Here is a 57671-nt window from a genome sequence, read left to right on the forward strand (position 1 = left end):
AATTTAACGGTAATAGCATCTCCTGATAATAATTTTGGAAAAGGCATTCTAATCTTTAATTCTCCGTTTTTATTTACAACTTCCACTTCACTTTCTCTGTCTCCAGAAATGACTATTTTATTTTCGGAAGCAGCAATTAATTTTACATTCATTTTATCAAATACTTTCACATTATCAAAATCACCCAAGTTTTTTGTTACTTGTGCATTTGAATTATAAGCTATATAAAATACAGCTATCAGAAGTAATTTTTTCATTTTAATAGTTTTTAATGATTATTCGTTTCTTCGTAAAAAATTAAAATCTAATTGTTTTTTAACTAGATCAGCATTTTTTACTTTAACGTAAATTTCATCTCCTAATTGTAATAATTGATTAGAAGTTGCACCTACAAGAGCATATTGTTTTTCATCAAAAGTGTAATAATCCTCTTTTATATCTCGAATTCTAACCATTCCTTCACACTTGTTTTCAATAATTTCTACATAAATTCCCCACTCAGTAACACCGGAAATTACACCTAAAAACTCTTGATCTTTATGATTTTGCATGTATTTTACCTGCATGTATTTAATAGAATCACGTTCTGCATTTGTTGCTAAACCTTCCATTGTTGAAGAATGCAAACATTTAGCTTCATATGTTTCTTCATCTACTGATTTTCCTCCATCAAGATAATATTGCAATAATCGATGTACCATTACATCCGGATAACGACGAATTGGTGAAGTAAAATGGGAATAATAATCAAAAGCTAATCCATAATGTCCAATATTATCTGTAGAATATTTAGCTTTACTCATACTTCGAATCGTTAAAGTATCAATTAAATTCTGCTCTTTTTTACCAACAACATCGGCTAATAAATTATTCAATGATTTTGAAATATCACCTTTGTTTCTAAAATCTATCTTATAACCAAACTTTGCAATAACCGTTTGCATGGCTATTAATTTATCTTCATTTGGCTCATCATGAATTCTATATACAAAGGTTTTCTTTTGTTTTCCAATGTATTCTGCGACTTTTTTATTGGCCAAGAGCATGAATTCCTCAATCAAATGATTGGCATCTTTTGAAATTTTAAAATAAACGCCTTCTGGTTCTCCTTCTTGATCTAAATTGAATTTTACTTCTACTTTATCAAAAGAAATAGCACCATCATTCATTCTGTTTCTTCTGAAAATTTTGGCTAACTGATCCAGTTTTAAAGTGGCTGCAACAATTTCATCAGAAACCACATAAGAACTTCCAATTATAGATGTTTCAACGGGAATAGTATTATCCTTAGTTTCTATGATATACTGCGCTTCTTCATATGAAAATCGCTGATCAGAAAATATAACGGTGCGTCCAAACCATTGGTTGACAACCTGAGCTTTTTCGGTAATTTCAAAAATAGCCGAAAACGTATATTTTTCTTCATGCGGACGAAGTGAACACGCATAATTAGATAAAACTTCGGGTAACATGGGCACTACTCTATCCACTAAATACACAGAAGTAGCTCTTTGATAAGCTTCATCATCCAGAACAGTTCCTTCTTCGAGATAAAAAGAAACATCGGCAATATGAATTCCTATTTCATAATTTCCATTTTCTAATTTTTTAAATGATAAAGCATCATCAAAATCTTTAGCATCTTTTGGATCTATTGTAAAAGTCAAGGTATCACGCATATCCCGACGTTTTGCAATTTCATTTTCATGAATAGTGGTATCTATTTTTTGTGCATACGTCTCTACTTCTATCGGAAATTCAGCCGGTAATCCATATTCGGCTAAAATTGCATGAATTTCAGTATCATGTTCTCCTGGTTTTCCTAATACTTTTACCACTGTTCCAAAAGGACTATCGGCTCTAGATGGCCAATCTTCAATATGAACCAAAACGACATCGCCTTGCTCTGCTTCTCCGGTTTTATCCTTTGGAATAAAAATATCCGTATACATTTTTGGATTGGCTGTAGAAACAAAAGCAAAGTTTTTCTGAATGTCTATTACACCCACAAAATCGGTTTTGTTTCTTTCGATAACTTCAATCACTTCACCTTCAGGTCTTCTTCCTTTTCTACGATTGTAAACATAGACTTTTACGGTATCTTTATCTAAAGCATGATTTAAATTATTAGTCGGAATAAAAACATCTTCCTCTAAATCCGGACAAACAAAATAAGCGGTTTTACGGCCTGTCATATCAATTTTACCTTCGTAATAATCCTGACTGGCTGCTTTTACTAAATATTTTCCAGGTTCTGATTCTATGATTTTATTTTGAGAAGCTAAAATCTTCAAATCTTTTATAATTTGATTGCGACTTTCGGTATCATCTAAATCCAGCTTTGCTCCTATTTGTTTATAATTGAATGCTTTATTGGCACTTTGCGATAATATTTTTATAATTTTGTCAGAGAAGTTTTTCTCTTTTTTTATCGGCTTTCTTAATCTTTTACTCATACATCTTTTCTTAAAAGTCTAAAATTACAAAGAAGATGTTAGATATAACGATTTTAGTAACTAGATTTAGTAAAAATATAACTTTGCTTACCTTCACAAAAAGACAAAATGGAAGATTTTGAAACCATCGCAATTTTTAACTATTCCCATGAAATTGTCGTGCTGAAACATTTATTGGAACAAGAAGGAATTCATTATTATTTCGAGAACGAAACCACTTTAGGCGTTGTTCCTTTTTACACAACAGCTTTGGGAGGAATCAAATTAAAAGTACATCCAAACGATTTTAAAATTGTACAAGAAATTTTAGACAACTTGAATTCGAATCTTTCCATCGTTTGAAAAAGATTAAAACATAAATTTTATTTTTTTTAATTTTTCAAAGTTGTCAACATATATTAAATACAACAAAAAGAAAAAGGAAATTTAAAATCTTTTTTAATGGTTATTATAGTGTGTTAATAGTTGCTATAAATTTATTTTAAAATGTATTGAAATGAACTTTTATCATGTTATTTTAAGTTATCAACATACTTTTTTATAGCTAAAGATTTAGTTTTAAATATGTTTCATTTTTTAGTTAACATCTGTTGATAATACAAAAACTATTAATTTTGTAAATAAGTAAATTCTCCAGGTTTGTTAATAAACCATTTTTTAATATTGATAACTATTCTAAAAATTACTCAAACTAAATTAGGAATTCTAATGTGGGTTTTGGATTACTGTTTTTTTTCATATTGGAGAAAAAAACTTCTAATATTCTATCTAAACTTATGAACATTTCATGTTAATTTAAAGTTAACTGAATATCAAGCAATTGCGTTTCGCTATTAACAATGCAATTTTTTAACATATTTATTATAAAGTACAAATTGATTTTCAGCTATTTATGAATTAAATAAAATACACTAAAAAGTTAGTTTTTTAATAATCTGATAGTTATGATTTGAATCTTATACTAATAAAAAAAGGAATGTAATTTGAATAAAAAAGCAAATAAACAACGAATTCAAATAAACAAAACTAAAAATCTTTAGTTAAATTTGCAGCGCACAACTTAATAACAAAATAAAATGAAAATTTCAATAGGAAACGATCACGCTGGTCCAGAATATAAAAAAGCAATTGTCGAAATGCTAAAAGCTAGAGGACATGAAGTAACAAATTACGGAACAGATTCTGAAGATAGTGTTGATTATCCGGATTTTGGTCATCCTGTTGCAACAGATGTTTCTGAAGGAAAAGCTGATTTTGGAATTGTCATCTGCGGAAGCGGAAACGGTATCGCAATGACAGTTAATAAACATTCAAAAGTGCGTGCCGGCCTTTGTTGGACTAAAGAAATTGCTTATTTAACAAGACTTCATAATGACGCTAATATTGTAAGTATTCCAGCGCGTTTTACCTCTATTCCTCAAGCGGTAGAAATAGTTGAAACATTTTTAGATACTGAATTTGAAGGTGGAAGACATCAAAACAGAGTGAATAAAATTTCTTGTTAGTATTTTACTATTCTAAAATAAAACAATCCAAAAACCATTAAAATTTGGATTACAATAATTCCCCAAAACTTCAAAAGATAGCTTTCTTTTGAAGTTTTGTGTTTAAAAATAAGCATGGCTAATCCGGAACCAATAGTTCCGCCCATAAAAACAAAGGTTAAAAGTGTTTTTTCGGAAATTCTCCTTTTACTTTTTATAGCTAATAATTTATCATAGCCCGTTATGGCAAAAGCCAAAAAGCTAAGTATAAAAAAATAGTAGAATATTATCGGCATTGGTACTGAATTGAATTTCAAAGATATTATTTTAGCAGTAGGATTTTTTACAATTCAGCAGTTCTTATTCAAAATCATAAATATTAAAATGACTAACATACAATTCATCTCAAAATACGTTGCTACACCAGCGATAAACATTCAAAATACGGTTCAATTATTACAGGAAGATTGTACGATTCCGTTTATTTCACGTTATCGAAAAGACAAAACGGGAAATCTTGACGAGGTTTTTATTGAACAAATCGCAAAGTTTCAAAAAGAGTATGAATTGGTTGTAAAACGAAAAGAAGCTATCTTAAAATCAATTCAGGAACAAAATGCGCTTACGCCAGAATTAGATAAAAAAATCCAACAGAGTTTTGATTTACAGGAATTGGAAGATTTTTATCTGCCATTTAAAAAGAAGAAAAAAACCAAAGCCGATGTAGCTCGTGAAAACGGATTAGAACCATTGGCCAAAATCATTATGGCGCAAAATAATGATGATGTCGACTTTATTTCGACTAAATATTTGAATGAAAATGTCATCAATGAAGACGCCGCTTTACAAGGCGCCAGAGATATTATTGCCGAATGGATTAATGAAAATATTTATGTTCGAAAACAACTCCGAAGATTGTACGAACGAAAAGCAACGATAACCACCAAAGTAGTAAAAACCAAAAAAGACGAAGAAGCGGCCCAAAAATTCAATCAATATTTTGATTGGTCAGAACCGTTAAGTAAAGCGCCTTCCCATCGATTATTAGCCATGCTTCGTGCTGAAAATGAAGGTTTTATTAAGTTTAAAGTAGAAGTTGATATTGACGAAGCGTATGATATTATTGATGAATTAATTTTAAAAAGTCAAAATAGCACCACGCCTCACGTACAATTAGCCATTGAAGACAGTTACAAACGATTATTGAATCCGGCCATTTCTAATGAAGCTTTACAAGAAGCCAAAGCCAAAGCTGATACCAATTCGATTCAGGTTTTTGCTAATAATTTAGGACAATTATTGTTGGCGCCGCCTTTGGGCGAAAAACGTATTTTGGCTATTGATCCAGGATTTCGTTCCGGTTGTAAAGTAGTTTGTCTGGACGAAAAAGGGGATTTGTTGTACAACGAAACCATTTATCCGCATGCGCCACAAAAGGAAGAAGTCATGGCGATGAAAAAAATTCGTTCGATGGTTAATTCCTATAAAATTGATGCCATTTCTATTGGAAACGGAACTGCTTCTCGCGAAACGGAGTTTTTTATAAAGAAAATTGCTTTTGATAAACCGGTTCAGGTTTTCATTGTTTCTGAGGCTGGAGCTTCTGTGTATTCTGCTTCGAAAATTGCGAGAGAGGAATTCCCTAATTTTGATGTTACCGTCCGAGGTTCGGTTTCTATAGGACGTCGATTGTCAGATCCGTTGGCCGAATTGGTGAAAATTGACCCGAAAGCCATTGGCGTAGGCCAATACCAACATGATGTGGATCAAACTAAACTCAAGGAAGAACTGGATAATACGGTGATTCGTTGTGTGAATTCGGTTGGGATAAATATCAATACAGCGAGTAAACATTTGTTGAGTTATGTGAGCGGAATAGGAGAGAAGCTAGCCGAAAATATTGTAAATTATCGTTCCGAAAATGGTCCTTTTGAAGATCGAAAACAACTTAAGAAAGTGCCTCGTTTAGGTGAAAAAGCGTATCAGCAAGGCGTTGCTTTTATTCGAATTTCGAATGCAAAAAATCCTTTGGATAATTCTGCAGTTCATCCTGAAGCCTATGGAATTGTTGAAAAAATGGCTAAAGATTTGAAACTGACTGTGCATGATTTGATTGCCAACAAAGAAAAAACAGCTCTGATTAAACCAGAAAATTACATCACTCCGGAAATAGGGTTATTAACGTTGAAAGACATTATCAAAGAACTCGAAAAACCAGGATTAGATCCTAGAAAATCTGCTAAAGTTTTTGAATTTGATCCGGATGTAAAAACGATAAAAGATGTAAAAACGGGAATGGTTTTACCCGGAATTGTGAATAACATTACTAATTTTGGTTGTTTTGTAGATATTGGAATCAAAGAAAGCGGTTTGGTTCACATTTCCCAACTCAAAGCTGGTTTTGTGAGTGATGTGAATGAAGTAGTCAAATTACACCAACACGTTCAGGTAAAAGTGACGGAGGTCGACGAAGACAGAAAACGGATTCAGCTTTCGATGGTTTTGTAATAAAAGCTTTAAAAACAAGAATTTAGCGCATAAAAAATTCCAAATCCCAAAGAAATATACTTGGAATTTGGAATTTTTTTATTTTAGAAATTCTAAAAAATTATTCTTTAGTTTCTTCTTTTTTGTCAGCTGACTGATCATCTTTGGCCGCGTTTTTGAATTCTTTGATTCCGCTTCCTAAACCTTTCATTAATTCTGGAATTTTTTTACCTCCAAAAAGTAATAAAACAACAGCCAATATAATAAGGATTTCTGTAACACCTAATCTTCCCATGATTGAATAATTTATTGCCGAAGCAAATTTGTAATAAAACTAGAGGCAAAGGTATATAGAAATACTTAATATGATTTCGTTTTGATTGATTTATTTAGTTTATAAAGCGTTAAAAATATATTAAAAATAAATTTATGTTAAGAATAACGGTACAAAAACAACAAAATACAATCAATGACAATAATTGTTATATTTGTTGAATAATAAAAAAGTATGTCTGGTAAACGACTAAAACGCAAAAAACTCAAAGAAAATTTATTCAATAAAAGACGTTTAATAATACTTAACGAAGATACTTTTGAAGAAACTTTTTCGTTGAAACTTACTTTGATGAATGTTTTCGTGGTAGCTACTTTGGGCGCCATAATTATTACATTCGTTACCACTTTTATTATTGCTTTTACTCCATTAAGGGAATTTATTCCGGGTTATTCTTCTTCGAAATTAAAAAGAGAAGCCACGGAATTAGCCTTAAAATCAGATTCGTTGTCCCGCGCATTAAAGAAAAATGAAGCCTATATTCAATCGATTCAAAAAGTATTGACCGGCGAGTTAGAATTCTCAAAATTCAATAAAGATTCTATACTTTCGGCTGCGGCACAAGCGCCTTCACCAACAAATTTATCAGCATCAAAAGAAGAATTGGAGTTGCGGGAACAAGTGGCAAAAGAAGAAAAAAAACAATCTTCGAAAAAAGCGAATTAACATCCGGTCCTTTTTCAATCTTTATAAAGAACACAATAGCAAATGTCAATAAAATCAACTGCTGCAAAATTATTTGCACAAAAAATATACAAGAAAACGCAGCTTTGGGCGCAGCATCCTGTTGAAACTCAAAAGAAAGTATTTCTGCAATTAATAAAGGAAGCCAAGAAAACGCAATTTGGTCTTGACCATCATTTTGATACCATCAAAACGCATGAAGATTTTGCCAATCATGTACCCATTCGCGATTATGAAGGCTTGAAATCGTATGTTGATAAAGTGGTAAAAGGAGAAGCAAATATTCTCTGGAAAGGAAAACCGCTTTATTTTGCTAAAACTTCAGGAACTACTTCGGGGGCAAAATATATTCCGCTTACCAAGGAATCCATGCCATTTCATATTGAAGCAGCCAGAAACGCGATTTTGCATTACATTCACGAAACCGGAAATGCTGATTTTGTTGACGGGAAAATGATTTTCTTGCAAGGAAGTCCAATTCTTGAAGAAAAATACGGAATACAATTTGGACGATTGTCTGGAATTGTGGCACATTTTGTTCCAAAGTATTTGCAAAAAAACCGAATGCCGTCTTGGGAAACGAATTGCATCGAAGACTGGGAAACTAAAGTCAATGCGATTGTTGAAGAAACATTTCATAAAGACATGTCGGTGATTTCAGGAATTCCGTCCTGGGTACAAATGTATTTTGAAAAACTACAGCAAAAAGGAGGGAAGCCTGTGGGGGAAATCTTCAAAAACTTCAATTTGTTTATTTACGGAGGTGTAAATTATGAACCGTATCGCGCTAAATTCGAAAATCTGATTGGTCGAAAAGTAGATAGCATAGAGTTGTTTCCGGCTTCGGAAGGATTTTTTGCGTATCAGGATTCCCAAAAAGAAAAGGGAATGTTGTTGCTTTTGAATTCCGGAATTTTCTATGAATTTATAAAAAGTGATGAATTTTATACCGAAAATCCAAAACGCTACACGATTGGCGAAGTAGAATTGAATGTAAATTATGTATTGATTATTTCTACCAATGCCGGACTTTGGGGATACAATATTGGGGATACTGTGCAGTTTACTTCTTTGAAACCGTATCGCGTAATTGTTTCGGGAAGAATTAAACATTACATATCAGCCTTTGGCGAACATGTTATTGGTAAAGAAGTAGAAAGCGCATTGCAGGAAGCGATGGCGGGAACTACAATTCGGGTGAATGAGTTTACCGTGGCGCCTCAAATTAATCCTGCCGAAGGATTACCCTATCACGAATGGTTCATTGAATTTGAAAACGAACCGGAAGACAGCGTATCTTTTGCGGAAGCGATAGACAACGCCATGCGAAAACAAAATGTGTATTATGACGATTTGATTGTGGGACATGTATTGCGAAAAGTCGTGATTACAAAAGTGGCCAAAAACGGGTTTCAGGAATATATGAAGTCAATAGGAAAATTGGGCGGTCAAAATAAAATCCCAAGACTTTCGAATGACAGAAAAATAGTGGATTTATTAAACGAGCAATAAAAACGATACATTTGTACTAGTTAGTATTACAAAAAAGAATGAAAGAGACTAAAAATATATCACGATCCAGAGCGCAAGAATCATCGGCTGCCATTGAAAAAATGTACATCACGATGCGCCATTTATTCAACAGAGGTTTTTATAAACCAATGGGAATTTCCGGCGATACGTTACGAGAGGCTTTGATGGCTTTACGACCTGAAATTTATGGTAATATTGCCGAAGAAAAAGTAGAATTAAACGGACTTTTATATGTTATAGAGCGTCTTCCGGTAGGAATTGAAGAATGTAGATTTATCAATTTAACTTCGGATGAAGGGTATTCAAAATCACATTTTCAGGCGATTGTACCGCCAAAAAGACGTCGCAATTGTTATCGAATTGACGAAGAACAAATGAACGTGGAAATTACGCGCGGACGCTCAGATATTTATGATATTTTGACACATTTGACGTTTATTTTCATCGAATCCCATAAGATTAGAAATCGAGTTTTATTAGACGATGGCGGTGAAGTTTCCCGAGATTGGTTAAAACTGGAACAAGCGGTATTGCAAACCAAAAAACTTTCGCTTGTTGATAAAGAAAAGGCAATTTCACATGCTGCGAATATTCTGGGAAGAACATTTGAGGAAGTTTTGGATATTTATGAAGCGTTTGGTTCAGAAACTGCGCCAGACCGATTTTTGCATGTTGTTTTTTGGTTGGGAAAATTAGCCATTGAGGAAGTGGTTGAGAATAATAAGAGAACCATCACCTTTAGTCCAATTCTTAGAGAGCGATTGGGACATCATATTCATGGGGAAATTTGGGCGACAAATATTAAGGAGGTTTTGAAAGCGAATCAACTTTTAGACCGACCAATTCACGTGATTAGCGCCAATATGCACAGTGTGATGAACTCTATTTTTGCTACTCCGGTTTTGAAAACCAAGTTCAAAGATAAATCTGATTTCTTTATTTATGAAGAATTGAGCAAGTCCGGTGCGAATGAAGTTCGAAATAAAGTGGAAGAAGTGGCTCAAAAACACGGAATGATTTTTTTACCGGACACTTCGGGAACGAATATAGATGTGCAAATTTTTGACACCGCCAAAATAGATTGGAGTACAACATCGTTTCCAAATGCAGCCATCGGAGATGAAAAACCGGTATTGATAGTCATGGATTATGCGTTTGGAGAGCAGGCTTATGAAACGATTGACGAGTTGTTGAAACCGTATAAAAAAGACACACTTTTGAATGTGAAATCGGTTTCGATAATGGGAAAAGCCGGAATTCTCGAAGGTGGAAAAGGCGATATTATGATTCCGAACGCCCACATTAATGAAGGAACTGCGGATAATTATTTTTTCGAAAATAAATTAACTGCGGATATGTTCGAAGGAAATGACATTGCTGTTTTTGCAGGTCCAATGGTAACTGTTTTAGGAACTTCATTGCAAAACCGCGATTTATTGAAGTTTTTTCACGAATCGACTTGGGGCGTTATCGGACTGGAAATGGAAGGTTCTTACTATCAGAAAGCCATTCAATCTGCTTCGAAAATCAGAAAAAGTGTGCCACAGGATATTCAGGTGAGATATGCGTATTACGCTTCGGATAATCCATTGGAAACCGGAAGTACTCTGGCTTCAGGAGGATTAGGGACAACGGGAGTTAAACCAACCTATTTGATTACTATTAAGATATTAGAACAAATTTTTAACGTAAAATAAGAGTTATAAATGAGTGCAAACGTACCCCAGAATCAAGAGGATCAAGAAATTGATTTGTCGCAAATTTTTCAAAAAATCGGTAATTTTATAGACGGCATTTTTTTAAGTCTTTTTGAAGGATTTCTATTTCTAAAAAGAAATGTTATTGTACTGGTCATTTTACTTTTTTTAGGAACGGGTTTAGGGATATTCTTAGATAGCACCAGGGTTTCTTATGATCATGAAATCATTGTAATGCCAAATTTTGGTTCCAATGACTATTTGTATGCTAAGGTCAGTTTGTTGAATTCTAAAATTAATGAAAATGACACTGTTTTTCTAAAAGACTTAGGATTTAAAGACGCTCAAAAAATAAACAGCATCAAGATTGAACCAATAATTGATGTCTATAAATTTGTAGGCAATGACGAACAACGATTAGAACTAATAAAATTAATGGCCGAAGACGGAGGTTTAACCAAGTCGGTGGAGAATAAATTAACCAGCAAGAATTATCCGTTTCATGCCCTTAGCATAACTTCTTCAAAAAGGGTTACAAAAGAAGGTTTTGGCAATCCTTTGATGCAATATTTGAATGATTCAGAGTATTATTCGAACCTAAAAAAGGAAAACTTAAAAAACCTTGAAATCAATAGTAAAGCGAATGATTCTATTATCAAACAGATAGACGGATTGTTGAACGATTACAATAAAAACACAAAAGGATCTACTAGCAGTTTAGTTTATTATAACGAAAATGCGCAGTTAAACGACATCATAAAAACCAAAGAAAACTTAATTAAAGAACAAGGAAAGAATAGATTGGAAAGAATCAATTTTGATAAAGTGATTAAAGAGGTCAGTTCGGTAACCAATATTAAAAATGTAAAATCAATTAACGGAAAGTTGAAATTTGTTGCTCCTTTTCTGCTGATTTTTATATTTTTAATTAGTTCTATGCTGTTGAAATTTTATCAAAAACTGAAGGTTAAATACAATAAATAATCATTTATGAAAGGAATTATATTAGCTGGAGGTTCAGGTACCCGATTGCATCCGCTTACGCTTGCAGTCAGTAAACAGTTGATGCCAATTTATGATAAACCGATGATTTATTATCCGTTATCCTCTTTGATGTGGGCAGGAATCAGAGAGATTTTAATTATTTCGACGCCTCATGATTTGCCTTTGTTCAGACAATTATTGGGTGATGGAACGAAACTGGGTTGTCGTTTTGAATATGCTGTTCAGGAACACCCAAACGGTTTGGCGGAAGCCTTTATCATTGGAAAAGAGTTTATCGGAAAAGAAAAAGTGGCATTGGTGCTGGGAGACAATATTTTTTACGGAACCGGATTGTCTGATTTATTGCAGGCCAATAATAATCCGGATGGCGGAATCATTTATGCCTATCACGTAAACGATCCTGAGCGCTACGGCGTAGTTGATTTTGATGCTAATGGGAACGTACTTTCTATTGAAGAAAAACCATTGGTGCCCAAATCAAATTATGCTGTTCCCGGGATTTATTTTTATGATAATGATGTGGTTGAAATTGCTGCTAATATAAAACCAAGTCAACGCGGCGAAATAGAAATCACGGATGTCAATAAAGAATACCTGCGTAGAGGAAAATTAAAAGTGAGTATTCTAGACCGAGGAACCGCTTGGTTTGATACCGGAACGTTCAATTCTTTGATGCAGGCTTCTCAATTTGTTCAAGTAATTGAAGAACGTCAGGGATTAAAAATTGGTTCTATAGAAGAAGCGGCATACCGAATGGGCTACATTGATGCCGAACAATTAAAAAAAATAGCAGAGCCCTTATTAAAAAGTGGCTACGGAACACATTTATTAGATATAATTTAAACCAATTTATGAATTTTATTAGCACGAAACTTGAAGGCTGTTTCATTATTGAACCGAAAATAATTCAAGATGAAAGAGGTTATTTTATGGAAAGTTTCAATGAAAAAACCTTTCAAAAAGGAGTCAATCACCCCGTTCATTTTGTACAAGACAATCAATCATTTTCTACAAAAGGAGTGCTTCGCGGATTGCATTATCAAACAGGAGTTCATGCACAAGCCAAGTTAGTACGCGTTTTACAAGGAGAAGTTTTAGATGTTGCGGTGGATATAAGACCTGGTTCTGCAACATTTGGTCAGCATATTTCGGTTGTACTTTCGGGTGAAAATCAAACACAGTTTTTTGTACCAAGAGGGTTTGCTCACGGCTTTTTAGTACTAAGCGAAACAGCAACATTTTTTTATAAATGTGATAATTTTTATAATAAAGAATCGGAAGGCGGTATTAAATTTAATGATCCGGAGCTAAATATAGATTGGCAGTTTCCGGAAACAGAATTACTTATTTCGCAAAAAGATCAAATATTACCCACTTTAGAAAACGCAAAAAAAATATGGTAGTTCTTGTCACGGGTGCCAATGGACAATTAGGACAATCTCTTCAATTTATTGCGGAAAAATATTCTCAAATTGATTTTGTTTTTTGTGATTCTAAAGCGCTTGATATTACTCAAAAAACAGGAATTGAGTCCGTTTTCAACAAAATAAAACCTGATTTTTGTATCAATACTGCAGCTTATACTGCCGTAGACAAAGCAGAAACCGAAACTGAAAAAGCAGAAGCAATCAATGCTACGGGAGTCAAAAATCTGGCTGAGGTTTGCAAAGAGTTTAAGACCCAATTAATTCATGTTTCTACCGATTTTGTTTTTGATGGTACCAAAAAAACACCCTACACAGAAGAAGATATTCCAAATCCGAAAAGTGTATATGGACAAACGAAATTAGACGGAGAAAAGGCAGTTCAAGCCGTTTTGGAAGATTATTTTATCATAAGAACGTCATGGGTTTATTCGCAATTTGGTGCTAATTTCATGAAAACCATGTTGCGACTGGGAGCAGAACGCGATTCTTTATCTGTGGTAAATGACCAAATCGGAACGCCAACAAATGCTGTTGATTTAGCCGAAGCGCTTGTTCAAATCGTAGTATTTGTTAGTCAACACCCCACTCATAAAGTAAGCGGTATTTATAATTTCAGTAACGAAGGTTCTTGCAGCTGGTTTGATTTTGCCCAAAAAATATTCGAAAATAACACTATAAATATTGATTTACAGCCCATTCCAACAAGCAGTTATCCCACACCGGCACAACGACCAAAATATAGTGTTCTGGATAAAACCAAGATTAAATTGGTTTTTGGGATTGCTATAAAAGGCTGGGAGGAAAGTTTGAGCAACTGTTTTTAGTAGTAAAATCCAAATATCTAATGGTTCATCTTAACTAATGAGGAATATTTTTAATATACAATTGACTAATGAAAGGTTGAGAGAATTAGTATTCTTTCTCGCCGTTTTTCTTGTCATTATTATTCCTAAAGGTGGATTTAAAATTGCCGGAATTCCAATAACTTGGGGTTATTTATATCTGGGATTTTTAATGCTGTTGTCAGTATTTATTATCGCAAATAAGTACAAATTTACGGTAAAGAACAAACCGTTTATAGCATACATTGCAACCCTGCCATTTGTGATTTATTTTACGATTCATTTGATGGTGAACGGTTACGAAGGATCTTTGGGAAATTTAATTTCGTTTTACGTAAGCTTTGTTTTTTTACCCTTGCTGTTTTATATTTTTCTAAGTTCTTTTTTGGCCAAAATCAAAAGCGAGTATATAGAGACTGTTTTGAGTAAATCGGTTTTGATAATTTCAGCATATGGAATTTTTCTGTTTATTTACAAACAAGTTACGGGTCATTTTTTAGAAATCCCTTATTTTACAGTTAATGCTGGCGATTTAGGAGAATTGGATACCTCTAAATTTAATCAGCGTGGTTCTGTAAGTAAATTAATTTCTACCTATAACAACGGAAATATTTTTGGTGTTTGTACTTTAATGTTGTTTCCCATTTTTTATAAAAATACCAAGTCAAAACTAAAAATATTCATTGTTGTTTTGGCTTTATTGTTAACCTTATCACGAACCGTTTGGATTGGATTAATCTTCTTTTTCCTGTTTTTATATCGAAATCAGGTCTTAAAACTAGTAAAAATATACCTTCTCGGTGGCCTGATTTTGCTAATCATGGGGACTGTTATTATGACGAGGTATTTTCAGTACGGGTCTTTGCAGAAATTTATTTTTGACGCGAATTTAGGTGGTCGAATTTTGCAAATACGAAAAACAAACGAAATCAGTTTTTTTGGTAGTAAAGTATATAGTGCGATTGAGGAAATCGTTTATTTATCTATATTTAAACAGTTTGGATTAGTGGGTTTATTCTTGTTTTGTATCTCTTTTTTCACACCGATATACCTGTATTTAAAAACAAAAAACAATAATTACGATTACTTTATCGGTATTTTAATCTATTTGTTTTTATGTTTAAGCGACGGCTGTATTTTATTAATTCCAACTTTAGCATTTTTCTACTTTATCAGTGTTATGACTTTCATCAGACAGAATAGCGCCCAATAACAGCACATCACAAAACACATAAATAAACATTCCATATTGTCGAACCAGAATATTTTCGGTGATAAAGGCAAAACTAAACAACACAGTTATTGAAAAATAGAGATAATTTTTTTGCTTTAAAGAATGACGTAATTTTACGATTAAAGTAAAAATAAACGAAATGAAAAGGAGTATTCCACCCTTCAAAAAATAATCTAAATACTGATTGTGCGAATTAATATTCTCCTTAGATAATTCATAAAAACCATAATTGTCATAACAAGTATTTAGTTTATTTTGAATGATATTTGGGTCCATACCCAGAAAAAAGGAGTCAAAAATGGTTTGTAAGGAACAGTAACAAATGGTATATCTGGAGGAATTTGAAACAGCATTTTTATATAGAAATTCAATATCTGCGATGTAGCGTTGGGATAGAAAAAGAATCAAACACACCAAGGCAATCAAGTACAGGAAAGTCTTTTTTTTGCTCCCCAAATTGGTTTTATAGTAATAAAAATAATAGTTGAGCACGCTCAAAAAAAGAACCGAATACAAAATCATTCGAGAGTTTATAATGATTAATCCGGCAATTAAGAAAACCATCAAAACGGCTACACTATAATTGAGATAGGTTTTAGATTCGTCTCGTTTTACTAAAAAATCCATTACAAACAATACCGCTACGCCCATCCAAAGGCTGAGGTAGGTTCCGTGAAAATGAAGGTGGTTTTCTATATTAAATCGCGCGAAATACCAGTTGAATTGATGGTTTGGAATGTCTTTGATATAATACCCAACAATATACACACAGAGTAAACCAACAGCATAACAATAGGTCAGCAGAATATTTTTTTTGTTTTCCAGAAAGCGTTTGGACTGATACAGATAAATACTGAATAATGGCACTACAAATAGCAGTAGGTTATTGGAAATTAGCTGCACACTTTTAGCGCTGTAATACCAAAGTCCAATGCTACATATGATAATAAATGAAAGTAAAAAAGGTGCTGTTTTAATCGTAAAAAAAGGTTTTCCGGACCGAAATTGCAGTATCATAAAAACACTGCTGAGAATCATTACAACAGACTGAATGGCTTCAAAAGAGTACAATACTGTTGACAAAGCAAAAAGATACAGCAGTACAATTAGAATGTAATTTGTTTTAGTTTCTGTTCTCATTTTATCAGTTTTTTAAACAAATCTCGAATATTATTTTGAAGACTAACGGGCAGTTTTTCTCTAATAAATTGAATGAGTTTCTTCTTTAATTTTAATTTAAATAAGTCGAAAGTACTGATAGTAAGCTTTAGCGAATAAATTTCATCTTCGGCTATAAAACCTAGAGAATTCCATTTTGTGGGATCATTTTCATGAAGATTCGTAAATTCTTTATAATTCGTCAGATTTATTTTTTTCCAAAATTCAAAAAATGCCAAATTATCCGAATCATCCCGATGCGACCAATTGGTTATTTTAGTATAAATTTCGTCATCATCTCTGGCCCAGGATTGATGCAATAAAATGTATTTTGTTATTATTTTTTTCGAATGCCTTGTGGCCCTCATGTATTTGTATTTTGGTACGTTTGTAGCGACTTCAATAGTATCTAAAGAGTCTTTTACATAGAGAAAACCACCTTCAATTTTTTTAAATAAAGTAATCCATTGCACGTGAATTTCAACAGGATTTGCTTCGGGATTTTGTAATAGATTATTTCTTTCTTTTAGAAAATCAGTAAAACTTTTGAAGTCATTAAAATACTCATCACTATCAATCTGAATGTGCCATCCACCTTCGCCCATAGCTTTTGCCAGAAGATTCCGTTCTCGGGTGTCGTTTTGAGCGGGAGTATTTTCAGGGACAAAAAAAGAATCTTCATAAATCACTATTTTTTTTAAAACATCAAACTTTTGAACCCATTCAAAAAAATCCGGATCAATAACAAGCGGATTTCCACTCCAAGTCAGTCTTTCTTTATCAACAGCAAGCACAATCAAATCCGCATCATTATAGACTAACGGAATAGATTGGTATAAATATTTGAAATCATATGAAACAAGAAATCCTACTTTAATCATAGCGGTTGAAATAATTTAAATATTTATGGGTTAAGGTATTGTAATTTAAGAATAGCGTTATAAAAAGTTCTGTAAGTATCAGTGTTGCAATCATTCCTTCGACCTGGAAAAAATAAGTCAGTGTAAACGAAAGAATAATGTTTAGGAGTAAACCAATGAAGTAGCCGGAGAAATAAATATTCTTTTTTTCGTGAAGCACCAACGACATATATGCCGATTGATTTAAAGACGCAATAAGCGGAATAGGGGAAAGAAGTACCAAATATCTACTGGATTCTTCTATATTTTCACTGCTTAAAAATGGAATTATTTGTTTCGAAAAAAAGATTAAAATTAATGTTCCAAAGGAATATAAAACCAAATAAGACTTGAATATCAAGCGTAAATTGTGGTTTAATTCTTTGATATTGGCGATTCCCAATTTGCATATTTTTGGAAAAACGCCTTGAAATAAAACGCCAATTGTATGCTTACAAAGCATAATTATTTTTTCTGCAACACTGTAAATTCCAATAATTTTAGATTCAAAAAACAAACCTAAAATTAGTGTTCCGGAATTTAATATAGAGCAAATAGTAAGGTTTGTTAAAAACATTTTGAATCCATTTTGTAACTCTTGAAAGATGTTTTTAAAAGGTGTAAAAGTATAGCTGTAATCACATTTTAGATATAAATATAAAAGCGAAAAGATAAAAATCATACTATCAAAAAATCCCAGTATAAAAAACAGAAACTGAAAGGATTCCCGTTGCTTGATGAATAATAACACGGTAACGATTGTACTGATTTTAAAAACCGAATTGATTATAAAATAGACATTGACTTTATTTAACCCGATAAATATCCAATGGGAGTTTTGGGACCTCGAAAAGAGCATTACAAATAAAGACAAGCATAAAACGGCGTTTGAATGTATGCCGCTATACATTTGTATAAAAAGAAAAAGCAATACAAAGGAAGGAATAAGCAGGACTAATTTTGTATTGATTACAGTTGAAATATAGTGGTTAAGTGCTGAGGTGTTTTCGCCAATCTGACCAATTTTTACAGGGCCCAAAATACTCCAAGAATAATCGTTAATGACAGCAATATAATTAATCAAGGAAATACAAATCGCTATTAATCCGTAATTAGTAATTCCGAATACACTAATGTAAAAAGGAATCAGAATTACCGGAAATAAGAAGTTTATAAAATTGATTCCAAAACTCAGGAAGACATTTTTAATCACAATAGTTTGTATATAAAACAGAGGTTCCAAAACAGGAAACCTCTGTGCTTTTTTGTATTCAATTTTCGCCTTGTTTTCTATTTATTGAGCATCATCAGGACTACCTTGTGAAGTCCAAGCACCTGATTTATCTCCTCTCATTGTCACTTCTCCTGTTTCAGTATCTAGTATAAACAAACAAACTTCACCACTGTCTGTTCTTTGAATGACAGACATTTGGTATTTGCCTAATGTTTCTTTTTCTGATTTGTCTTTTGAGGGTTCCTGACAAGCTGCTAACAAAGAAACGATGCAAATACTAAAAAATATTTTTTTCATTTTTTTCATTTTTAAAATCAAATCAAATGTAATTTTTTTAGAGGAGAATACAAAATTATTAGCGGGCAGTGAGTTTTTGTATAGGTAATTTTGTGTCTTTTTATTGTATTTAAACTTAGATTTATTTTTTATAATTTTAATCGCAGGACAAAACTAAGAATGATATTTTAATGTAGATTATTCTCATATAAATATAAAACATACATTTGTCCGGCAGACCCGTTTAAATAGATTCAGATAAATTATGAAAAGAATTTGCATAGCATTAGCAGACCATGTTGCTTCATTTTGTAGTCTCTTTTTTTCGTATTCTTTTTTAAAATATTCCAAGTATTTTAGAAACAGAATCTATTCTTTTATGGTGAAAAGAAATTTCAAAAACTGCGGTAAAAATTTCTATATTGAATCTCCAATTTATTTACATGGTGCCCAAAATATTCAAATTGGTGATGATTTTTTCTGTTTCGAAAGATTGCGTCTGGAAACATTTGAAACCCACAATCAGTTCACTTTTAATCCCAAAATTACGATTGGGAATAATGTGAGCATTAATTATGATTGTCATATTGGTTGTATCAATTCCATAACCATTGGGAACAATGTTTTGATTGCCAGTAAGGTATTTATAACAGATCATTTTCACGGATTACCAAATTTAGAATCCTTAACATTACCGCCAAATAAAAGAGGTTTAGTGTCTAAAGGGCCTGTTGTTATAGCAGACAACGTGTGGATTGGAGAAGGAGTCACTATTATGCCCAATGTAACCATTGGAAAAAATGCTATAATTGGTGCCAATGCTGTAGTAACAAAAAGTTTTCCTGAAAATGCTGTAATTGCCGGAAACCCTGCAAAATGCATAAAAATAATTCAATAAATGGTATTCAATACTATACAAGAAGGATACAGTATAGCCATTCCGGCATATGGCAGACTAATAGAATTTGAGGAGCTTTTGCAATCAATTTATGACATGAATTTGTTGCCGGACGAAGTATTAGTCTGTGAAGATTTTTCGAAAGAAAGAAAAGAAATTCAACAAATTGCAGAACGATATAAGGTTTTATTTTATCAAAAAAATGTCCGTTTCAATTACATAGAAAACGAAGTCAATTTAGGATATGATGCCAATGTCCGAAAGTTAATTGAACAAGCCATTTTCAAATGGGTGATTCTAATTGGGAATGATGATTTGTTTCTAAAAGACGGATTACAACAAATTGCTGATTTTTGTGAAAAGCACAAAGACATTAGCATGATTTCGCGTCCGTTTATTCGATTTGATACAGATATCAATAAACCTATTGGAGTTTCCAGAATTTTAGATAAAGAAACCATTTTAAAATCAGGTGATTCTCCCAAGTTTATTTTCAGAAGTTGTGGTTTTGTTGGCGGTCTTGTCATCAACAAACCTTGGGCGCAAACGCTTGCAACCAGTAAATATGACGGAACGCTTTATTATCAAATTTATCTCGCGGCACATGCTTTTTGTTCCAATGGAATTGGTTATTTAGGATTCCCTTCGGTGGCAGGAAGAGCCGGAAATCCTCCTTTGTTTGGTGAATCTGCCAAAGATGGTATTTTGCATATTCCAGGCGCATATTCTGCCAAAGCAAGAGCCAGTATGTGGAAAGGTGTTCTCGATATTGGTACAGATGTTGGCAAACAATACAACATTAATTTGGTAGATGAATTAAGGCAAGAATTAATGATCAGACAAGCGTTTCATGTTTTTGAAATGAATGTAGGAGTAAGCAAATTCACTTTAAAAGAACTAAAACAGGAATTACAAAACCTGAATTTATTTCAGCATTGGGTACCAAAATTCTTATTTTACACTAATTTTATTTTAGGAAAATATGCCTATTATTTTTATTTCTTAATTCGAAAAATAGCACAGTAATTCTACATGAAAAAAGCATTAATTAATGATTGGTATTATGTAAATGGCGGAGCGGAGAAAGTAATTCATTCGCTGAATGCTATTTGGAACGACTTTGATCATTTTTCTTTAATCGATTTTTTGAATGAAGAAGATCGTCATTTTATTTTAAATGGAAAAAAGGCAAAAACCACTTTCATTCAGAATTTGCCAACAGCTAAAAATAATCACCGAAAATTTCTCCAGTTATTCCCATCCGCAATAGAACAATTTGATTTGAGTGAGTATGAATTAATCCTCAGCTCTTCTTCTTCAATTGCCAAAGGAGTTCGTACAAACAAGAATCAATTGCATATTTGTTATTGCCATTCCCCCATGCGATATGCTTGGGATTTGCAGGAGCAATACTTAAAAGATTCAGGCTTAGACAAAGGATTAAAAGGCATGTACGCCAAATATGTTTTAAATAAAATTAGAAAATGGGATGTTTCAAATGCAGCTAATGTCACTTTTTTTATTGCTAATTCAAACCATGTTGCGGAGCGGATAAAAAAAAGATATAATCGGGATTCAGTGGTGATTTATCCGCCGGTTGACACTACTTTTTTTTCATTAAAAGAAGAAAAAGAAAAATATTATTTTACTGCTTCCCGAATGGTTTCGTACAAAAAAATGCAACTGATAGTTGAGGCGTTTAATGAAATGCCTAATCTGAAATTGATTGTTGCCGGAGCCGGGCCGGAATTTGATAAAATTCAACAAATAGCCAAAGACAATATTACTGTTGTAGGTCATGTGAGTCAATTAGAATTAAAAGAATATTTGCAAAATGCGAAAGCTTTTGTCTTTGCCGCCGAAGAAGATTTTGGAATCATCCCTGTTGAAGCTCAGGCTTGCGGAACTCCTGTAATCGCTTATGCAAAAGGAGGGATTCTAGAAACGGTTGTGAATGAACAAACCGGTTTGTTTTTTAACGAACAAACCGTAGATGCTATCAAAGAAGCGATTGCTGTTTTTGAAACAAAAACATTTGACTCAAAAGCAATAAGAGCACATGCATTACAATTTTCTAAAGAGCGATTTGAGAAAGAGATACAATCATTTGTAGACGAAAAATATCAACAACATTTGAATTCAACTCTTGATTTTAAAAAGCAAACCCAATAATTATAACTATTTTTGCCAAGGACAAAAGATGTTTACAAATTTATTATGAAAAGAATACTTATCACCGGAGCCGCAGGATTTTTAGGATCACACCTTTGTGATCGTTTTATCAAAGAAGGTTATTTTGTTATTGGAATGGATAATCTCATCACTGGAGATTTAAAAAATATCGAGCATTTATTCAAACTAGAGAATTTCGAGTTTTACCATCATGATATTACAAAGTTTGTTCATGTTCCGGGAAATATTGATTACATCTTGCATTTTGCCTCACCGGCGAGTCCTATTGATTATTTGAAAATTCCAATTCAAACCTTGAAAGTGGGTTCTCTGGGAACACACAATCTGTTAGGATTGGCAAGAGTAAAAAAAGCCCGAATTCTTATCGCATCTACTTCTGAAGTTTACGGAGATCCATTGGTTCATCCACAAACCGAAGAATATTACGGAAATGTAAACACGATAGGTCCAAGAGGTGTTTATGATGAAGCGAAACGTTTTCAGGAATCAATAACTATGGCGTACCATACATTTCACGGTGTTGAAACCAGAATCGTTCGTATTTTTAATACGTATGGTCCAAGAATGCGCCTCAATGATGGTCGTGTTATTCCAGCTTTTATTGGTCAGGCAATTCGTGGAGAAGATTTAACTATTTTTGGTGACGGAATGCAAACGCGTTCGTTTTGTTATGTTGATGATCAGGTAGAAGGGATTTACAGATTGCTGCATTCGGATTATGCATATCCAGTAAACATTGGAAATCCTGATGAAATTACCATCAAGGATTTTGCAGATGAAATCATAAAACTAACAGGAACCAATCAAAAAGTAGTTTATCATCCTTTACCTATAAACGATCCTTTGCAACGCCAGCCTGATATTACTAAAGCAAAAGAACTATTGGGATGGGAAGCCAAAGTAGGCAGGGAAGAAGGAATGAAAATAACCTATGAGTATTTCAAATCACTCTCAAAAGAAGAGCTTTCTAAAGAGGAACATAAAGATTTTTCAAAATATATATTTTAAACAAAAAAGGAAGTATTTTAACAAGTACTTCTTTTTTTTATGTTTTTACGTGCTTAATCTTTAGTATTATAGCTTTTTTATTGTGTTTGTATAGTTTTATTATACAATAACCGTATTCGGATTTCAATAAATTATCCCAATTTTACCTTTTAGAATTGCCAATTAAAAAAAATATTTTTTTTGATAAGAATATCAAACAGGAAGTAATAAACGTATTTGTAGTTCGTTATTTATACTAATGTTCTTATTAAAAAACAATTTCAGGTATTTATAAATAGTATTATAAAAATAGAAAAGCATCAAGACTTTTCTGAGCATATCAATTAGTGAAAACCAAAACAGGAAGATATTCTGGGTATATACGCCCTTTTTCGTTTGCATTTGACTTGATAATCATCAATGTGTTTTCTATGCATTTGACTGAATTATCACAGCATTTTATTTTCTCACCTCTATTTATAAGTTGTGCCTGGTTTTTAATAGCATTGAATTTAGGTTTTTATGAAGTGTACAGATATACAAAGGTTATTTCTATTTTAAATTGTGCTTTGAAGCAAGGAATTGTGTTTACGCTTTTTTGTCTGGCAATCGCTTTTTTTTATTCTGGAGAGTCTGATTTTAAAGAAATTATCTGGTTTACATCCTCCTCATTATTTGTGATTCTAATTGTTAAACTGTCTATTTATTATTTTCTAAAAAAATACAGGGTGCTTTATGGAGGAAATTTTAGGACAGTTGTTCTTTTAGGGAACACAAAAAGTATAGCTCCCCTTCAACATTTTTTTACGGACAATCCGGATTATGGATATAAATTAATAAAAATTTTTGATTTAGAAAATGATAAAAGAAATCAGATTCTGGACAGTTTTGTATTTATTTTAGAACAGAAAATAGATGAAATATACTGCTCGATGAGTGATTTGACACACAAACAAATTAGTGATATTACAGATTTTGCAGACAATAATTTGAAAACATTGAAATTCATTCCGGATGAAAAACAAATTCTCTCCCGAAATTTTAAGTTTGAATATTATGACTACATTCCGGTTATTTCTCTTAGAGATATTGTTTTAGATGAAACTTTGAATAAAGCGGTCAAACGTGTTTTTGACATCCTTTTTTCCCTAGTTATCATTTTGGGTATTTTGTCATGGCTCACACCAATTTTGGCAATACTTGTAAAATTAGAATCTAAAGGGCCGTTGTTTTTTGTACAAAAAAGGAATGGATTAAATTATAAAGAGTTTGATTGCTACAAATTCAGATCGATGGTCTTGAACGATGAAGCGCATCTAAACCAAGTTTGTAAAAATGACGCCAGAGTTACCAAAGTAGGCAAATTTATCAGAAAAAACAGTATTGATGAACTTCCACAATTCTTTAATGTGCTGTTGGGAGATATGTCAGTTGTAGGGCCCAGACCACACATGGTGAGCCATACCGAAATGTATGCCCTTAGAATAGATAAATTTATGGTGCGCCATTTTGTAAAACCAGGAATCACCGGACTTGCTCAAACTAAAGGTTTCAGAGGTGAAGTTGAGACCGATACAGATATCATAAACCGAGTGAAATATGATATTTTCTACATGGAGAATTGGTCGATTTTATTAGATATAAAAATAATTTTAATCACGATATTTAATACCTTTAAAGGCGAAGAAAAAGCATATTAAAATGCAAAAACCATTGGTATCGATAATTATTCCATCCTTCAATTCTGAAAAATTTATTGCAGAAACCATTCAATCTGTTCAAAATCAAACCTATCAAAACTGGGAAATAATTCTTGTTGATGATTGCTCTACTGATACTACTATTTCAATTATCAAGGAATTTGCTTTACACGACACTAGAATTAAATTTACTTCACTCGAAAAAAATTCAGGAACAGGAATTGCCAGAAATCTCGCTTTAGCTCAAGCCAGCGGACGCTATATTTCTTTTTTGGATGCCGATGATTTGTGGAAACCAATGAAACTCGAAAGACAAATTGAATTTCTGGAGGCAAATCATTTACCGTTTACATTCTCTTTCTATGATTGTATCAATGAGGCCGGTGAATCATTAAATAAAAGAGTTGAAGCACCAAGAAATTTATCATACAGACAACTGTTTTTTTGTAATTATGTCGGCAATCTTACCGGAATATACGATGTAAATTATTTTGGTAAAGTCGCCATTTCACAAACGCGAAAACGACAGGATTGGATGCATTGGCTGACCATTTTGCATAAAATAAAAACTGCAAAACCGGTACCGGAAAGTTTAGCTTTTTACAGAATCAGACAAAATTCTATTTCGGCTTCAAAAGTAGATTTATTGCAGCATAATTTTACTGTTTACAGAACCTTTCATGGTTTTAATTTCATGGTTTCGCTGCTTTGTATGACGGGTTTTTTGTTCACACAATTAATCCTTAAACCGCGCTATAATCATACAATTAAAGCATCGATTTAAACTGTTTTAGTTTCCCGCGATTGGTTCTTTCTAACGCTTTTTTCCGAATAAAACTAAAGTTTAAATGGGGTTCCAGATACAAAGCAATTGCCGCTTCAATTTTTTGAATTTGTTTCAGAGTCAGTTCTGTTTCACTTACATATTCGATTTCAAAGGAATCAATTTTGGTTTGTTTAATCAGAAATTCTTTTACGTTTCCATCATCTTCAATGATGCTTTTTGTAACATAATAAAAGGTTAATCCGGGTGATTTTTTTCCACTCGGTAAAATTGCGATATCATTTGTTCGGCCAATTAATTGCTTTAAAATAGGTTTTTGAGCGGTACTTTTTTCGTCCAAAATCCCAATATCACCAATTTCATATCTGATAAAAGGATGCGCCGTATTAAATAAAGAAGTAATCACAACCCGACCGGAAACGCCATTGGGAACAGGTTGATTCATATCGTCTAAAATTTCTACAAACAGGGTTTCGGCATTCACTTGCCATTCTCCTTTTGGATTCTGAAAAGCAATCAAATCCAGCTCCGAAGCACCGTATTCATTGACAATAGGAAGTCCAAATTGTTTTTCTAAAAGTATTTTATCTGTTTCAAAAAGCATTTCGGAAGTCACCATGCACACTTTTAAACTGGGACAAATTTCTTTTAAAATAATGTTTTTCTTTTGTAAAAACTTAGCAAATAAAACAATTGAACTTGTGTATCCGTTTATATAATCGAATTTTTTATATTTAAATTTTTTCAGAATAGTTTCTAAAACGACATCCGATAAATCAAAAATCGAAAATCGATACCGATGACTCAAAAAATCCTTGAATCGCTCTTTTTTGTGTCCAATAAAATCCATCGGAATGCCATAAAAACGGGCTTGGTAAGAGCTGTTAAAATCAATTCCGTACCAACCAAAACGATACATATTTGAAGCCCAAGTCAACGCATGACTGTATTTGTCTTTGGCAAAAACAAATGGATCTCCGCTTGAACCCGAGGTTTTATTTACATATACTGTTTTAGGCGAAAATCCATCAGAAAGTCTTGATATCAGTGGTTTTTGTAAGTTTTTTTTATTTAAAACAGGCAGATTATTCCAGTTTTCAAATGAGGTTGAACCCACTAATTCCCGGTAAAAGGAATTGTTGTGCAAATGAAAATTAACGATTTCCTTTTTTTTATTTTCAAGGAAAACTTGATATTCTTTTTCAGAAAAAGCGACGATTTTTTGCAACTCAGTTTTGGCTGTCTGTAACGGAAAACCATTTATTTGGAGCGATAAATCAAAAAGTGGAAGCATTTTCAGTTTAAATTTCATCAAAAATAAGATTTACGAACTACTAATGACAGTGAACCAACAAGTTTTTAAAAAATAATTATTTTTTAACTTCAAAAGCAATTATTTTTGCACCACAACTAAAAAAACAAGATTATGACTATTTTACTATTGGGTTCAGGCGGAAGAGAACATGCATTTGCATGGAAAATGATTCAAAGTCCGCTTTGTGATACACTTTTTGTAGCTCCGGGAAATGCCGGTACTGCAGCAATAGCTAATAATATAGACATGAGTCCAACGGATTTTGAAGCTATAAAAACATTTGTACTTCAGGAAAAAGTGGAAATGGTGGTTGTAGGACCTGAAGATCCTTTGGTAAAAGGGATTTATGATTTCTTTCTAAATGATGCTGAATTAAGTCATATTCCGGTTATTGGTCCATCAAAAATTGGTGCTCAATTAGAAGGAAGTAAAGAATTCGCTAAGGAATTTTTGATTAAACATAATATCCCAACAGCTGCTTACGATAGTTTTACTGCCGAAACGGTAGAAAAAGGATGTGAATTTTTGGAAACATTGCAACCTCCTTACGTTTTGAAAGCGGATGGATTGGCTGCCGGAAAAGGGGTTTTGATTATTCATGATTTGGCGGAAGCCAAAGATGAATTAAGAAATATGTTGGTACATCAAAAATTCGGTGCTGCCAGTTCAAAAGTAGTTATCGAAGAATTTCTTGACGGAATAGAATTGAGTTGTTTCGTTCTTACCGATGGAAAAAATTACAAAATTTTACCTACTGCCAAAGATTATAAACGCATTGGCGAAGGCGATACAGGTTTAAATACAGGTGGAATGGGAGCGGTTTCTCCGGTTCCTTATGTTGATGCAGTTTTGATGGAAAAAATTGAAACACGCATTGTAAAACCTACAATTGATGGTTTCCACAAAGACGGAATTCCGTATAAAGGTTTTGTTTTCATTGGATTAATCAATGTTAAAAACGAGCCAATTGTAATTGAATACAATGTAAGAATGGGTGATCCGGAAACCGAAGTGGTTGTTCCAAGATTAAAAACGGATTTAGTGGAGTTATTTTTGGCTGTAGCCAATGAAAAATTAGACGAGATTTCATTAGAAGTAGATGAAAGAAGCGCCACTACAATTATGGTTGTTTCGGGTGGATATCCTGAAGATTTTGAAAAAGGAAAAGTAATTTCGGGATTAGAGAATATTACGGATTCGATTGTTTTTCATGCCGGAACAAAACTGGATAATGGAAATGTAGTTTCAAATGGTGGAAGGGTTTTGACTGTTACCTCATACGGCGACAATTTTGAAGAGGCCATAAAAAAATCTTACCAAAATATAGACAAGCTACATTTTGATAAGATGTATTTTAGAAAAGATATTGGAAACGATTTAAAATAGTTTCTAATTACTGTTCACTTTTTTTTAAGTATTACTTTAAAAAAGAGTGAGCGGTAGTATCTTGATTTTCTGTTCCGTTTGCGTCAAAAATTTGCAATTGTTTGATCCAATATACCATTGCTGATGCACAAATTATCATGAAGATCCAGTTAATGGTGTTTGCACCAAACCAAGAACTTAGTTCTAAAGATCTTAAAAAGTCAAGTGGAGCGAATAATATGTCCACAAATAAGTATTGTATTCCTTCGAAAAATGCTTTCATAATGCTTGAAATTATATGTTATGGATGTTTTTGGGAAACGATTTTAATTGTAAAAAAGAGGCAGTAACTACGAATCTTTCTTGAACTTGTTGGTTTCCTTTTTAAACAAGTATTATATTTACAGACACAAAAGTATAAAATATCCTTATGATAACAAGTGTTTTTAAAAAATCTACACCATTAAATTATTCTTTGGTTGTAATTTTGATGCTGGTTTTCTTTTTAATCTACCAATTTCAAGATGTATCTTGGATGAGTTCTGGTGTTTTATTGTTACAAAAATCAGGATTATTACTGGTTTTATTAGCCTCTATTTTTATCGCAAATTTTATTACTAAAAAAAACGGACTCAGTAAAGACAGTAGCTACACCATATTTTTTTATTTTTTGCTGTTGCTTTTTTTTCCGTCGGTTTTGGATAATGTGAATTTAATTCTGGCCAATTTTTTTATATTATTAGCACTTCGCAGATTAATATCGTTACAATCACTCAAAGCTTCCAAAGAGAAAATATTTGATGCTTCTTTATGGATTTTTGTGGCAACATTGTTCCATTTTTGGAGTATTCTCTTTCTTGTATTGGTATTTATCTCCATTATTTTCCATGTTTCTAGAGATTATCGAAACTGGTTATTGCCTTTTATTGCCTTTTTTACAATAGGAATTGTTTTTTTACTTTTTGCTGCAATTTGGGATGTAAACGTAATTGAGTTTGTAAACAGCAATGTAAGCACGAACTTTAATATTGACTATTTTACCAATAATTACCAGAATGCGGCTTTGTCTATTTATGTATCTGTAGCCTTGTTTTTTGTGGTTTCCATGTTTTTGACTCTTTCAAACCGACCACAATTGTTGCATACTTCGTTCAAGAAAATTATAGCTTCTTTTTTTATTGGAGTGATTATCTTTTTAATTTCATCGAACAAAAGCAATGATTTGTTGGTGTTTACTTTTGCACCGATAGCGATAATGGCTACTAGTCATATTGAAATTGTGCAACAACAAATGAAGCGTGAAATTGTACTCGCTGTTTTTATTGTGTGTAGTTTATTTGCGTTTTTCTCTCAGTTATAATTTATTTCCGTAAGCCAAATCTCCGGCATCTCCGAGTCCCGGAACGATATAAGCGTGTTCATTTAGCTTTTCGTCTAAAGCGGCAATCCAAAGATGACAGTTTTCCGGAAGGTATTTTTCTAAATAAGCAATTCCTTCGGGAGCGGCGATTACCACGGCAATATGAATGTCTTTTGGTGTGCCGCGTTCCATCAATTTATGGTAAACGGCAACTATAGATTGTCCCGTGGCGAGCATTGGGTCAATTAGGATAACATTTTTTCCGTTGATATCAGCAACGGCTTGGTATTCTACTTTTATTTCAAAGTAATCATCGTTGTTTGGATGATGTCTGTAAGCGGATATAAAACCGTTTTCGGCGGCATCAAAATAATTCAGAAATCCTTGATGTAACGCTAAACCTGCCCGTAAAATGGAACATAAAACTAATGAATCTTTTACCTGTGTGGTTTTTTTGATGCTAAGTGGCGTTTGAATTTTAATATTTTCGTATTGCAATTCTTTACTTAATTCATATGACATTATTTCGCCAATGCGTTCAATATTTCGGCGGAAGCGCAGGCTGTCGTTGTGAATTTTGACGTCTCGTATCTGCGCCAGAAAATGATTTAGGACGCTGTTATTTTCGGAGAGCAGGTGAATTTGCATAGATTAAATTTTTGATTTATGACTTTTGATTTGGTATCAAAACTTTGAAAATTTTTCCACACTATAAAAGTATAAAAAGTATCTTTGTGTTTTAATATATAAAGATATGTTTTCAAAATTAGCTTATTCCGTTTTCGAACAAAGTATTAAAGATTATCATCAGTTTGATAATGTAGATCAACCTATAAACAATCCTTTTCCCAAAGAAAAGTTTGAGCACTTATTGTATTTGAAAAATTGGATTGACACCGTTCAATGGCATTTTGAAGATATTATTCGTGATCCTAATATTGATCCTGTAGCCGCTTTGACGCTAAAAAGAAGAATTGATGCTTCGAATCAGGAACGTACGGATATGGTAGAATATATTGACAGTTATTTTCTTCAGAAATACAGTCATGTTAATGTAAAAGATGGTGCCAAAATCAACTCTGAAAGTCCGGCTTGGGCATTTGACAGATTGTCGATTTTAGCCTTGAAAATTTATCATATGCATGAAGAAGCTACTCGTGCTGAGGCTTCACAAGAACACAGAGATAAATGTCAAGAAAAATTGAATGTTTTGTTAGAACAAAGAACAGATTTGTCAACAGCTATCGATGATTTATTGACCGATATTGAAAACGGAGATAAATTCATGAAAGTGTACAAACAAATGAAAATGTACAATGATGATGATTTGAATCCTGTTTTGTACCAAAACAAAAAATAATTTTTGACAACTCCATTGTCAGAAAAAATGAAGCATATAGCCGTCATGAGACTTTCCGCAATGGGAGATGTCGCCATGACGGTTCCTGTTTTACGGGCTTTTGTAAGGCAGTTTCCGGAGGTTCAAATCACGGTTATTTCACGACCTTTCTTCAAACCTTTTTTTGAAGGAATTCCGAATCTTTCTTTTTTTGCTTTCGATGAAAAAGAACGGCACAAGGGATTTTTAGGCTTATTGCGTTTGTTCCAAGATTTAAAAGGGTTAAATATTGATGCTTTTGCTGATTTGCACAACGTTTTGCGTTCTAAAGTTATTCGAAATCTTTTTGCCTTGTGCGGAAAAAAAATTGCTTCTGTGGATAAAGGAAGAGCGGATAAAAAAGCACTAACTCAAGCTGAAAATAAAACGTTTAAACCATTGCCGAGCATGTTTGAAAGGCACGCTAAGGTATTTGAACAACTCGGTTTTACTATTGATTTATCCCAACCTGAATTTCCTGAAAAGGCTGTTTTAAGTCCCGAAATTTTAGCGTTAATTGGAACAAATCATCAGAAATTAATTGGAATTGCGCCTTTTGCACAATATGATTCTAAAGTGTATCCGCTGGATTTAATGCAGGAAGTGATTGATCAATTAGCGTTGGATACAACCCAAACCATTTTGCTTTTTGGCGGTGGAAAAAAGGAAATAGAACTCTTAAATTCGCTTGCTGCTAATAAAGAAAATGTGATTGTAGTTGCGGGTAAAATTAAGTTTCAACAGGAACTGCAGCTCATCAGTAATCTGGATGTGATGCTTTCCATGGATTCCGGGAATGCTCATATTGCAGCCATGCTTGGCGTGAAAGTCATCACTCTTTGGGGCGCTACCCATCCTTTTGCCGGATTTTCACCATTTAATCAACCTTTGGAAAACGCTTTGGTTTCCGATAGAAATTTGTTTCCAAAATTACCGACTTCGGTGTATGGGAATAAAAAAGTGGAAGGTTATGAAGAAGTAATGCGAACGATTACCGTTGATGCAATTGTTAAGGCACTTTAGTTGCAGATTATAAATACGTGGCTGTTTAATTCGTTTTTTTAAGTTGGATATAATTTTCAGGTAATGCTAATTTTAACACTTAAATAACAAAAACGAATAAACATGTGGTGAGAAAAATACTATTTTTGATTTTGATACGTTCAACATAAACCGTAAAGTAAAGACTAAATAAAAATGTTTATTTATTAGTTCAACTTTTGGAAATACTTTGAAACGTTTCACTAACAAAAATATCAAACTATTTATGCCTAAAATTACAGTAACAATTGCAATTTTGTTGATTTTCTCCTTTTCTGCTTTTTCCCAAAAAAATAAACTTTCAGGTATTTTGACCGCTGGAAGTGAAAAAAAACCCATTTACAATTCAGTTGTTGCTTTATTAACGCCGGTAGACTCGGTTTTATATCAATTTACACGATCAGACAAAGCGGGTAAATTCATTCTCAATAATGTAAAACCTGGGAATTATATTGTAATGACGTCACACAGTCAATATGCAGATTATTTAGATGATATTACCGTGACTACTACTGATAAGGATTTAGGTAACATTGCTTTGATGAGTAAAATGGAACTGTTACGAGAAGTAGTGATAAAAACGGGTTCTATCAAAATTAAGGGCGACACCACAAGTTACAGGGCCAGTGATTTTAAGGTTGATGCCAATGCCAATGTTGAAGAATTACTAAAAAAATTGCCGGGAATACAAGTAGATAAAAATGGAACCATCAAAGCAATGGGCGAAACAGTAGAAAGAGTACTGGTTGATGGCGAAGAATTTTTTGGTGATGATCCTGGTATGGCTGTAAAAAATTTACGTGCCGATGCCATAAAAGAAGTACAAGTTTTTAATAAAAAAAGCGATCAAGCTGAGTTTACAGGAATAGATGATGGTGATACTAAAAAAACAATTAATCTGAAATTAAAGGAAGATAAAAAGAAAGGTTATTTTGGTAAGATAGATGGAGCAAACCAACCCGCTACGGACGCCGATTCCAGATACAACAGTAATATCATGGTGAGTAGTTTCAAAGGAAAAAGAAAGCTTTCGGCCTTTTTATTAAATGGGAACACGGGTCAAGATGGGTTAAGTTGGCAGGACAGTGATAAATTTGGAGCAGGAGACGGGAATGTAAGTATGAGCATGGACGATGATGGAAATGTAAATTACGAATGGACCGGCGGCGATAATGATGAAGAACCTTATGTCGATACTCAAAATGGTTTTATAAAAAACACTAATGCAGGATTGCAATACAGTAATAAATGGAACGACAAACATTCCTTAAATGTATCACCCAAATACAACAAACAAAGCTACCAAAACAATAGCAGCAGAAATACCCAAACCCAGGTAGGCGATACACAATTGAATGAAAATAGAGCAACTGCAAGTCATGTAAATAGAGATAATTTTAAACTTAATGCGGTTTATGATGTAAAAATAGATTCAGTAAATACCCTTAAATTTACCGCTAAAACAAATTTTTACAATACTGAAAGCGATGAATTTACGACCGGAAATACCACTGGAAGCGATGGTTTATTAAGGAACAAACAGGAACGATTATTTACCACAAAATCAGATAAGGAATCCTTGTCTGCGAGTGCTTTGTTTAAACATAAATTTGCTAAAGCCCGAAGAACACTTTCTATCAATAGTAGTTGGAGTACTTTGAATACGAATGCTGATAATTTTTTAAAATCGGCTAATGAGAGTTATGAAGGAGGCGTTTTTGCCTTTGGTAATGAGGTAGATCAAAATAAAATTGGTGATAAAACCAATCAAAATCTTGCTTTAAATGTGGCCTATACAGAGCCTATAGGAAAGAAATTTGCTTTGCAATTGTCCTATCAAATTACGCATAATACGGGCAACAGCAACTTTGTAACTTATGATTTTTCAGACCTGACAGGGAAGTATGATGTTGTAGTCGATTCGTTATCAAACCAATTCAAGCAAAGCATTACAACAAACAAACCCGTTCTGAAATTAAGTTACAATGCCAAAAAGATAAATTATAGTTTTGGTAGTGGCTTTGGTTTTACTTCATTTAATTTACAAGATCAAACTTTAAATAAGGAATACAATCGCAGTTTTACTAATTTTTTCCCAACTGCAAATTTTTCGTATAAATACAAAAGCAACAGTAATTTGCGAGTGAATTATCAAGGTGCTACAAGACAGCCTACTATTGACCAATTACAACCGCTGCGAAACAATCAAGATTTTTTCAACCAAGTGGTAGGAAATCCAGATTTAAAGCAATCTTTTACAAATAGCATCAGCGTTTCTAATAATAGTTACAGCATTTTGACCGAAACTAATTTTTATCAAAGCATTTCTTTTAGAACAACCTCAAATTTGATTTCCTTCAATAGAGATATTGACCCAGAAAGTGCAAAAACAATTACAACACCTATAAATACTAACGGTAACTTTTCAACTAATTTGTATATGGGTTATGGGTTTAAAGTCAAAAAAATAAACATGTATGTTAATCTTAGTCCCTCAGTAAATTACAATAAATCGGTTAATAGCATCAATAAGGAAATCAATAATTCTAATATATTAAGTTCTAATTTTTCGGTTTATTTGAGTAAATCCAAAGAAAAAAAATATGATATCAATCTAAGTAATACTTTCTCAAACAGCCGTAACAGTACCTCTCAAAACAATGAAGTAAAATCATTTAATACCAATAATCTAGGTTTAGATGTTGCCGTTTATTTTAGAGAAAAATGGAAATTATCCACAGATTATAATTTATATTCTCGTCAAAAAACGGTTGATTTTCAAACTAATCTTACCAATCAATTATGGAATGCCAGGTTCCAACGTACTTTTAAGAACGATGAGTTTACCGCTTATGTAATGGTGCGTGACATTTTGAATCAAAACATTGGAATCAATAGATTTGTTTATGAAAACACAATAGGCGAAGAGCGAAATGACAGACTCCGACGTTATGCTATGGTAGGTTTTACATGGAATTTTAAAAATAAAAATGGTTTAGAAAAAAAATAAACAATTTTTTAATCACTATTTGTAACGCTCCAAAGGTCAATTTTACAAAACAATTTTAAGCTATTACCTAATACACAACCTTATGAAATCAATATATCTTTACCTCACATTATTTATTTTTACTACAGGATCCTTTGCGCAGCAATTTGTTGACAAGGCTGTTATAGAATACGAAGTCAATACCAATCTCAAAAAAACAATGACTAACGACAGTTGGGATGAAATGATGAAAGAGAACTTATCCGACTTAAAAATATCGTATTACACTTATACTTTTGAAAACAATAAAAGTGTATTTAAGTTTGACAGATGGAGTCCTAAAACAAGGATACCCAAACATGAAAAAGAAGCTGATGAAGAAAACACTTGGTTTTTTGATTTTACGGCTCGAAAAATGAACATACAGAAGCAAATTGTAGGTACTAATTTTGTAATTGAAGATAGTATTCCCAACATTGATTGGAAAATCACAAATGAGCACAGAGAAATTGCGGGTTACAATTGCCGAAAAGCAGTAGGAAAAATATTTGATGACGTATATGTGTTTGCTTTTTATACTGATGATATTACCATTACGGGCGGTCCGTGTAGTATAAATGGTTTGCCGGGCATGATTTTAGGACTTTCAATTCCTAGACTGTATACGTCATACATAGCTACCAAAATTGATTTAAAAATTCAAGATAGCGCCATCATAAAACCTATTGTCGCAAAAAAAACCTATGATTTTATTGGACTGAAAACTTTAATTGAAGAGAAAACAAAGGACTGGTATACCTACGGAGAGGATAAAGAAGAAAACAAAAGACAAAAAAATATGTTCTTGTGGAATGCTTTTTTGTAAATGCTTTGACTGTAAAAAAAAGTGGAAGGTCATGAAGAGGCGATGTGAACAAAGTCTCCCGACTTTGTACTGCGTAAAATCCTAAATACGCATAGGATAATCGCAAAATTGCATAGGAGAATCGTGAATGTGCATGGCAATATCCTAAATGTGCATAGGAGAATCACAAAGTTGCATAGGAGAATCGTGAATGTGCATGGCAATATCGTAAAGTTGCATAGGAGAATCGTAAATGTGCATGGCAATATCGTGAATGTGCATAGGATAATCTTAACTACAGCCACAAGAATCTTAACTGCAGGTTCGAATATCGCAACTACGCATAGGAGAATCTTAACTACAGCCACAAGAATCGTAACTGCAGGCTCGAATATCGCAACTGCAGGTAGGAGAATCTTAACTACAGGCACAAGAATCGTAACTGCAGGCTCGAATATCGCAACTGCAGGTAGGAGTATCGTAACTACAGCCCCAAGAATCGTAAATAAAGAATGTCCTGTAACAGGTGATGCTTCAGGTCACTTTAGTTTAAAGGTATTTGATAGTGATGTTTGTTGTTACTGACTTTTTGTTGATTTTGAATTTTGAGTCTTCGTAACTTGGTGGGCCAAATGAGCCTTTGGCATTATTAGAAACTCCGACTCCTTCTTTTGGCATTCCCAAAAAGTTAGTATCGAGCTTGCTGTTGTTGTTTTCATCGTGAACAACTGTTATGACATATTCGCCATCGGTGGTGTCTTTTAATACCAGGGTTGATTTGCCGTTTGTGATTTTGCCAGTGGCGGTATTAATGGCTTTGTTAGGTCCTGCAGAATATCCTTTTTTGGAGTTGTATAAGTAAACTATACATTTTCCCTTGTCGGTTTTTAAGCCGCTGATGTTTATGGTTATTTCGCTGTTTTGGGCATACCCAATGAAGGCTATCATGCCTAATAAGAAAGGGAATATTTTACGTTTCATTTTAATTGTTTTGTAGGTATGGTTTGCGAAATGTGCAATATTGTTATTATATATTCAGTCCAAAATAAATTCCACTAACTATTGTCACCAGCAAACCTGAGTATAAATAACTTTTGGCTTTTCTTTTTTCTGTTAATGTTATGTATTTATAAATTCCAAAAATTAATGGTAATGAAGTTAATATTATGAAGCTAACATTTTCAGTCAACATGGCTTTTTCTGAACTTGCACCAGCACCAGAGCCAAAATGAAGAAAGAAAAATAAAATAAGACCAAAAAAACCTCCATAGACACAAAGTGATTCAATTATAATTAATAGAAAGAATAAGCGTAAGTTCATGTAAGTTTGTTTTCTTGTTAGTATTGTTTTCCCTTATTTATGGGTACGGTTTGCAAAACTCGTTAACGTATGCAACGTTTATTCTTTTACAGTTGTTTCCAGAATATCTTTTGGCGGAATCATTTGATACGGTTTTGCAATATATTCTATTTTATTTTTCAAAGGGTAAGTAATCTTCCAAATAGTTTTGATTTCATTTTTATCAACCTCAAACATTTTTGTTATAATCCATTTTCCATCATTCCATTCAAGTTTGCTTCCGCTTCCACCACCATTACCAATATAAAACTCCGTAATTTTCCTTTGATAAATGTAAAATGTTGGATTTGATAAGTCAGATAATTGTTTGTTTAAAACATAATTATGCTTTGCAATATCGTAAAGGTAAACTCGGATTTTATTTTTTATTCCAGTTCCAGATTGCCCATAATAACCAATTACAAAATCTTTATTATTGTCATAATTTAAGTCAATTAAAGTGTTATAATCAGCAGAAGTAATTTTACTTTCTGCATTAAATGCCTTTAATAACTTTTGGCTTTTAGCTTTTAAAGTCGCTTCGTCAACTTTTTTAGTTTGAGAATTACAATTTATAAAGATAAAGGCAAAAAAAATAAAAGATAATATTCTCATTTCGGTTTTTTAAATTGTGCATAATTCATTTATATGTAATACGATTAAACAAAGCTACCTAGAAACGTTATAACTCTAAAAAAACATTTAGCTCCTGATTGTAATAGTATTCTGCTAATATAGCGAAAATCGAACGGTGTTAAAACAAAAAAACTTCCCTTTTCAGAGAAGTTTCATTTATAAAGAATTTGTTTTTTTAAACGTCATCGTAATCTACTGCGATAGTTTCTGAGGTTGGGTGCGCTTGACAGGTAAGTATTAAACCGTCGGCGATTTCTTTATCAGAAAGAATAGAATTTTTTGTCATTTCGGCTGTTCCGGCTGTAACGCGGGCTAAACAACTGCTGCATATTCCGCCTTGACAGGAATAAGGTGCGTCGATGCCTTGTTTTAGAGCGGCTTCCAGGATGGTTTGCTTTTGTGACATTTCGAAAGTAGTTTCTTCATCATCTACCAAAACGGTGATTTTAGAATGACCTTCTAATGATTTTTCTATTTTATTTTCTTTGGAAGAGGTGGTAAACAATTCGAATTTTATAGCAGAATCTTTTACGTTTTTTTCTTTCAGAATACCAGAAACGGTATTGATCATTTCTTCGGGACCACACAAATAGAATTTATCAAATTCGAGTGCAGCGTGTTTGTTATTCAACACAAAATTCACGGCTGATTTATCGATTCGTCCAAATAATGCATTTTCGGCTTTGGCTTGACTGAACACATAATGTACAAAAAGTCGGCCTACGTATTGCAATTGCAAGTCGTGTAACTCTTGGTAAAAGATGGTTTCTTCGGGAGATTTATTTCCGTAAACTAATACGAAAGAGCTTTTAGGTTCGCTTTTTAAAACGGATTTCAAGATAGAAAGCACGGGAGTGATTCCGCTACCGGCTACAAATGCCACATAGTTTTTTTGGCGGTCAGCCTGAGGTTCAAAAGTAAATTTTCCTTCTGGTTTTCCTACTTCAAGCACATCGCCTGCTTTTAGTTTCGTATTGGCAAACTGGGAGAACAAGCCATTATTTACTGCTTTTACAGCAATTCGTAATTCTCCGCTTTCCGGAGCAGAACAAATAGAATAAGCCCGACGGATTTCTTGGTTGTCTAAAGTCAGTCTCAGATTAATGTATTGACCGGCAACAAAAGTATAGTTTGGTTTTAATTCTTCAGGAACGTTAAAAAGTATGGAAACCGCATCTTTGGTTTCGCGTTTTACTTCTTTTATGATTAATTTTAAAAAAGATGGCATGTGATTAATTTTTTACAAAAGTAGGAAATGGCAAATAAAAGGTTCCATTTTATTGTAAAATATTTCATTTTTGCCGTAACATTTCTTAATATTCAGCTACTTATTGCTAAAACCTAACCCCAAAAAAACCATGTTTAAACGTTTTATTTATCTCGAATGGAAAGCTTTTTTTCGGTCGGCTTCCTTTGCATCGAACTTGGCACTTAAGATTTTTATGGCTTTTATAGCTATTTATTTCACATTAGTTTTCTTGGCCTTGGGCGTTATGGCCTTTTATATTTTGAAGAAATTGAATCTGGATCCGGTAGTTACGGTTAATAAATTCTTGATTTATTATTTCCTGTTTGATTTAATTTTTCGTCTGCTGTTGCAGAAAATTCCGGTGATGAATATTCGTCCGTTATTGATTTTCCCGATTAAAAAACCGACTATTGTTCATTTTTCGTTGGGGAAAACGGTTTTGTCTTTTTTTAATTTCATTCATGCTTTTTTCTTTTTGCCGTTTAGCATCGTTTTGCTTTATGAAGGATATGATGTTTGGAGTGTAATCCTTTGGCACATTGCTGTTTTTTCATTGGTTTATATCAATAATTTTTTGAATATACTGTTGAATAATAAAGACAATTTATTGGGAATTTTTCTTGGTATTGTTGCGGTTCTCGGAGGATTGCATTATTATAAATTCTTTGATATCACTACTTACAGTGCTCCGTTTTTTGACGGATTATTTCATACCAAATGGTTGTTTTTAGTTCCGGTTTTGGCTTTAGCCGGATTGTATTATGTGACGTTCCATTATTTTAAAAGCAATTTATACTTGGATGCGGGACTTTCGACCAAAGATGAAATTGCGAAAACAGAAAACTTAACGTGGTTGAACCAATTTGGGACGCTGGGTACTTTTTTGAAAAACGATATCAAATTGATTAAACGCAACAAACGTTCGAAGACCACAATCGGTATGAGTGTTATGTTTCTTTTTTACGGATTGCTTTTTTTCTCTAACGGGATTGAAGCGTATAACAATCCTGTGATGCATATTTTTGCGGGAATTTTTGTTTCTGGTGGGTTTTTGATTACGTTCGGGCAGTTTGTGCCGAGTTGGGATAGTGCGTATTATCCGTTGATGATGACCCAGAATATCCCGTACAAAGGCTATCTGAACTCGAAGTGGTGGCTGATGGTTATTGGGACTTTCATTTCTACCATCATTGCTTCTTTCTATTTGTATTTTGGCTGGCAGGTGTATCTTACCATTGTGGTGGGTGCGATTTATAATATTGGTATCAATTCGCATTTGGTTTTACTGGGTGGCGCGTACACTAAAACGCCAATAGATTTGAGTTCCGGCAAAGGTGCTTTTGGTGATAAAAAAGCATTCAATGTTAAAACCATGTTGATTTCGCTACCACAATTAGGACTGCCGGTTTTGCTGTATTGGTTGGGTTCTTATTTGGCTAATGCCAATGTAGGCCTGGCTTTAGTAACTCTTGCGGGTGTTATTGGTTTTGCTTTGAGAAATCCGGTTTTCAGCTTAATTGAAAAAATTTATAAAACCGAAAAATACGCGACCATTGATGCTTACAAGCAAAAAGGCTAAACGAAATTTTCAGACGTCAACTCCATAAACGATTATCTAAATCAACAAATCAACTTATCATGATACAAGTAAATCAACTTTCAAAAAAATACAACGGAACAACCGTTTTAAACATAGCAACACTTGAAATTCCGAAAGGACAAAGTTTTGGATTAGTAGGGAATAACGGGGCAGGGAAAACTACTTTTTTCAGTTTATTATTGGATTTAATCCAGCCTTCAACAGGTAATATCATCAATAACGAAGTTCAGGTAAATAGCAGCGAAGATTGGAAACCATTTACGGCTTCGTTCCTGGACGAAAGCTTTTTGATAGGCTATTTAACACCCGAAGAATATTTTTATTTCATTGGTGATTTACGAGGACAAAACAAAGCCGATATAGATGCTTTATTAGCAAAACATGAAGAGTTTTTTAATGGAGAAATCCTTAAAAACAAAAAATATTTGCGCGATTTATCTAAAGGAAATCAGAAGAAAGTGGGCATTATTGCTACATTAATCGGTAATCCCGAAGTGGTTATTCTGGACGAACCTTTTGCTAATTTAGATCCAACAACGGTAAACCGACTCAAAAAAATCATTAAAGAATTAGCTGAAAATCCAGCGGTTACAGTCTTGGTTTCCAGTCATGATTTGCAACATACAGTTGAGGTTTGTAACCGAATTGTAGCTTTAAATAAAGGAGAAGTGGTCAAAGACATTCAAACATCAGAAGAGACGCTGCAAGAGCTGGAAGCGTTTTTTGCGGTTTAAATTTCAATATTTCAAAAAGAAACGTATTTTTACCAGTGATTATACTAAAACCTTTGATTAGCAGTTAAAGGATAAAAACGTTTCCCATTGAAAACCAATACTTTTAAATATACATTTACGCTATTATTTTTATTTTTTCTGATAGCTTGTTCTACCAGAAAAGATACTTTTTTGGCCAGAAATTCACATGCTTTAAGTACAAAATACAACATCCTTTACAACGGACAAATTGGTTTAGATAAAGGAGTTGCAACTGTAAAAGCGACTACGGTTGATAATTTCTGGAAGCGTTTGCCTATCGAAAGAATGCAAATCAATGATGATTTTACCGCCGAAGGAAAACCTAAAAACACCGATTTTGAATTGGCCGAAACCAAAGCTACAAAAGCCATTCAGAAGCACTCGATGAACATTGGCGGAAGCGAAAAAAATACCCAGATAGATGAGGCGTATTTACTCTTGGGGAAAGCCCGTTATTATGACCAAAGATTTGTTCCGGCATTAGATGCATTCAATTATATTTTATACAAATATCCCAATAGCAGTAACATTTATACGGCTAAAATTTGGCGTGAAAAAACCAATATGCGTTTGGGAAATGATGCTTTGGTGATCAAAAACATCAATAAATTATTGAAAGACAATACCCTTAAGCATGCTGTTTTTGCTGATGCGAATGCGCTTTTGGCCGAATCGTTTTTAAATTTGGAAGAAAAAGACAGCGCTGTTGCAAAATTGAAAATCGCTGAGCAGTTCACCAAAGTAAATGCGGAAAAAGCCAGATATCGATTTGTTTTAGGACAGCTCTATCAAGAATTAGGCAAAAAAGACAGCGCAGGATATTGCTACCAGTCGGTTATTGATATGAACCGAAAAGCAGAAAGAAAATATGTTATTCAGGCTTACGCCAAAAAAGCACAGTTGTTTGATTATGAAACCGGAGATAAGGCAGCTTTTGTAGAAACGTATAATAAGTTAATCAAAGACCGCGAAAACCGACCTTTTTTGGATGTTCTTTTTCATGAAATGGGTGTTTTTTATGATAAAAATGAAGACCAAAAATTAGCTTTTCAATTTTATAATGCGTCGTTGAAAAAAGCATCAAAAGATCCGTATTTGGTTGCCTCTAATTATAGAAATATAGGAAACAGGTATTTTAAAAACACGGATTATCTATTGGCTTCAAAGTATTATGACAGTACTTTGGTGAAATTAGATGTGAAAACAAGAGAGTACATTCACATTCAAAAAACACGAAAAAATTTAGATGAAGTCATTCAATATGAAGCAATCGCGAAACGCAATGACAGTATTTTGAATTTGGTTGCTTTGTCTGAACAAGAGCGAATTATTTATTTTGAGAACTACATCGATACTCTAAAAAAAGCAGACGAAACCAAAAGAATTTTTCAAGAAAAACAAAAAGAAGCGCTTGCCAATATAGAAAGAAACACCAATCCTAATTCGATGGAGCTGGATGACAATCAAGCGCCAATGGGGCCGGGTATTCCGCCAATGGCTCCGCCTTCAATGAACAGCAATCCTGTAAAAGAGACTGCAAGTGTTTTCTATTTTTATAATCCTACAACAGTAGCTTTTGGAAAATTAGAATTCAAAAAAAATTGGGGTGATAAGGCATTGAAAGGAAACTGGAGATTACCTGAAAATTCAGGTGCCGGTATTGTTTCGGACACTATAAAAAGGGATATCGCAACCGCTGAAGAGAAATTAGGTGCGGATCAAATCATCGAAAAATACACTACAGCGTATTATTTAAAGCAACTTCCTACAGTGCAAACCGAAATAGACAGTATTGCCAAAGAACGCAATTTTGTTTACTATCAGCTTGGTATTATTTATAAAGAAAAATTCAAGGAATACCAATTGGCGAGTACTAAACTGGAATTGTTGTTAAAACGAAATCCGGATGAAAAACTGGTTCTTCCGTCAATGTATAATTTGTATAAAATATATCAGATTACCGATGCCAATAAAGCGGAGGAAATGAGAAAAAATATTTCGACTCAATTTCCAAATTCGCGTTATGCACAAATTATAAATAACGCTGCACAAAACGGAATTTCTATAAATGAAGCTCCGGAAACCGTTTATAATAAATGGTATAAATTGTACGAAGAAGAGCAGTTCAAGACTGTTTTAGAAAAATCGGATGAGTTGATTAATCAGTTTTCCGGGGACGAGATAGTATCAAAATTCGAATTGCTGAAAGCCAATACAATAGGAAAATTACAAGGATTGAATGCCTATAAAAATGCTTTACAGGAAGTGGTCAATAATTATCCGAATAGTGAAGAGGGTAAAAATGCACAAGGAATTTTGAACACGCAAATTCCGTTTTTAGAACAAATGAATTTCACCACCACAGACACAAAGAATTGGAAAATCATTTATAAAGTGGGTGCCAGAGACGATAAAAACACGAAGACATTAGAAGAAAAAATAAAGAAATTCATTGCCGAAGAAAACTTGTATAAGTTATCCTATTCCTATGATATTTATACGGATCAACAAAATTTGTTGGTAATTCACGGGATAAAATCAGAGGTTTATGCCAAGGATATTGTGCAGGTATTGAAAGAGAATAAAAATTTCAAAATTACGGAGCCGGCCATTGTAGTTTCTAGTGAAAATTACAAAGTTATTCAAATCAAGAAAAATCTGGACGCTTATTTAGCATCAAAAAATCAATAATTATGTTTGATAAAAAAAAGCCAAAATCATATACCGATCTTTTAGGTAAAACGAATAGAATTGTTGAAGGAACTCTCATAAAAGGAGACATTAATTCGCAAGCGGATTTTAGATTGGACGGAGAATTAATAGGGAATTTTCAATCGAACGGGAAAATTGTTATTGGTCCTGCCGGAAGTGTTGTGGGAGATATCATTTGCAAAAATGCAGATATTGAAGGAAAGTTTAACGGTAAGATTCAAGTTACCGAAATCCTGAATGTAAAATCGAAAGCAAGTATTTACGGGGAAGTTACTGTGGGCAGATTATCTGTAGAACCCGGAGCAGATTTTAGTGCTTCTTGCATTATGAAGACCAACGTAAAAAATCTAATGCCAAGCGATGGAGGACAACAAGCCCAACAAAAAACAGTTTAATAAATGGCTCGCCCTGATTAATATTCCGATCCAAATGGGGGCAATCATTTTTCTATTTTCCTATTTTGGAAATTGGCTGGACGATAATTATGCAAGTCCAAAAGTCTATTATAATAAAATCCTGATTATGGTTGGAGTTGCATTGGCCTTGTACAATGTAATCAGACAAGTAAACGAAATCAATAAATCACAATAATTCCTAACCCGAAAACCTAAAAGAACTACACGTTAGTATTTGATTTGGGTTAACAACAGACCATGAATTTAAAAACGTACAAACCACTATTGGGTTTATTAGTATTGGCTGCATTAGCCTATGTCCTTCATAAATTAGCTTTCTATTTTTTAAAAATAAACACACAAATATTTTATTATTCCATTGAAACACTTTACCTGATGTTTCTGGGCTTATCAATACTGGTTTTTATTGTTTTATTAAAAGTCAAAGAGAAAAGTTTTGATAATGTTGGAATGTCATTCCTGCTGGGAACAAGCATCAAGATGGTTGTGTGTTATGTTATTTTAAGACCGCTTTTACAGGTATCAAACTCAAGTATTGCAATAGAGAAAAATAATTTTTTTGTGATGTTTATTCTCTTTTTGACAATAGAGACTATCCTTACAATACGCATATTAAATGAAAAGCAATAAATTAGGCAATAAAATGGCAAAATACATGAAAAATAATTTTTTATATTCTTTTGAATATTAATAAAAAATGTACCTTTGCACCAAATTTCAGAAACGTAATAAATTAAGATATTTAACAGATATGGTGATTTCAAACAAACCACTTAGATTTATAATAGCGACTTTAGTAGCGTGTCTTCCATTAATTAGTTTTGCAAATCCAGTTGAGGATACGACAAAAGTGAAAACAGAAGTTGCTCACGAAGCAGCTGCAGAAGAGGCCCACGCTGAACCAACAGATGTGAAATCTAAAATCAAAGCGTTTATTAATCATCACCTTTTGGATGCTCATGATTTTACATTATCTGTAAATGAAGAAACAGGTGAGCATTATGGTTTCTCTCTTCCTATTATTCTTTGGGATAATGGTTTGCAAGTATTTTCTTCTGCAAAATTCCACCACGGAGAAGAAGTTGCAGAAAGCAATGGTAATTTCTACGTTTTACACCACGAAAAAATATACAAAACAGAGGCAGACGGTGCTTTGACTGAAGAGCATGGTCATCCTACAAATGTTACTCCATTAGATTTATCTATTACAAAAAGTGTCGTTGGTATTATAGGTATCGCTATATTAATGTTTATCTTGTTTACAGGTTTGGCAAAATCATATGCTAAAAATAACGGAATTGCTTCTGGAGCAGGACGTTTCTTTGAGCCTTTGGTATTGTATGTAAGAGACGAAATTGCTATACCAAATATTGGTGAAAAGAATTATAAAAAATACATGAGCTACTTGCTTACTATATTTTTCTTTATTTTCTTTTTGAATATATTAGGATTAACTCCACTAGGATTTAATGTAACCGGAAATATTGCCATTACAGCATCACTAGCGTTATTGACATATTTAATCACTACTTTTTCTGCAAATAAAAATTATTGGGGACACATTTTCTGGATGCCGGGTGTGCCAACTCCAATGAAATTTATCTTAGCTCCAATTGAATTATTGGGAACTGTCATTAAACCTTTTTCATTGATGATACGTTTGTATGCTAACATCTTGGCAGGACACGTAGTTTTGATGAGCATCATTGGTTTGATGTTTATCTTTAAAAGCTGGATTGGAAGTACATTGTCATTTGGATTGGCGTTTGCGCTTTCTATCCTTGAAATATTAGTAGCGTTTTTACAAGCGTATATTTTCACGATGTTATCTGCCCTTTATTTTGGAGCCGGTAATGAAGAGCATCATCACGACGAAGCTCACCATTAAGTCGAAAGTCAAACGTCGAAAGTTTAAAAGTCAGCTTGACTTTATGACATTAGACTTTACAACTTTAGACTATTAATAAGAATGTTTAATTTTTAATATATATATTATGCAAATTCCAACTATTGTAGGAGCAGGATTAATTGTAATCGGAGCAGGTTTAGGTATTGGTAGAATTGGTGGTTCAGCAATGGACGCTATCGCTCGTCAACCAGAAGCTTCTGGAAAAATCCAAACAGCTATGCTTATTGCAGCTGCACTTATTGAAGGTATTGGTTTCGCTGCGTTATTCGCTGCTTAATTAAAAACTCAAAAACGATAGTTACAACGGTTGGTTGTGACTATTGTTTTTAAAATTAAAACATTACAAATTGCTGTTTTATAGCAATTAAAAAAGATTCATAATTTAAAATTTATAATTATATATAATGGATAAGTTAATAAATGATTTTTCGTTTGGTTTGTTTATTTGGCAAGTATTAATATTTGTTGGATTAATGTTCTTATTAAAAAAATTCGCTTGGAAACCCATTCTTGATGCCGTTAATGACAGAGAAGAAGGGATTAAAAATGCATTAGAATCTGCTGAAAATGCTAGAAAAGAAATGCAAAATTTACAAGCTGACAACCAACGTATTTTACAAGAAGCAAGATTAGAGCGTGACAACATGCTTAAAGATGCTCGTGAAATGAAAGAGAAAATGGTTGCTGATGCTAAGAATGAAGCGCAAGTTCAAGGTCAAAAAATGATCGAGCAAGCAAAAGCAGCAATCGAAAGCGAAAAAAATGCCGCTATGGCCGAATTGAAATTACAAGTTTCAACGTTGTCATTGAGTATTGCAGAAAAAGTATTGAGAGACGAATTATCTAACAAAGAAGCTCAAACTAAATTAGTTGAGAAAATGTTAGATGACGTAAAACTGAACTAAATTATGGCAAGTACAAGAGCAGCAATTCGTTATGCAAAAGCAATTTTAGACTTATCAAACTCGAAAGGGGTTGCTGAGGTTGTGAATAACGACATGAAATTGATTGCTTCAACAATCAATGGGAATTTAGAATTAAGTACTTTTATTCAAAATCCAACTACCAAAGTTGAGGTAAAAGAAAAAGCACTTTTAGAAGTTTTTGCAGGAATAAATGCTGTAACTCAAGGGTTGTTTCATTTGTTGTTTGAAAACAAAAGATTCGAAATCCTAGAAGCAATTGCATTAGAATACAGTAAATTATCTGACATTATGAATGGTGTTGAAGTAGCAAAAGTTACTACTGCAATTCAAATGGATGCAGCATTAGAAGCTAAAGTTTTAGCTAAAATTGCTACGCTTTCAGATAAAAAAATTACAATAGAAAATACAGTAGACGCTTCAATTATTGGAGGGTTTATTTTAAGAATAGGCGATAAGCAATACAATGCTTCAGTAGCCAACAGATTACAAGCATTAAAAAGAGAGTTAAGTAATTAGTTTTATTACACATATAAGTGTCTAAATTATAAATTAAGATGGCGGAAATCAAACCTGCTGAAATTTCAGCAATATTAAGAAAGCAAGTAGAAGGTTTTGAATCTGGTGCTACACTAGAAGAAGTAGGAACAGTACTTAATGTTGGAGATGGTATTGCTCGTGTTTACGGGCTTTCTAATGTTCAATACGGGGAATTAGTAGAATTCGATAATGGTCTTGAGGCTATTGTATTGAATCTTGAAGAAGATAATGTTGGTGTGGTACTTTTAGGATCATCAGTAGGTATCAAAGAAGGTTCAACTGCTAAAAGAACACAACGTATTGCTTCTCTTAAAGTAGGAGAAGAAATGGTAGGACGTGTAGTAAACACCCTTGGTTTTCCAATTGATGGAAAAGGACCAATCGGTGGTGAATTATTCGAAATGCCTTTAGAAAGAAAAGCTCCTGGAGTTATCTTCCGTCAACCAGTTACTGAGCCATTACAAACAGGAGTAAAAGCAGTAGATGCTATGATCCCAGTTGGTCGTGGACAACGTGAGTTGGTTATTGGTGACCGTCAAACAGGTAAATCAACCGTTTGTATTGACACTATCTTAAATCAAAAAGAATTTTACGATGCTGGTAAACCAGTATATTGTATTTATGTTGCAATCGGGCAAAAAGCTTCGACTGTAGCTGGAATTGCAAAAATGTTAGAAGAAAAAGGAGCAATGGCTTATACCATTATTGTTGCTGCTAATGCTTCTGATCCATCTCCAATGCAAGTATACGCTCCTTTTGCAGGTGCTGCAATTGGAGAATATTTCAGAGATTCAGGTCGTCCTGCTTTGATTGTTTATGATGATTTATCTAAACAAGCGGTTGCGTATCGTGAGGTTTCTCTTTTATTAAGAAGACCACCGGGACGTGAGGCTTATCCTGGAGACGTTTTTTACTTACACAGTCGTTTATTAGAGCGTGCTTGTAAAGTAATTGCTGATGATGGAATTGCTAAAAACATGAATGATTTACCAGATTCTATCAAAGGAATCGTAAAAGGTGGTGGTTCATTAACAGCTTTACCAATTATCGAAACTCAAGCTGGTGACGTTTCTGCATATATACCAACAAACGTAATCTCGATTACAGATGGTCAAATTTTCTTAGATGGGGATTTGTTCAACTCTGGAGTACGTCCTGCAATTAACGTAGGTATTTCTGTATCTCGTGTGGGTGGTAATGCACAAATTAAATCAATGAAAAAAGTAGCAGGTACTTTGAAACTAGATCAAGCTCAATTCCGTGAATTGGAAGCGTTTGCTAAATTTGGTTCTGATCTTGATGCTGTTACATTAAACGTAATTGAAAAAGGAAAAAGAAACGTTGAAATCTTGAAACAAGGTTTGAACGACCCTTATACAGTTGAAGACCAAGTTGCAATTATCTATGCTGGTTCAAAAAACTTGTTGAGAAATGTTCCTGTGAATAAAGTAAAAGAATTTGAGAAAGATTTCTTAGAATTCTTGAACAACAAACACAGAGCAACTCTTGATGCTTTGAAAGCAGGAAAATTAACAGACGAAATTACAGATGTAATCGAGACTGTAGCAAAAGAAGTTTCAGCAAAATATAACTAATTTAGTGAAAAGTGAAAAGGGAGTAGTTTTGACTATTCACTTTTCACGACTCACTCTTCACTATAAATAAAATGGCAAATTTAAAGGAAATCCGTAATAGAATTACTTCCATTTCATCAACGATGCAAATCACATCGGCAATGAAAATGGTTTCTGCAGCTAAGCTAAAGAAAGCACAAGATGCGATCACAGCGATGCGACCTTATGCCGAAAAATTAACGGAATTATTACAAAACCTTTCTGCAACACTTGATGGTGATGTAGGTGGAGATTTTACGACACAACGTGAAGTAAAAAAAGTTTTAATTGTAGCCATAACTTCAAACAGAGGTTTATGTGGTGCATTTAATACCAATGTAATTAAGGAAGCTAAAACCCGTTCTGAATATTATGTTGGAAAACAAGTAGATATTTTTGCCATTGGTAAAAAAGGAAACGATATTCTCAGCAAAAGTCTTACTGTAGTTGATAATCAAAGTGCTATTTTTGATCATTTAACTTTTGATAATGTGGCTGTAATTGCAGAAACATTGACTCAAAAATTTATTACCGGCGAATACGATAAAATAGAATTGGTTTACAATCAATTTAAAAATGCTGCAACTCAAATTGTACAAACAGAACAATTTTTGCCATTAGCACCTATTAAATCTGACAAACCAGCTTCAACAGGAGATTATATTTTTGAACCTTCTAAAGAAGAAATTGTATTGACTTTGATTCCAAAATCATTGAAAACACAATTATACAAAGGAATTAGAGACTCATTTGCTTCAGAACACGGTGCTCGTATGACAGCAATGCATAAAGCAACGGACAATGCAACTGAAATGAGAGATCAATTGAAATTAACGTATAATAAAGCACGTCAAGCTGCTATTACTAATGAAATCCTTGAGATTGTTGGTGGAGCAGAAGCTTTGAACGGATAGATAAAAATTCTAAGATTATAAAAAAGAGCCAACATTTGTTGGCTCTTTTTTGTTTATATAATTTCGAAAAGGCAGTAATTTTAAACAAAAAAAATCTAATAAAAATTTTTATTATTTTTTTAACATCGGTTTAGGGTTCGATTATGGATTAAATTTTATCTTTAAACCGCCCCTAATCAATATCTTTTTTCTTATGTCTTCAAGTAATTGGGATAAACGTATTCAAAAATATCTATTCTTTTACCGTGATGGTTTTTTTGAATTACCTTATTTCTCAGATTCGCCACGAGCGATGATTAATAGTTTAAAAAACACTCCAGAATCCACTCATAAGCCATCAGAACAGGCAATTACTTCAAATAATCCTTTTTGTGAAGGAGTCGTCAGGTATAGGGAAATTGAAGAAGGGTTGTGGCTGTTGGCAACAAATATTGATATAAAAGAAAATATTGTAGCTAAAGCATTGTATCAGGAAACCGGAGCTAATAATCATTACGTTTTGTCTTTTTCTGTCTTTGAATATGTATTTTCTTCTAATATTGATTTTACAGATAAACCAATTGTTAAAAGTACTTGTTGGACTTTTTATAAACCCAAAACACAAGTTTCTACTTATTTTTACAAAGGAACTACCGGAAGATTCTGTAACTTTATTTTCACAAAACAATGGGTCGAAAATAATGCTGGTTTTCAAAAATTACCTAAAGAAAATGGTATTCAACAATTTATGAAATCCGGAATAGGCTTCATGAATTGGTTAGATGTAGTTCCAAATTCTCATGAAATATTTAAAGAGATTTGGAAAATTTTAGAAATAGATCAGCAACAACCTTTTGAGATAATAAATTTAAAGGAACAAACAGTAAATCTAATATCTAATTTTTTTACTGCCGTGTTTAACGAAAAACGATTACAAAAATATGTACCGTTAAACAATAAAGATTATCCAAACATTGCCAAAGCTGAGAAAACGATATTGCAAAATCTAGCTTCTCCTTTCATTGGTATAGAAAAAATAGCAAACGAGGTAAATCTCTCGCCTACCAAACTCAAATCGAATTTTAAATCTGTTTTTGGATTGTCATTATTGCAATACCACAAAGAGAAAAACATGTTGTTAGCCATGCAACTCATGCAGAACTCTTCGATGCAAATCAAAAATATTGCGACTGCTATTGGCTACGATAGTTCAAGTAAGTTTACCGTTTCTTTCAAAAAACGCTTTGGTATTCTTCCTTCTGAAATTCGGAATAAATAAAATTTTTTTCTTATTGGTTTAAAATATGTCCGAATGGGATATTGAAATGTCCGAATGGGATACTTTTCTGTTCGTTCAAATTCTATTTTTGCTGATATGAGGAATCTAATAATTCTTCTTAAAAATTAAAGAAACATTTTAACGGTACTATTAAGCCCCCAAATTGTAAAAGTTAAATGGAAAATTATCAAATAACCTTGTCAGAAACTATTCTTTCAAAAGCACAGTCAGGTGAAGATACATCTGCGTTACGGAGAGAATTGTATTATATCAGACGTAGTACTTTATATAAAAAATTGTACACGGATGAATTAAAAAAAATGTTTTGGGTAAATTTATTTAACGCGTATGTTATCATTATTTCGAATGAGCCCAAACAAAAAATCTCGATGTTCAAACGCAAAAGGATCAAAATTGCACAATATCTTTTGTCGTTAGATGACATTCAATACGGGATTTTGAGAATGCATAAATATAAAATAGGCTTTTGCTATATAAATAATCCTTTTTATTCCAGTTTTATAAAAATGCTGGCGGTGACTAAGTTAGACTATACCATAGAGCCCCAATTGAATAGAACGGATTATCATCATAAAAAGAATACCCAAAAAGCAATAATTAAGCAATAGCTTTTAGCATATAATTTAAGTAAATCGAGACTTGAAATTCACGGGCTTTTCATTAATTTTATGGTTTTAAAATCGAACCATTAGCCACATTTACATTGGAAATTAAAGAATTGACCACCGTTGAAGAAATGCTTGCTCAAATAGAAGTAATCCGATATCTATATCCAAAATTTACTTTAGAAAAATACGAATCTTATCTCAAGGAGATGATTCCGCATAATTATAAGCAAGTAGCTGTTTTTGAAGCCGATATTTGTGTGGGAATTTCAGGATTTTGGTCTGGAGTAAAACTTTGGTCCGGAAAATATGTAGAAATTGATAATTTTATTGTCCATCCTGAACATCGTTCCAAAGGAATTGGAAAAATGATGACAGATTACATCAATGATAAAGCGACAAAAGCCGGATGTACGATGATTGTTTTAGATGCTTTTACGGGTAATTTCACCGCTCACCGGTTTTATTATAATCAAGGCTACAATCCCAGAGGTTTCCATTTTATAAAAATGTTAAACGAAGACGGATTATCGTAATGTTCTAAAATACTTAATTTACACTTTATTGAGCCAACAAATTCAGTAAAAAACCAAAGAATTAGCTACTTTTGTTTTTATAAATAATAACAAAGAAGACCACCTTGGGATTATATAAAAATCTTTTCAAACAAACTGCGATTTATGGACTGGCAACGGTTTTACCTCGCATGTTAAGTTTCTTACTCGTACGATTATACACGGGAATATTGCCAACAGCCGAATATGGGGAAGTTTCGATTCTTCTTTCATGGATGGTTTTTTTCAATGTAATTTTATCTTACGGAATGGAAACGGCTTTTTTCCGTTTTTACAATTCCGAAAGTGATAAACAAAATGTAATTGCCACAACAACAATTTCTGTTTTTTGGTCTTCTATTTTCTTCCTTTTTGGAGCTTTAATTTTCCGAAACACATTGGCCGCTATGGCAAATGTTGATGTGCAATACATCACTTATTCTATTTGGATTTTGGTTTTGGATGCGTTGGTGATTGTACCATTTTCAAAATTACGCGCTAATCAAAAACCGATGGTTTATGCAGCCATTAAGATTGGAAATGTAGCGGTAAACTTAATCTTAAATCTTTTCTTTTTACTGTTTTTACCTAAAATTGCCGAATCTAATCCGGATTCTTTCTTGGGGAATTTATACATAGATAATTTTGAAATAGGATATATTTTTGTTTCTAATTTATTGGCAAGTTTATTGACTTTTGTAGTGCTTTCGCCAAATTATCTTTCCCTGAAACGCAATTTTGATACGGTTCTCTGGAAAAAAATGATGCGTTACGGGTTGCCTATTTTGGTTGCGGGAATAGCATTTGCAGTCAATGAGCATTTCGATAAAATTCTATTGGGATATTTACTTCCGGAAAACATTGCAAAGTCCGAAGTTGGCGCTTATTCCGCTTGTTATAAACTCGGATTGTTTATGGTTTTGTTCGCTACAGCGTTTCGACTTGGAATTGAACCGTTCTTTTTTAGCCATTCCAATAACGAAAATGCACCACAAACCTACGCCGTTATAACCAAATATTTTGTCATCTTAGGCTCTTTAATTCTCCTTGGTGTAATCGTTTTTGCAGATATTTTAAAATTAATATTACTCGATAATCAATCGTATTGGGAAGCGATGAAAGTCGTTCCGTTGATTATTTTGGCTAATTTTTTCTTGGGAATTTATAACAACCTTTCTGTTTGGTACAAACTCACAGACAAAACAATAATTGGCGCTTATATTTCAATAGTAGGCGCAATAGTAACCTTAGTTCTCAACTATCTTCTAATTCCAAAATACAGTTATTATGGTTCTGCAATCGCTACCATTTCGGCTTACGGAAGCATGATGTTCATTTCGTATATTTTGGGAAACAAATATTACCCAATACCATATGACATGGAAAAAATAGGAGCCTATCTAGGAATTTCTATTGCATTTTCAGCTGTTTCTTTTTACGGATTCCGCGAGAATTATTTCGTTGGAATCCCATTATTAATAGGGTTTATGTACTTTATATATCACAACGAAAAAGAAACTTTAAATAGAATTTTGAGCAAAAAAAATAGTTGAAGCTAATCGCGCTGTACGTTACAAGCTTTTTCATAAAATTATTTTTTTCCAAGTCCTAAAAAGGAGCTTCCTTTGGTCGCTCTTTTAATCCGGGAAAAAATATAATTTTATTTCAAAAGGCTTTTCACTTCCATCACGGCTAAAACCCAAAACCTAACACCCATAACCCAGAATATGACCATCAACATCATCAACAAATCGCAACACGAATTACCCAACTACGAAACGATAGCTTCGGCAGGAATGGACTTGAGAGCTAATCTATCAGAACCGGTGACCTTGCAACCTCTGGAAAGAGCCATCGTAAAAACAGGACTTTTCATAGAATTACCAATAGGTTATGAAGCACAAGTTCGCCCAAGAAGCGGATTGGCTGCCAAAAAAGGAATCACCGTACTCAATTCACCCGGAACAGTTGATGCCGATTATCGTGGCGAAATTGGTGTGATTTTAGTAAATTTATCCAATGAAGCATTTGTTGTCGAAAACGGAGAACGTATCGCACAATTAATCATCGCCAAACATGAACGTGCAGAATGGATTGAAGTTCAGGAACTTTCGGAAACAGCAAGAGGCGAAGGCGGTTTTGGAAGCACAGGTGTGAAATAAATGTAATAATTCAGAAATAGAGAAGATTAAATATTCAACAGAGAACCATTTAATCTTTCCGTTTTTTAATCTTTCAATATAAAAAATATGAAAATAATAGTACCAATGGCTGGACGAGGTTCCAGATTAAGACCACATACATTAACTATTCCGAAACCATTAATTCCAATTGCAGGAAAACCAATTGTACATCGTTTAGTCGAAGATATTGCTGGAGTTTTAAAACAAGACATCGAAGAAATTGCTTTTATTATCCATGAAAGTTTTGGTGCTCAAGTCGAAAAAGATTTAGTGGCTATTGCCGAGAAATTAGGAGCAAGAGGAACTATTTATTATCAAAATGAAGCATTAGGAACGGGTCACGCCATTATGTGTGCCAAAGATTCGTTGAGCGGACCAGCAGTTATCGCTTATGCCGATACTTTAATTCGTGCCGAGTTTGATTTAGATCAAACTGCTGATAGTGTCATTTGGGTAAAACAAGTTGATAAACCCGAAGCTTTTGGAGTTATCAATTTGAATGAAGCCAATGAAATAGTGGAACTAGTTGAAAAACCGGCAACATTTGTTTCAGACCTTGCCGTTATTGGAATTTACTATTTTAAAGATGTTGCCGTTCTGAAAAACGAACTTCAATTAGTATTGGATAATAATATTATTCACGGTGGGGAATATCAAATTAATGACGGAATAAAGCAAATGATGGCAAAAGGCATGAAATTTGTACCGGGTAAAGTAGATGAATGGATGGATTGTGGAAACAAGGATGTTACCGTAGAAACGAATTCAAGAATGTTAGGATTTTTACACTTTGACGGAGAACATTTAGTTGATTATGATGTGAAATTAGAAAACTCAACTATAATTCCGCCTTGTTATATTGGTGAAGATGTTATATTGATTAACGCAACTGTTGGACCTAATGTTTCTCTAGGGAAAGGATGTCATGTGAGTAATAGTTCAATAAAAAACAGTTTGGTTCAAACGCATTCGCACATCAAAAACGCGAATTTAGACAATGCGATGATAGGGAATCACGCCAGTTTTGACGGTAATTTTACCAGCATCAGTATTGGAGATTATTCGGTATTAGAATAAAATAATGAAAAAAAAAGCCTTAGTTGTTCTCCTTTTTGGAATGTTCTGCATTCCGGTTTCGCTTGTGGCACAAACGGAACCTGAGGATATCGCTTTGGTTAATGATGAATTTCAAGATTCATTTTACGAATCATTATTACAAAAAGGCATCGAAAATTATGACAAAGCAATTGTTGCTTTAGAAAAATGTTTGAAGTCACAACCTAATGATGCGACTGTTTATTTTGAATTGGGTAAAAATTATTTGGCCCAAAAGAACTTTGAGCGTGCTTACAATTCATTTGAACGCGCTACACAAATTGACCCTAAAAACAAATGGTTTTGGGAGGGAATGTATGATGTAAGTTATCAAACCAAGAATTACAGTCAAGCCATAACGGTCATTCAAAAATTGATTCCGTTTGACGAAAGTTTTAAAGATGATTTGATTTCGCTTTATATGGCGACGAATCAGTTGGATAAAGCGCTCGGGCTTATAAATGAGATGAATGATAAATTTGGAAAATCAGATGAAAGGGAATTGTATAAAATTCAGATTTTATCCGGTGGCAAATTTCAAAATGAGGAAATTACAAATCTGATTTCGCAAATCAACAAAAACCCGAAGGAGGAATCCAATTATATTGCTTTGATTTTCTTGTATTCTCAAAATAATGAAGCGGATAAAGTATTAGAAATCACAAAGAAATTGGAAACTGAAATTCCTGCTTCCGAGTGGGCTCAAGTGAGTTTGTTCAAAAGTTATTTAGACAATAATGAAGCGCCAAAAGCCATAAATGCTATGAATTTAGTTTTGGCAAGTAACAAAATTGATGCTAAAATAAAGCACAGAATATTGAATGAGTTTTTGATATTTGTGAATTCAAATCCACAATTCACGCCTGATTTAGAAAAAGCAATTGGCTATTTTGATACGGATAAAGAAGTAAATGTAGCAAAGGAAATAGGCAAGTTTTATCAGAACAAAAAACAATTAGATAAGGCTGTTAAGTATTACGAACTGTCGTTGAAGAAGAATATAACAGAAGATATTGAGACGAATTTACTTTTGCTTCAAGCGTATACCGAAACAAAAAATTTTGAATTAGTAGCCAAAAAAGCCATGGAAATGATTGAACTTTTTCCTTCACAACCACAATTTTATTACTATTCAGGTTTGGGAAACAATCAATTGCAGCAATTCAAAAAAGCTAAAGATATACTGGAAACAGGATTGGATTATTTGGTTGAAAAAGGGAGTTTAGAAATCAATTTTTATATTCAACTAGGCGAGGCGTATAACGGATTAGGCGATTTCAAGAAAAAAGAATTGTATTTTTCGAAAGCCAACCAATTATTAAAAGAAAAATAATACACATATGAATAAATTTGTCCTTTTATTGTTGCTCATCGGTATGGTTTCCTGTAAGTCGAAATCGGCTTTGGTGACAGCCACAACTGACGCAACCCATTTGTCATCCAAAAAAATAATTGAAAATCATTATAACAATAAAACTAACTTTTCTACATTATATATTAAAGCCAATGCGCATTATGCGGATGATAAACAAACGCAAAATGTTACGGCAGAAATAAAAATAAAGAAAGACGAACAAATCCTGATTAGTATTCGGTTTTTGGGAATTACGATGGCCAAAGCGTTGATTACGCCAACAGCAGTAAACTATTACGAGAAGATTAACGGAAGTTATTTTGAAGGTAATTTTAGCGGGCTGAGCCAATGGTTGGGAACCGATTTGGATTTTGCAAAGATTCAGAATATG

The 57671-nt window shown here is 33.3% G+C and carries 59 protein-coding genes (2 of these 59 cut by a window edge); 44 read left to right on the forward strand and 15 right to left on the reverse strand.

What is annotated here, in order from left to right; all coding sequences use genetic code 11:
- Both O6P34_RS04615 and rnr read right to left on the reverse strand, forming a co-directional pair.
- Window positions 1–257: the beginning of a head GIN domain-containing protein gene (locus O6P34_RS04615; protein WP_269686156.1), read on the reverse strand. It extends 412 nt beyond the left edge of the window; only the first 257 of its 669 coding nucleotides appear in the window; the start codon lies at window positions 255–257; the stop codon falls past the left edge of the window.
- 18 nt (window positions 258–275) lie between these two features.
- Window positions 276–2456: a ribonuclease R gene (gene rnr, locus O6P34_RS04620; protein WP_269686157.1), complete on the reverse strand. Its 2181-nt coding sequence runs from the start codon at window positions 2454–2456 to the stop codon at window positions 276–278.
- 108 nt (window positions 2457–2564) lie between these two features.
- On the opposite strand from rnr, the gene O6P34_RS04625 reads away from it, so the two are divergent.
- Together O6P34_RS04625 and rpiB are read left to right on the forward strand one after the other, a co-directional pair.
- Complete coding sequence (locus O6P34_RS04625) at window positions 2565–2798, forward strand: DUF2007 domain-containing protein (protein WP_269686158.1); 234 nt, start codon at window positions 2565–2567, stop codon at window positions 2796–2798.
- Window positions 2799–3532: 734 nt separating this feature from the next.
- The gene (gene rpiB / locus O6P34_RS04630; protein ID WP_269686159.1) at window positions 3533–3961 is read left to right on the forward strand and encodes a ribose 5-phosphate isomerase B; all 429 of its coding nucleotides are present in this window, start codon (window positions 3533–3535) and stop codon (window positions 3959–3961) included.
- Here the strand turns inward: rpiB and O6P34_RS04635 are convergent.
- Window positions 3958–4236 (reverse strand): DUF1294 domain-containing protein, encoded by a 279-nt coding sequence (locus O6P34_RS04635; RefSeq protein ID WP_281324529.1) that lies wholly within the window; start codon window positions 4234–4236, stop codon window positions 3958–3960. The two genes, rpiB and O6P34_RS04635, sit on opposite strands and share 4 nt — an antisense overlap.
- Window positions 4237–4324: 88 nt before the next feature.
- Between O6P34_RS04635 and O6P34_RS04640 the strand changes: the two genes are divergently transcribed.
- Complete coding sequence (locus O6P34_RS04640; protein ID WP_269686161.1) at window positions 4325–6448, forward strand: Tex family protein; 2124 nt, start codon at window positions 4325–4327, stop codon at window positions 6446–6448.
- A 100-nt stretch (window positions 6449–6548) separates the two neighbouring features.
- Here O6P34_RS04640 and tatA read toward each other — a convergent pair whose 3' ends face one another.
- Window positions 6549–6722 carry a twin-arginine translocase TatA/TatE family subunit gene (gene tatA, locus O6P34_RS04645; protein ID WP_269686162.1) on the reverse strand — a complete coding sequence of 58 codons (174 nt, stop codon included), beginning with the start codon at window positions 6720–6722 and terminating at the stop codon, window positions 6549–6551.
- Between the two features lie 213 nt (window positions 6723–6935).
- Here tatA and O6P34_RS04650 point away from each other — a divergent pair, with 213 nt between their 5' ends.
- The 8 genes from O6P34_RS04650 to O6P34_RS04685 are packed head-to-tail and all read left to right on the forward strand — an operon-like array spanning window position 6936 to window position 15162.
- Window positions 6936–7427 carry a peptidase gene (locus tag O6P34_RS04650; RefSeq protein ID WP_269686163.1) on the forward strand — a complete coding sequence of 164 codons (492 nt, stop codon included), beginning with the start codon at window positions 6936–6938 and terminating at the stop codon, window positions 7425–7427.
- A 42-nt stretch (window positions 7428–7469) separates the two neighbouring features.
- Window positions 7470–8957, forward strand: coding sequence for a GH3 family acyl-acid amido synthetase (locus O6P34_RS04655; protein WP_269686164.1), 1488 nt, complete (start codon window positions 7470–7472; stop codon window positions 8955–8957).
- A gap of 38 nt (window positions 8958–8995) precedes the next feature.
- Window positions 8996–10675, forward strand: coding sequence for a DUF6909 family protein (locus tag O6P34_RS04660; protein ID WP_269686165.1), 1680 nt, complete (start codon window positions 8996–8998; stop codon window positions 10673–10675).
- Between the two features lie 9 nt (window positions 10676–10684).
- Window positions 10685–11659, forward strand: a complete 975-nt coding sequence (locus O6P34_RS04665; RefSeq protein WP_269686166.1) for a hypothetical protein — start codon at window positions 10685–10687, stop codon at window positions 11657–11659.
- Between the two features lie 6 nt (window positions 11660–11665).
- Window positions 11666–12523 carry a glucose-1-phosphate thymidylyltransferase RfbA gene (rfbA, locus tag O6P34_RS04670; protein WP_269686167.1) on the forward strand — a complete coding sequence of 286 codons (858 nt, stop codon included), beginning with the start codon at window positions 11666–11668 and terminating at the stop codon, window positions 12521–12523.
- An 8-nt stretch (window positions 12524–12531) separates the two neighbouring features.
- Entirely contained in the window at window positions 12532–13083 is a 552-nt protein-coding gene (rfbC, locus tag O6P34_RS04675; RefSeq protein WP_269686168.1) for a dTDP-4-dehydrorhamnose 3,5-epimerase, read from the forward strand.
- Window positions 13077–13931 (forward strand): dTDP-4-dehydrorhamnose reductase, encoded by an 855-nt coding sequence (gene rfbD / locus O6P34_RS04680; protein ID WP_269686169.1) that lies wholly within the window; start codon window positions 13077–13079, stop codon window positions 13929–13931. The genes rfbC and rfbD overlap by 7 nt, the downstream gene beginning before the upstream one ends.
- 37 nt (window positions 13932–13968) lie before the next feature.
- Entirely contained in the window at window positions 13969–15162 is a 1194-nt protein-coding gene (locus O6P34_RS04685; protein ID WP_269686170.1) for a hypothetical protein, read from the forward strand.
- Here the strand turns inward: O6P34_RS04685 and O6P34_RS04690 are convergent.
- The 4 genes from O6P34_RS04690 to O6P34_RS04705 form a co-directional block, all read right to left on the reverse strand.
- Window positions 15103–16323, reverse strand: coding sequence for an O-antigen ligase family protein (locus O6P34_RS04690; RefSeq protein ID WP_269686171.1), 1221 nt, complete (start codon window positions 16321–16323; stop codon window positions 15103–15105). The genes O6P34_RS04685 and O6P34_RS04690 overlap by 60 nt on opposite strands.
- Window positions 16320–17222 (reverse strand): hypothetical protein, encoded by a 903-nt coding sequence (locus O6P34_RS04695; protein ID WP_269686172.1) that lies wholly within the window; start codon window positions 17220–17222, stop codon window positions 16320–16322. The genes O6P34_RS04690 and O6P34_RS04695 overlap by 4 nt, the downstream gene beginning before the upstream one ends.
- On the reverse strand, window positions 17215–18453 hold the full coding sequence (locus O6P34_RS04700) for an oligosaccharide flippase family protein (protein ID WP_269686173.1): 1239 nt from the start codon (window positions 18451–18453) through the stop codon (window positions 17215–17217). The genes O6P34_RS04695 and O6P34_RS04700 overlap by 8 nt, the downstream gene beginning before the upstream one ends.
- Before the next feature lie 81 nt (window positions 18454–18534).
- On the reverse strand, window positions 18535–18771 hold the full coding sequence (locus tag O6P34_RS04705; protein ID WP_269686174.1) for a hypothetical protein: 237 nt from the start codon (window positions 18769–18771) through the stop codon (window positions 18535–18537).
- A gap of 244 nt (window positions 18772–19015) precedes the next feature.
- Here O6P34_RS04705 and O6P34_RS04710 point away from each other — a divergent pair, with 244 nt between their 5' ends.
- The 6 genes from O6P34_RS04710 (at window position 19016) to O6P34_RS04735 (ending at window position 25312) form a co-directional block, all read left to right on the forward strand.
- Window positions 19016–19648: an LbetaH domain-containing protein gene (locus O6P34_RS04710; protein WP_269686175.1), complete on the forward strand. Its 633-nt coding sequence runs from the start codon at window positions 19016–19018 to the stop codon at window positions 19646–19648.
- Window positions 19649–20674 carry a glycosyltransferase gene (locus O6P34_RS04715; RefSeq protein WP_269686176.1) on the forward strand — a complete coding sequence of 342 codons (1026 nt, stop codon included), beginning with the start codon at window positions 19649–19651 and terminating at the stop codon, window positions 20672–20674.
- 6 nt (window positions 20675–20680) lie between these two features.
- Entirely contained in the window at window positions 20681–21820 is a 1140-nt protein-coding gene (locus tag O6P34_RS04720) for a glycosyltransferase (protein ID WP_269686177.1), read from the forward strand.
- A gap of 45 nt (window positions 21821–21865) precedes the next feature.
- Window positions 21866–22849 carry a UDP-glucuronic acid decarboxylase family protein gene (locus O6P34_RS04725; RefSeq protein ID WP_269686178.1) on the forward strand — a complete coding sequence of 328 codons (984 nt, stop codon included), beginning with the start codon at window positions 21866–21868 and terminating at the stop codon, window positions 22847–22849.
- Between the two features lie 326 nt (window positions 22850–23175).
- On the forward strand, window positions 23176–24528 hold the full coding sequence (locus O6P34_RS04730; RefSeq protein WP_269686179.1) for an exopolysaccharide biosynthesis polyprenyl glycosylphosphotransferase: 1353 nt from the start codon (window positions 23176–23178) through the stop codon (window positions 24526–24528).
- A 1-nt stretch (window position 24529) separates the two neighbouring features.
- Complete coding sequence (locus tag O6P34_RS04735) at window positions 24530–25312, forward strand: glycosyltransferase family 2 protein (RefSeq protein ID WP_269686180.1); 783 nt, start codon at window positions 24530–24532, stop codon at window positions 25310–25312.
- On the opposite strand, the gene O6P34_RS04740 is transcribed toward O6P34_RS04735, so the two are convergent.
- The gene (locus tag O6P34_RS04740; protein ID WP_269686727.1) at window positions 25296–26606 is read right to left on the reverse strand and encodes a phenylacetate--CoA ligase family protein; all 1311 of its coding nucleotides are present in this window, start codon (window positions 26604–26606) and stop codon (window positions 25296–25298) included. The genes O6P34_RS04735 and O6P34_RS04740 overlap by 17 nt on opposite strands.
- Before the next feature lie 132 nt (window positions 26607–26738).
- Here O6P34_RS04740 and purD point away from each other — a divergent pair, with 132 nt between their 5' ends.
- The gene (purD, locus tag O6P34_RS04745; RefSeq protein ID WP_269686181.1) at window positions 26739–28013 is read left to right on the forward strand and encodes a phosphoribosylamine--glycine ligase; all 1275 of its coding nucleotides are present in this window, start codon (window positions 26739–26741) and stop codon (window positions 28011–28013) included.
- Window positions 28014–28044: 31 nt separating this feature from the next.
- Here the strand turns inward: purD and O6P34_RS04750 are convergent, their stop codons facing one another.
- Window positions 28045–28275, reverse strand: coding sequence for a DUF6341 family protein (locus tag O6P34_RS04750; protein WP_269686182.1), 231 nt, complete (start codon window positions 28273–28275; stop codon window positions 28045–28047).
- A gap of 147 nt (window positions 28276–28422) precedes the next feature.
- Here O6P34_RS04750 and O6P34_RS04755 point away from each other — a divergent pair, with 147 nt between their 5' ends.
- Window positions 28423–29352 carry a DUF6427 family protein gene (locus tag O6P34_RS04755; RefSeq protein WP_269686183.1) on the forward strand — a complete coding sequence of 310 codons (930 nt, stop codon included), beginning with the start codon at window positions 28423–28425 and terminating at the stop codon, window positions 29350–29352.
- On the opposite strand, the gene upp is transcribed toward O6P34_RS04755, so the two are convergent.
- Window positions 29347–30000 carry a uracil phosphoribosyltransferase gene (gene upp, locus O6P34_RS04760; protein WP_269686184.1) on the reverse strand — a complete coding sequence of 218 codons (654 nt, stop codon included), beginning with the start codon at window positions 29998–30000 and terminating at the stop codon, window positions 29347–29349. The two genes, O6P34_RS04755 and upp, sit on opposite strands and share 6 nt — an antisense overlap.
- A 106-nt stretch (window positions 30001–30106) precedes the next feature.
- On the opposite strand from upp, the gene O6P34_RS04765 reads away from it, so the two are divergent.
- From O6P34_RS04765 to O6P34_RS04785, 5 genes are all read left to right on the forward strand, one after another.
- Window positions 30107–30712 carry a DUF4254 domain-containing protein gene (locus O6P34_RS04765; RefSeq protein WP_269686185.1) on the forward strand — a complete coding sequence of 202 codons (606 nt, stop codon included), beginning with the start codon at window positions 30107–30109 and terminating at the stop codon, window positions 30710–30712.
- A gap of 45 nt (window positions 30713–30757) precedes the next feature.
- Window positions 30758–31753, forward strand: a complete 996-nt coding sequence (locus tag O6P34_RS04770) for a glycosyltransferase family 9 protein (RefSeq protein ID WP_269686728.1) — start codon at window positions 30758–30760, stop codon at window positions 31751–31753.
- 244 nt (window positions 31754–31997) lie between these two features.
- Window positions 31998–34781 (forward strand): outer membrane beta-barrel family protein, encoded by a 2784-nt coding sequence (locus tag O6P34_RS04775; protein WP_269686186.1) that lies wholly within the window; start codon window positions 31998–32000, stop codon window positions 34779–34781.
- Window positions 34782–34863: 82 nt separating this feature from the next.
- The gene (locus O6P34_RS04780; protein ID WP_269686187.1) at window positions 34864–35625 is read left to right on the forward strand and encodes a GLPGLI family protein; all 762 of its coding nucleotides are present in this window, start codon (window positions 34864–34866) and stop codon (window positions 35623–35625) included.
- A 255-nt stretch (window positions 35626–35880) separates the two neighbouring features.
- Window positions 35881–36189, forward strand: a complete 309-nt coding sequence (locus O6P34_RS04785) for a hypothetical protein (protein WP_281324530.1) — start codon at window positions 35881–35883, stop codon at window positions 36187–36189.
- On the opposite strand, the gene O6P34_RS04790 is transcribed toward O6P34_RS04785, so the two are convergent.
- The 4 genes from O6P34_RS04790 to O6P34_RS04805 form a co-directional block, all read right to left on the reverse strand.
- Window positions 36154–36585, reverse strand: coding sequence for a DUF2141 domain-containing protein (locus tag O6P34_RS04790; protein WP_269686189.1), 432 nt, complete (start codon window positions 36583–36585; stop codon window positions 36154–36156). The two genes, O6P34_RS04785 and O6P34_RS04790, sit on opposite strands and share 36 nt — an antisense overlap.
- A 46-nt stretch (window positions 36586–36631) precedes the next feature.
- Window positions 36632–36925 (reverse strand): hypothetical protein, encoded by a 294-nt coding sequence (locus O6P34_RS04795; RefSeq protein WP_269686190.1) that lies wholly within the window; start codon window positions 36923–36925, stop codon window positions 36632–36634.
- 78 nt (window positions 36926–37003) lie between these two features.
- Window positions 37004–37558, reverse strand: a complete 555-nt coding sequence (locus O6P34_RS04800; protein WP_269686191.1) for an XAC2610-related protein — start codon at window positions 37556–37558, stop codon at window positions 37004–37006.
- A gap of 196 nt (window positions 37559–37754) precedes the next feature.
- Entirely contained in the window at window positions 37755–38807 is a 1053-nt protein-coding gene (locus tag O6P34_RS04805) for a ferredoxin--NADP reductase (RefSeq protein ID WP_269686192.1), read from the reverse strand.
- Window positions 38808–38937: 130 nt separating this feature from the next.
- On the opposite strand from O6P34_RS04805, the gene O6P34_RS04810 reads away from it, so the two are divergent.
- From O6P34_RS04810 to lolB1, 20 genes are all read left to right on the forward strand, one after another.
- The gene (locus O6P34_RS04810; protein WP_269686193.1) at window positions 38938–40407 is read left to right on the forward strand and encodes a DUF5687 family protein; all 1470 of its coding nucleotides are present in this window, start codon (window positions 38938–38940) and stop codon (window positions 40405–40407) included.
- 59 nt (window positions 40408–40466) lie between these two features.
- The gene (locus tag O6P34_RS04815) at window positions 40467–41162 is read left to right on the forward strand and encodes an ABC transporter ATP-binding protein (protein ID WP_269686194.1); all 696 of its coding nucleotides are present in this window, start codon (window positions 40467–40469) and stop codon (window positions 41160–41162) included.
- An 87-nt stretch (window positions 41163–41249) separates the two neighbouring features.
- Complete coding sequence (gene porW / locus O6P34_RS04820; protein WP_269686195.1) at window positions 41250–43874, forward strand: type IX secretion system periplasmic lipoprotein PorW/SprE; 2625 nt, start codon at window positions 41250–41252, stop codon at window positions 43872–43874.
- A 2-nt stretch (window positions 43875–43876) separates the two neighbouring features.
- Window positions 43877–44290, forward strand: a complete 414-nt coding sequence (locus O6P34_RS04825; RefSeq protein ID WP_269686196.1) for a bactofilin family protein — start codon at window positions 43877–43879, stop codon at window positions 44288–44290.
- Window positions 44256–44486, forward strand: coding sequence for an AtpZ/AtpI family protein (locus tag O6P34_RS04830; protein WP_269686197.1), 231 nt, complete (start codon window positions 44256–44258; stop codon window positions 44484–44486). The genes O6P34_RS04825 and O6P34_RS04830 overlap by 35 nt, the downstream gene beginning before the upstream one ends.
- A 62-nt stretch (window positions 44487–44548) precedes the next feature.
- Window positions 44549–44941 (forward strand): hypothetical protein, encoded by a 393-nt coding sequence (locus O6P34_RS04835; RefSeq protein ID WP_269686198.1) that lies wholly within the window; start codon window positions 44549–44551, stop codon window positions 44939–44941.
- 121 nt (window positions 44942–45062) lie between these two features.
- Window positions 45063–46199 (forward strand): F0F1 ATP synthase subunit A, encoded by a 1137-nt coding sequence (gene atpB / locus O6P34_RS04840; RefSeq protein WP_269686199.1) that lies wholly within the window; start codon window positions 45063–45065, stop codon window positions 46197–46199.
- 106 nt (window positions 46200–46305) lie between these two features.
- Complete coding sequence (gene atpE / locus O6P34_RS04845) at window positions 46306–46497, forward strand: ATP synthase F0 subunit C (protein ID WP_077374818.1); 192 nt, start codon at window positions 46306–46308, stop codon at window positions 46495–46497.
- A 127-nt stretch (window positions 46498–46624) separates the two neighbouring features.
- Window positions 46625–47125, forward strand: coding sequence for a F0F1 ATP synthase subunit B (locus O6P34_RS04850; protein ID WP_269686200.1), 501 nt, complete (start codon window positions 46625–46627; stop codon window positions 47123–47125).
- Between the two features lie 3 nt (window positions 47126–47128).
- On the forward strand, window positions 47129–47662 hold the full coding sequence (atpH, locus tag O6P34_RS04855; protein ID WP_269686201.1) for an ATP synthase F1 subunit delta: 534 nt from the start codon (window positions 47129–47131) through the stop codon (window positions 47660–47662).
- Between the two features lie 38 nt (window positions 47663–47700).
- The gene (atpA, locus tag O6P34_RS04860; protein WP_269686202.1) at window positions 47701–49278 is read left to right on the forward strand and encodes a F0F1 ATP synthase subunit alpha; all 1578 of its coding nucleotides are present in this window, start codon (window positions 47701–47703) and stop codon (window positions 49276–49278) included.
- 71 nt (window positions 49279–49349) lie between these two features.
- Window positions 49350–50210: an ATP synthase F1 subunit gamma gene (atpG, locus tag O6P34_RS04865; protein ID WP_269686203.1), complete on the forward strand. Its 861-nt coding sequence runs from the start codon at window positions 49350–49352 to the stop codon at window positions 50208–50210.
- A gap of 193 nt (window positions 50211–50403) precedes the next feature.
- Entirely contained in the window at window positions 50404–51468 is a 1065-nt protein-coding gene (locus O6P34_RS04870; protein WP_269686204.1) for an AraC family transcriptional regulator, read from the forward strand.
- A 176-nt stretch (window positions 51469–51644) separates the two neighbouring features.
- Window positions 51645–52097, forward strand: a complete 453-nt coding sequence (locus O6P34_RS04875) for a DUF547 domain-containing protein (protein WP_269686205.1) — start codon at window positions 51645–51647, stop codon at window positions 52095–52097.
- A 128-nt stretch (window positions 52098–52225) separates the two neighbouring features.
- On the forward strand, window positions 52226–52630 hold the full coding sequence (locus tag O6P34_RS04880) for a GNAT family N-acetyltransferase (protein ID WP_269686729.1): 405 nt from the start codon (window positions 52226–52228) through the stop codon (window positions 52628–52630).
- 104 nt (window positions 52631–52734) lie between these two features.
- Window positions 52735–54201 (forward strand): lipopolysaccharide biosynthesis protein, encoded by a 1467-nt coding sequence (locus O6P34_RS04885; protein WP_269686206.1) that lies wholly within the window; start codon window positions 52735–52737, stop codon window positions 54199–54201.
- 174 nt (window positions 54202–54375) lie between these two features.
- Window positions 54376–54810, forward strand: a complete 435-nt coding sequence (dut, locus tag O6P34_RS04890) for a dUTP diphosphatase (protein WP_269686207.1) — start codon at window positions 54376–54378, stop codon at window positions 54808–54810.
- A gap of 87 nt (window positions 54811–54897) precedes the next feature.
- Complete coding sequence (locus tag O6P34_RS04895) at window positions 54898–55908, forward strand: sugar phosphate nucleotidyltransferase (RefSeq protein ID WP_269686208.1); 1011 nt, start codon at window positions 54898–54900, stop codon at window positions 55906–55908.
- Window positions 55909–55912: 4 nt separating this feature from the next.
- Complete coding sequence (locus O6P34_RS04900) at window positions 55913–57259, forward strand: tetratricopeptide repeat protein (protein WP_269686209.1); 1347 nt, start codon at window positions 55913–55915, stop codon at window positions 57257–57259.
- 7 nt (window positions 57260–57266) lie between these two features.
- Window positions 57267–57671, forward strand: partial view of a lipoprotein insertase outer membrane protein LolB1 gene (lolB1, locus tag O6P34_RS04905; protein WP_269686210.1) — the 5' portion only. 366 nt of this gene lie beyond the right edge of the window; the window shows 405 of its 771 coding nt (coding positions 1–405); the start codon lies at window positions 57267–57269; its stop codon lies beyond the right edge, outside the window.

The organism is Flavobacterium lacustre (assembly GCF_027474525.2).
In the GTDB taxonomy this organism is placed as follows: domain Bacteria; phylum Bacteroidota; class Bacteroidia; order Flavobacteriales; family Flavobacteriaceae; genus Flavobacterium; species Flavobacterium lacustre.

What these genes read in the sequence shown, in the direction of transcription:
- O6P34_RS04755 (WP_269686183.1), top strand. Translation starts at nt 28,423, where the DNA reads ATGATAACAAGTGTTTTTAAAAAATCTACACCATTAAATTATTCTTTG.
- O6P34_RS04695 (WP_269686172.1), bottom strand. Translation starts at nt 17,222, where the DNA reads ATGATTAAAGTAGGATTTCTTGTTTCATATGATTTCAAATATTTATAC.
- O6P34_RS04770 (WP_269686728.1), top strand. Translation starts at nt 30,758, where the DNA reads ATGAGACTTTCCGCAATGGGAGATGTCGCCATGACGGTTCCTGTTTTA.
- O6P34_RS04775 (WP_269686186.1), top strand. Translation starts at nt 31,998, where the DNA reads ATGCCTAAAATTACAGTAACAATTGCAATTTTGTTGATTTTCTCCTTT.
- rfbA (WP_269686167.1), top strand. Translation starts at nt 11,666, where the DNA reads ATGAAAGGAATTATATTAGCTGGAGGTTCAGGTACCCGATTGCATCCG.
- O6P34_RS04875 (WP_269686205.1), top strand. Translation starts at nt 51,645, where the DNA reads ATGGAAAATTATCAAATAACCTTGTCAGAAACTATTCTTTCAAAAGCA.
- dut (WP_269686207.1), top strand. Translation starts at nt 54,376, where the DNA reads ATGACCATCAACATCATCAACAAATCGCAACACGAATTACCCAACTAC.
- atpB (WP_269686199.1), top strand. Translation starts at nt 45,063, where the DNA reads ATGGTGATTTCAAACAAACCACTTAGATTTATAATAGCGACTTTAGTA.
- O6P34_RS04800 (WP_269686191.1), bottom strand. Translation starts at nt 37,558, where the DNA reads ATGAGAATATTATCTTTTATTTTTTTTGCCTTTATCTTTATAAATTGT.
- O6P34_RS04765 (WP_269686185.1), top strand. Translation starts at nt 30,107, where the DNA reads ATGTTTTCAAAATTAGCTTATTCCGTTTTCGAACAAAGTATTAAAGAT.
- rfbC (WP_269686168.1), top strand. Translation starts at nt 12,532, where the DNA reads ATGAATTTTATTAGCACGAAACTTGAAGGCTGTTTCATTATTGAACCG.
- upp (WP_269686184.1), bottom strand. Translation starts at nt 30,000, where the DNA reads ATGCAAATTCACCTGCTCTCCGAAAATAACAGCGTCCTAAATCATTTT.
- atpA (WP_269686202.1), top strand. Translation starts at nt 47,701, where the DNA reads ATGGCGGAAATCAAACCTGCTGAAATTTCAGCAATATTAAGAAAGCAA.
- atpH (WP_269686201.1), top strand. Translation starts at nt 47,129, where the DNA reads ATGGCAAGTACAAGAGCAGCAATTCGTTATGCAAAAGCAATTTTAGAC.
- O6P34_RS04685 (WP_269686170.1), top strand. Translation starts at nt 13,969, where the DNA reads ATGAGGAATATTTTTAATATACAATTGACTAATGAAAGGTTGAGAGAA.
- O6P34_RS04705 (WP_269686174.1), bottom strand. Translation starts at nt 18,771, where the DNA reads ATGAAAAAAATATTTTTTAGTATTTGCATCGTTTCTTTGTTAGCAGCT.
- O6P34_RS04655 (WP_269686164.1), top strand. Translation starts at nt 7,470, where the DNA reads ATGTCAATAAAATCAACTGCTGCAAAATTATTTGCACAAAAAATATAC.
- O6P34_RS04795 (WP_269686190.1), bottom strand. Translation starts at nt 36,925, where the DNA reads ATGAACTTACGCTTATTCTTTCTATTAATTATAATTGAATCACTTTGT.
- O6P34_RS04880 (WP_269686729.1), top strand. Translation starts at nt 52,226, where the DNA reads ATGCTTGCTCAAATAGAAGTAATCCGATATCTATATCCAAAATTTACT.
- O6P34_RS04740 (WP_269686727.1), bottom strand. Translation starts at nt 26,606, where the DNA reads ATGCTTCCACTTTTTGATTTATCGCTCCAAATAAATGGTTTTCCGTTA.
- atpE (WP_077374818.1), top strand. Translation starts at nt 46,306, where the DNA reads ATGCAAATTCCAACTATTGTAGGAGCAGGATTAATTGTAATCGGAGCA.
- O6P34_RS04735 (WP_269686180.1), top strand. Translation starts at nt 24,530, where the DNA reads ATGCAAAAACCATTGGTATCGATAATTATTCCATCCTTCAATTCTGAA.
- O6P34_RS04835 (WP_269686198.1), top strand. Translation starts at nt 44,549, where the DNA reads ATGAATTTAAAAACGTACAAACCACTATTGGGTTTATTAGTATTGGCT.
- O6P34_RS04825 (WP_269686196.1), top strand. Translation starts at nt 43,877, where the DNA reads ATGTTTGATAAAAAAAAGCCAAAATCATATACCGATCTTTTAGGTAAA.
- O6P34_RS04660 (WP_269686165.1), top strand. Translation starts at nt 8,996, where the DNA reads ATGAAAGAGACTAAAAATATATCACGATCCAGAGCGCAAGAATCATCG.
- O6P34_RS04780 (WP_269686187.1), top strand. Translation starts at nt 34,864, where the DNA reads ATGAAATCAATATATCTTTACCTCACATTATTTATTTTTACTACAGGA.
- O6P34_RS04810 (WP_269686193.1), top strand. Translation starts at nt 38,938, where the DNA reads ATGTTTAAACGTTTTATTTATCTCGAATGGAAAGCTTTTTTTCGGTCG.
- atpG (WP_269686203.1), top strand. Translation starts at nt 49,350, where the DNA reads ATGGCAAATTTAAAGGAAATCCGTAATAGAATTACTTCCATTTCATCA.
- O6P34_RS04830 (WP_269686197.1), top strand. Translation starts at nt 44,256, where the DNA reads ATGGAGGACAACAAGCCCAACAAAAAACAGTTTAATAAATGGCTCGCC.
- O6P34_RS04710 (WP_269686175.1), top strand. Translation starts at nt 19,016, where the DNA reads ATGAAAAGAATTTGCATAGCATTAGCAGACCATGTTGCTTCATTTTGT.
- O6P34_RS04725 (WP_269686178.1), top strand. Translation starts at nt 21,866, where the DNA reads ATGAAAAGAATACTTATCACCGGAGCCGCAGGATTTTTAGGATCACAC.
- rnr (WP_269686157.1), bottom strand. Translation starts at nt 2,456, where the DNA reads ATGAGTAAAAGATTAAGAAAGCCGATAAAAAAAGAGAAAAACTTCTCT.
- rfbD (WP_269686169.1), top strand. Translation starts at nt 13,077, where the DNA reads ATGGTAGTTCTTGTCACGGGTGCCAATGGACAATTAGGACAATCTCTT.
- O6P34_RS04625 (WP_269686158.1), top strand. Translation starts at nt 2,565, where the DNA reads ATGGAAGATTTTGAAACCATCGCAATTTTTAACTATTCCCATGAAATT.
- tatA (WP_269686162.1), bottom strand. Translation starts at nt 6,722, where the DNA reads ATGGGAAGATTAGGTGTTACAGAAATCCTTATTATATTGGCTGTTGTT.
- O6P34_RS04870 (WP_269686204.1), top strand. Translation starts at nt 50,404, where the DNA reads ATGTCTTCAAGTAATTGGGATAAACGTATTCAAAAATATCTATTCTTT.
- O6P34_RS04750 (WP_269686182.1), bottom strand. Translation starts at nt 28,275, where the DNA reads ATGAAAGCATTTTTCGAAGGAATACAATACTTATTTGTGGACATATTA.
- O6P34_RS04895 (WP_269686208.1), top strand. Translation starts at nt 54,898, where the DNA reads ATGAAAATAATAGTACCAATGGCTGGACGAGGTTCCAGATTAAGACCA.
- O6P34_RS04850 (WP_269686200.1), top strand. Translation starts at nt 46,625, where the DNA reads ATGGATAAGTTAATAAATGATTTTTCGTTTGGTTTGTTTATTTGGCAA.
- O6P34_RS04635 (WP_281324529.1), bottom strand. Translation starts at nt 4,236, where the DNA reads ATGCCGATAATATTCTACTATTTTTTTATACTTAGCTTTTTGGCTTTT.
- O6P34_RS04650 (WP_269686163.1), top strand. Translation starts at nt 6,936, where the DNA reads ATGTCTGGTAAACGACTAAAACGCAAAAAACTCAAAGAAAATTTATTC.
- O6P34_RS04790 (WP_269686189.1), bottom strand. Translation starts at nt 36,585, where the DNA reads ATGAAACGTAAAATATTCCCTTTCTTATTAGGCATGATAGCCTTCATT.
- O6P34_RS04665 (WP_269686166.1), top strand. Translation starts at nt 10,685, where the DNA reads ATGAGTGCAAACGTACCCCAGAATCAAGAGGATCAAGAAATTGATTTG.
- O6P34_RS04815 (WP_269686194.1), top strand. Translation starts at nt 40,467, where the DNA reads ATGATACAAGTAAATCAACTTTCAAAAAAATACAACGGAACAACCGTT.
- purD (WP_269686181.1), top strand. Translation starts at nt 26,739, where the DNA reads ATGACTATTTTACTATTGGGTTCAGGCGGAAGAGAACATGCATTTGCA.
- rpiB (WP_269686159.1), top strand. Translation starts at nt 3,533, where the DNA reads ATGAAAATTTCAATAGGAAACGATCACGCTGGTCCAGAATATAAAAAA.
- O6P34_RS04805 (WP_269686192.1), bottom strand. Translation starts at nt 38,807, where the DNA reads ATGCCATCTTTTTTAAAATTAATCATAAAAGAAGTAAAACGCGAAACC.
- O6P34_RS04900 (WP_269686209.1), top strand. Translation starts at nt 55,913, where the DNA reads ATGAAAAAAAAAGCCTTAGTTGTTCTCCTTTTTGGAATGTTCTGCATT.
- O6P34_RS04715 (WP_269686176.1), top strand. Translation starts at nt 19,649, where the DNA reads ATGGTATTCAATACTATACAAGAAGGATACAGTATAGCCATTCCGGCA.
- O6P34_RS04690 (WP_269686171.1), bottom strand. Translation starts at nt 16,323, where the DNA reads ATGAGAACAGAAACTAAAACAAATTACATTCTAATTGTACTGCTGTAT.
- O6P34_RS04720 (WP_269686177.1), top strand. Translation starts at nt 20,681, where the DNA reads ATGAAAAAAGCATTAATTAATGATTGGTATTATGTAAATGGCGGAGCG.
- O6P34_RS04640 (WP_269686161.1), top strand. Translation starts at nt 4,325, where the DNA reads ATGACTAACATACAATTCATCTCAAAATACGTTGCTACACCAGCGATA.